The organism is Aminobacterium sp. EBM-42 (assembly GCF_001896635.1).
GTDB lineage: Bacteria > Synergistota > Synergistia > Synergistales > Aminobacteriaceae > Aminobacterium > Aminobacterium colombiense.
This window is the reverse complement of record NZ_MPPC01000025.1, coordinates 172,669-229,410: the sequence shown is the minus strand read 5'-3', so window position 1 is coordinate 229,410 and position 56,742 is coordinate 172,669. Positions and strand designations below refer to the sequence as shown.

Sequence of the window (56,742 nt, the reverse complement as noted above, 5' to 3'; positions counted from 1 at the left end):
CCCGCGATGCCGATGTCGTACAGTCGTTTTGGGGCGCACCCCATATATTCTGCTGTTACTGCCGCTTCTTCTGCGACGGGGATGTCGCTGCTTCCTGCGCTGACCACTGTGAGGCCTGTAACAGTTGTTTGTGTTTCCCGGCGTTTTATGCCGATCATCTTGGCCTTTTCGTGGTAGTATGCATCGTGAAGTATAGAGAGAACTACCTCATATTGATGGGGCGCGGCTCGGGAAAAAAGAACATTTTCTTTTGTATTTGCAAGAGCGCGGGCAATATTCTCAAGCTGTTCATCACTTTTGCCTGGACAATATACGATTTCAGCGAAACCCTTACGGAGGGCGCGATGGGTGTCTAGTTTTACCTCTCCCAGATCCTGAAAAGGCAAACTCTTTATTTTCTGGATAAACTGGTCTGTGTCGAGAGTGCCGTCTATCAATTGACGAGTTAGTTTCTTGAGTTCTTGATCATCCATTTTAATCACCAAAACTTTCCTGTTTGGAATATATGCAAATGATTGTACTTGATCTGAAGAGCATAAAACAAGGAGGCGCTTCATATGGCAGAAAAGGTGTTCAGGGCCTTTTCCTTCTTTCATGAATTGAATGAAAGAAAGGATGTGTCTATTTTATGGATACCGCTCCGCGCGGAAAGGATCCGTGTTGCCCCCTATCATTTTTTGCTTCTCGACTATCATCTCATTCCTAGGCAGAACCATTCTCTCGCCAAAGGGTATTGTGACGAGTTCTTTGGCCTTCAGGAATTGACCCTTTTCCGAAAATTTATGACAGAGGAGCGTCAAATTATTGTTGAAGCTGAAGAATACACATTGCCCCTTTTATGGAAAGATGAAAACGAAAATCCTTATTACCCTATTCGATGCCACCCAGATTGGGAAAAAGTTATTTCTGTAAAGGGTAATGAAGTTATAGATCTTCCCTTTGAAGTGGATGGGTACTGGGAGATATTGAAATGAAATAAAGAAGAAATGGCGAAGATGTTTTACCATCTCTTTCTTTGAGGCCGTCCCTTTTAGGGGCGGCCTCTTTTTAATTAGCATTTATGAAAGAAATTCTGCCCTCATTTCTTCGCGAAAAAACGAATCGAGGAAGGTTCGAAGAGCTGCTCGTGCCAAAATACGAGCTCCTGTTTTCAGGGTCTCCCTGGCTTCGGGAGTTGTCACAGCCTCAGCAAAAGCTCTTGTATGGTGAGGCGTTGGCACTTGGGTAATGGCAAGTAACGGCTGAAGGGCGGGACAGTGTTGACTCACATTGCCCATGTCGCTGGAGCCTCCAGGTCCGGGAGCGCTCACTGTATCAACTCCACATTCTTTAAATATTTCTTCCATCATCTCTTCCGCAGTATGGTTTGGACGCATCTCATCAAAACTGAATTCCACATTTTCCCACTGTATCGACGTTTCACTGGCCATAGCCGCGCCTTTCGCGCAGTTAAAAGCTTTTTCCAAAACTCTATCAAGATACGTTCTCTCCATGGCTCTAAAATAAAATTTAGCAGAAGCTCTGTCTGGAACTATATTGGGAGCTTCTCCTCCGTGGGATATGATGCCATGCATTCGAACGGTTGGTTTCACATGCTGTCGAAGCATGTCAATGGCGTGAAAGAAAAGCTGCACCCCATTGAGGGCGTTCCGTCCCTCCCATGGAGCGCCGGCAGCATGGGCAGTTTGCCCCTTAAAAGTAAATTCAATGGCGTCCATGGCCAGGGATCGGTACTGCACATAGTTTGTGGTGTCATTGCAGTGGATCATCATGGCCAGATCCATGGAGTCAAAAACGCCATTTTTTGCAAGTGTGACCTTTGCGCCATTTGTTTCTTCCGAAGGGGTTCCAATGACGTAAAGAATGCCGGGAATTCTTTCAAGGAGCGGAGAGAGGGCGAGCCCGGCAAGCAGGGTCATGCCGCCATGAAGGCAGTGACCACAGCCATGGCCTATTTCAGGCAAAGCGTCATATTCTGCCAGAAGGGCCACAGACGGTCCCCTTTGCCCTCTTTGAGCGTTAAAGGAAGTCGGTATATTGCAGTATGGATAAGTTATTGCGAATCCGCTCTTCTCAAGCATGTCTTTCATTCGCCGGCTTGCTTCGTATTCCTGTCCCCCCAGTTCTGGATGGGAGGCCATGTAGAGGTTCAGATCCCAGACTGGATCTATATTTTTTTCTATGGCTTCGTCAATGAGGTCTGTATAATCACTGTAGTTTTTCATAGAAGCGCCTCCTTTTTATGTAAGAAAATCCTATCATATATTCCTCTTTTGCTCTTCTTGAGATTTCAAAGTAAAATTAGCACTGATTAGCGATGTTTTTGAACTTGGGACTCTTGATCTGGAGAATGGAGGGCTGAGATGGTTATAAGGTTAGAAAATGCAATATGGGACAGGCTTCAAGAAGATTGGGACAAACCGGTCTTGTGGTGGAGCGAAGAGTGGTGGACAGGCCAGAAACTTGGGGAATTGACAATTGAGTGTAAGAAAAAACTTGAAGATGAGGGTTTTGGCAAGGGTCATCGTTTGGCAGTGATGATGCCGAACTCTCCTATGGTTTTGGCACTTTCCCTTGCAGTGTGGTCTTTAGGGGGAGCTATTGTTCCCATTAATACAAAAGCCGGAGTTCCTACTTCCATAGGAATTCTAGAGCTTGTAGATCCCTTTGCTGTTGTGCTTGGTGCCGAAATGGAGGATTTAGAGCAAGCCCTTACAGAACATTCCCTAACCTGGTGTCTCTCTCCTCTCGACGCGCCCTTTACGGCTATTGCCGGGCGTCCTTCTCTGGCTGGAAAAGAAGACCTTGCCGTAATTTTTGCCACGTCAGGGACTACAGGCCTTCCCAAGGCGGTCCCCCTTTCTCATGGGAACCTTATGCATAATGCTCAGACTGTTTTCAAGGAGCTGACAGAACTGAAAGAAGGGGATATCCTTTTGAATGTCCTCCCCAATTTCCATTCCTTTGGTTTCACGGTGGCAGGGCTTATGCCCCTTATCTGCGGCATGAAACAGACAGTATTGCCTTCTTTCATGCCCCCTCATAAAACTCTTGAGACTATATGTGTGTCTCAGACCAATGTGTTGATCATTGTTCCTACAATGTTAACCTTCCTTACCTCTTCCATTGATCATGGAGCTCCTTGCCCAAAGGGTGTGAAGCTTATCGTAAGCGGAGGAGACAGACTCAACGTCCAGCTGGATAAAAAAGTGAAGGATTACTTTGGTGTCGGGGCCCTTGAAGGGTACGGCCTGACAGAGTGTTCTCCAGTTGTTTGTGTCAATCCATCTTATGAGCGGCGCAAGCTCGGGACAGTGGGGCCCTTTATCTCTGGTTACGAATGGCGTTTGACTAACGAAGCAAAAGAAGATGTAACGTTAAAAAGAGAGGGGATCCTATGGGTTAGAGGGGCTTCGGTGACGTCTGAGTACTTTAGAGATCCGGATAAATCCGCAGATCGCTTTGACGGCGACTGGTTCAACACGGGAGACTATGTGCGTATTGATAACGAAGGGTATGTACAGATCCTTGATCGTGTGACGGATATTATCATTGTTGGGGGTTTTAATGTATATCCTCAGGAGGTAGAGGCTATTCTGCAAACTCATCCTGCCGTTGAACAGGCAATTGTTGTGGGTATTCCTCACCAGGTCAATGGAGAAGTGCCCAAGGCGTTTGTAAAAAAAACCCAGGGGATGGATCTGACCCAAAGAGAAGTTATTGAATTCTGCAAGAAACATCTTGCCCACTATAAAGTGCCAAGAAGCGTTGAGTTTATGGATACTTTTCCTCTTTCCAACACGGGGAAGGTGTTACGCCGTCTTCTAAAGAAAGAAGCTTGTACCCGATCATAAATATAAAGGGCGGTCCGGCAATTGTCCTGGACCGCCTTTCTCTCCGAATTTAATTTCAAGTTTCTAAAAAGCTCTGAAACCTACAACGTCTTCCCTTATAGCCATATATCGTTTTTTCGTAATATCCATATGCCCTTTTTCCATATCTTTAAGTTTTCTGAAAATTAGAGCTGCTTCTCCTGAAGATTCTTTTTCTAGGCGCTCATAGAATTCCATGGCTTTCATTTCTGAAAGATAGGCTGCCCCGGCAATCCGCAGAAGGGAGGTGACTTCGCCAAAGTCCTTTGTCTGTACCTTGAGCTCAGGTGAAACGACCATATTGGGATCAATGGGGCACTCCTCTCCATACATTTTCAAATAGAGCTTTCTCAGATCGTCTTCATGGTTTTTTTCCCATTCGGCAAGCTCCAATAGTTCTTTTTTAAGATATTCTTCTGCGACGTGGTTAGCCCAGAGTGTATAAAAGTTTTTAGCCTCGATCTCAGCATGAATCCCGTATCTGAGCGCTTCTTTCATTTCAAAAGATTTCTCACTCATCCAGACCCCTCCTGTCTAAACCAAAACGTTATATTGTAAAGCAATTATACACTTATCATCTTGGTTCTACAATAAAAGCTCATGAGATAGAAATAGTGTATGATCAAAATACCGTAAGTAGTATGGAAAAGGAGGTAAAAGATGGGTAAAAAATTAGACTCAGTCGTCGTTACCTTCTCAGCGAACTCCGAAATCCGTGAGAGAATAGAACATCCCCTTGATTCTTGGGCCCATGTCCTTTATTTAGAAGATTTCCATGGATCTGCAAGGCGGCAGGTGTTACAGAATGCCCATGTACTTCTTTCCTTTTTCTTTAACAAAGAGATCGAGAGGGAAGAGTACGATTTTTTAAAAAAAGTCGGTCTCCTGCAAACAATTTCTACAGGTGTAGATTACCTTCCCTTTTTAGATATCCCTTCCCATATTGCCATAGCCTGTAATGCTGGGGGATGGGCGTACCAGATCGCTGAACATGTATTGGCCATGACCATGGCGCTGGTAAGGCGCTTGGTACCTCTCCATGAGAAATTGGCTCGGGGCGAATTTGATAAGGATACATGGTTGTTAAGAAACCTCAAGGGGATGACAGCGGGTATTGTGGGGTATGGCGGCATAGGCCGCAACACTGCGAATCTCTTCCGGGCGTTGGGAATGAGAATTATGGCCATCAATACCAGTGGCCGAACCCAAGATACAGTAGATTACGTCGGGACGTTAGAAAATTTGCCCTATGTATTGCAAGAAGCCGATGTAGTTGTTTTGACGCTGCCCCTTACAAAGCAGACCAAAGGGCTCATTGGGGGAGAACAACTGTTGATAATGAAAAGAGACGCAATTCTTATTAATGTGGCCAGAGCCCCCCTTATTGTTGAGAAAGATCTCTATGAGCATTTACAGCGGTTTCCAGATTTTCAGGCTGGAGCGGATGTCTGGTGGAATGAACCCACATGGGGGAGGGGCGAGTTTCAATTGAACTATCCATTTTTCGAACTTTCGAACTTCCTTGGATCTCCCCATAACTCAAATTATGTAGCCGGAGCTATGGAGGACGCATGCCAGGCTGCCGCGGAAAATGTACTTCTCTTCCTTCGTGGAGAACCATGGCATGGGAAAATCCGTCGTGGAGACTATATGGATATAGATAAAAAATGTAAATTTTAAGGAGAGGGAGTTTGGTGAGAGGCGGGAATATTAGCCATCAGGAAATGGCAGGATCTCTTCTGGTTCTTTTCGCTGGCGTTTTCTGGGGTACCTCTGGTACGGCACAGGCCTTTGCACCGTCTGGGGCTTCTCCCTTTACTGTGGGAGCTATCCGTATTACAGGCGGAGGCATATTTCTTTTCATCTTGTTGATTTTTCGAAAAGGCCTCTCATGGTTGAAGGGAGGATGCCCCCTAAAGGTTCTTCTTCCCGCATCCTTGGGAATGGCAGGTTTTCAGTTTTTCTTTTTTGTGGCTATTAAAATGACAGGAGTGGCAGTAGGAACAATGGTGGCTGTTGGCGGCGCACCCATGTGGGCAGGTTTGTTGGGTTATATTATTTATAAGGAGCCGCCGGAGAAAATGTGGTATTTTTCCACTTCACTGGCTGTAATAGGGTGTGTTTTGCTGAGTGCCGGCGGGGAAGGTTTACAGACAAGTCTGCCCGGTATTTTTATGGCCTTTTCCGCAGCTTTTTCTTATGCCCTTTGCGGTATGGGGTTGAAAGGCCTTCGATTTCTTTATGGTCCGATAGAAAGTGCCGCTCTTACTCTTTGCGGAGGTTCACTTTTTCTTTTGCCCCTGCTTTTTTTCTTTGATGTTTCCTGGCTGACACAATGGCGTGGAGTGGGTGTTGCGCTCCACCTTGGTATTGTTGCAACAGCCCTGCCTTATTCTCTTTTTTCCATGGGAATTGGAATCGTTCCCGTAGCAAAGGCTTACACCCTTACTCTAACAGAACCCTTGACAGCATGTATCCTGGGAGTGTTGCTTTTGGGTGAACGCCTTTCTTTCACTTCGATTGCCGGAATCTTTTTTATCTTTTCCGGGTTGGCCTTGCTTTCCTTGAAGAAGAAAGGCGAAATTAAAGATAATGGTGGCTAGTTAAATCTCCTTCGGTGGATAGTGTGATTACTCTATAATAAGCGGAGTCAATCAACGTCCCTGCGTTTGTGAAAATAGGTAAAGTGGATATTATTCGAGAAAGGCCGGTGAGAGCGGTGACGATGTTGAAGATTGCTACTTTTAATGTTAATTCAGTTCGGAGCAGAATGCATATATTGTCTCAATGGCTTCATGATAATAGAGTGGATGTTCTCTGTCTGCAAGAAACAAAGACTGAAGACCAGTTCTTTCCAGCCTCAGAATTCGAAGCTCTGGGATATGAGGCGGTTTTTAAAGGTGAAAAGGCTTATAACGGAGTAGCCCTTTTAAGTCTCCATCCCATCATGAATCCCCATTTCGGATTAGAAGATGGAGAAGAGCCTGATCCTGCCACTCGTATCGTGCGGGGAACAGTTCTGGGAGTTCATATAATAAACACCTATGTTCCACAGGGTAAATCTATAGATCATTCCGATTATCAGTACAAAATGCGTTTTTTCGATCGGCTGAAGACCCTTTTTGATAGAGAGTACTCCAAAGCAGACGATCTATTATGGGTAGGCGATATGAATGTTGCCCCTACGGATATAGACGTGACCAATCCTGGTAACAAGAGGGATCATGTTTGCTTTCATGAAGACATAAAAAAGAAGTTTGAAGAAATAAAAGCCTGGGGTTTTATAGACGTCTTTAGAAAATACCGGCCAGGAGAAGGAGAGTTTTCCTTTTTTGATTATAGGGTTAAAAATGCTTTAGAGCGAAATATCGGCTGGAGAATAGACCACATTTTAGCTACTTCTTCCCTTGCCCATCGATCAGAAGACTGTTATGTAGACAGAGGTCCGAGAGGTTGGGAAAAACCTTCTGATCATGCTCCCGTTGTTGGTGCTTTCAATATTGATGAATAGAGTGGTGATTGGCTCATGTATCGTCCCTGTATTGAAATTGATCCTGAAATAGAGGATTGGTGCTATCCTCCGTCTATGGAGGCCCTTGATTTTGTTTCGGAGGGAAGTCACCTTTACGGCGTGATCTATATAGCCCAGGGGATACCTCCTCATCCGACCATTCTGTTTCTTCATGGTTTTCCGGGCACAGAAAAAAATTTAGATCTTGCTCAGGTGCTAAGGCGGGCGGGGTTCAACACCGTGGTTTTCTCATATAGGGGGTGTTGGGGAAGCCAGGGCTTTTATTCTTTTTCCCATGTTATCTCTGACTCTATTAACGCCGTTCGTTACTTGCAAAGTGATTTCGCCCAGAAGAATTATGGGGTAGATCCCGAACGCATTCTCATCTTTGGGCACAGTATGGGTGGGTTTGCCATGGCTAAAGTTGCCGATGCCATGCCGGGTATACGGGACTTTTGTTTTATTTCAGGATGGAATCTTGGATTTGATGGAAAAAATGGTTTAAATGATTCTGAGAGCCAGAAAAAACTTGATCTATTATTGAAACTCGGCGCTCCTCCGCTCCATGGAACCAATAAAGAAGCATTGCTTGAAGAAATTCGCTGTCACTTACATGACTGGGACATAGTGAACTCTGCTTCTTCCTTTATCAACCGCAATATTCTTGTTTTAGGGGCGAAAAACGACAACATCACACCCTTGCGGACAAATCATGCCCCCTTCGTAGAAGCTCTCAGAAAATATAACAATGAAGGGACAAAAGAAATAATAATGAATACGGATCATTCCTACTCTGACTGTCGTGTAGCCCTGGCCGGGCATATTTTAGACTGGCTTGAAAGCCTTGGTTATTGACTGCACCTGATCAAGATTGCTTCCGTGGAATGATTTTTAAAAAGATGCCTTTCGGGGCATTTTTTTATATTTGAATACGAGGTGAGCATGTGATATAATCTCATTATATAAAATAACGTTCTCATGTTATGAGAAGAGGTGATGTGGTGCCTGCTAAGAAATCTGCACCTTCTTTTAAAAGCCTTCATCGTGCCCTGGCTATTCTTTCTAGTTTTTCCTTTAGTCGCCCGAGGCTTTCGGCATCTGATATTGCTTCCTATACGGATATTCCTAAATCTACTGTGCATCGTTTTTTACGAATTTTTGTGGAGCAGGGATTTTTAGAAGAAACAGAGTCACCAGGGCTGTTTGCTCCAGGACTTAAACTTTTTGAGCTTGGGAACATCGTTCATCAAAATCTTGATGTTCGGCTAAGCGCTAAATCTCCTATGGACTGTCTGGCAAAAGCGTACAACACAACAGTGCACTTAGTAATTCGAGACAGGGATGAGGGTGTATACGTAGAAAAAGTGGAGCCAGTGGGGCAACATGTTCATTATTCCAACATTGGCAAACGAATTCCCCTTTATTGTACCGCAGCAGGGAAAATACTTCTTTCAGATTTAACTGATGAGGCTATTTTTAGCCTTCTTCCTTCTCGACTTCCTTCCCTTACCCCCCATACTATTGTGGAAAGGGAAGTTTTGCTCAATGAGATCCATAAGGTGCAAGAAAAGGGCTGGGCGGAAGACAACCAGGAGCTGGAGCTGGGATTGTGCTGCGTAGCTGTGCCTATAAAAGATCATCAGGGACACATCGCGGCCGCCATGAGCACTTCTGGCCTGGCTGCTTCTTTCGGTCCAGAAAGAAAAAGTGAACTTATTAAGGGATTGCAAGGGGCCTCAATGGAAGTTTCAAGGCAGCTTGGCTTTCCCTGATCATTCAAATGAACTAAGGAGGCGAGTAATTATGGCAAAGAAAAAAGGACGTTTGGAATTTGTCAAAATGAAACAGAGTGGCGACAAAGTTGCATGGGTTACAGCTTACGACTTCCCAACGGCTTCATTCGCAGAGCAGGCAGGCATGGACATGATCCTCGTGGGAGACTCTCTCGGGATGGTTGTTCTTGGATACGAAGGTACGATTCCTGTGACTATGGATGACTGCATTCGCCACTGCCAGGCAGTCCGCCGCGGAGCCCCCAACACCTTCTGCGTAGGGGATATGCCCTTTTTGTCCTATCAGATCTCTGATGAAGATGCAGTAAGAAACGCAGGCCGATTTATGAAAGAAGCAGATATGGATGCTGTAAAACTTGAAGGCGGGCGTCGGGTTATCAGCCGTATCAAAGCTCTGGCCGATGCTGGCATTCTGGTAATGGGACATATTGGCCTGACTCCACAGAGCTCTGGTCAGCTTGGCGGATTCAAAGCTCAGGGACGGGATCCCGAGAGCGCAAGAGAGCTGATTAGAGATGCCTTGGCCATACAGGAGGCGGGAGCCTACTCTATACTCCTTGAGGCTATTCCACCAGAGTTGACAGAATATATTGCAAAGAAACTTGAGATTCCTGTGTACTCCATAGGAGCAGGTGCGCCTTGCGACGGCCAGCTTCTGATCTGCGGAGACATGTTAGGTCTTTTTGAGGCTTTCACCCCGAAATTTGTTAAGAAGTATGCTAATTTGGCAGAAGAAGAGATTCGAGCCTTTAAGGAATATGTTGAAGACGTGAAGACTGGAAAATTCCCCACAGATGACCACGTGTACCACATTCTGCCAGGCAAAGAAGAAGAATTTGCTGCCATGCTTAAGGAGTTCGAATAAGAACATACCTATAAGATAGAATAAAGGCGGTCAGGCATTTAATGCGGGGCCGCCTTTATTGAAAAGGAGGAGCTTTATGAAATTCTCTCAGCGGATTTGTTCAATGCAGGCTTCGCCTATCAGGAAACTGGCTCCCTATGCCGCAGAAGCAAAAGAAAAAGGGAAAAAGATATATTTTCTTAATATTGGGCAACCTGATATTAAGACGCCGCAAGCTTTTTTTGATGCGGTAGGGAATTTTAAAAACGAGGTTCTGGCCTACGGTTCTTCTGAAGGCGATACCCGACTCATAGATGCTATTTGTAATTATTATAAAGATTATGGTGTGGAGCTTGGAAGAGAGCATGTGTTCATTACAGCAGGAGCCAGCGAAGCCATTGTCTTCGCCTTTGCGGCTCTTTGTGATCCGGGAGATGAAATATTGGTTCCCGAACCCTTTTACGCCAACTACAATCCTTTTAGCCAATGTGTAAGCGCCAAGATTGTGCCCATTACTACACGGGCAGAAGAAGGGTTCAGGCTCCCATCTGTTGAAAGCATGGAAGAAAAAATTACCCCGCGTACAAAAGCCATAGTTATGTGCCACCCAGGAAACCCAACAGGGATTGTTTACACTAGGGAAGAGATGGAGCGAGTCGCTGCTTTAGCTCGTAAACACGATTTCTTTATCATCGCAGACGAAGTGTACAGGGAGTTTGTGTATAACAATCTTGAGTACGTCAGTTTTGGGAACTTGAAAGATGTGGAAGACCGTGTCGTTATTTTAGATTCCGTTTCAAAGCGATACAGCGCATGCGGCGCCCGGATTGGTTGTGTTATCAGTAAGAATAAGGAGCTTATGGCTCAGATTCTTAAACTTTGCCAAAGCCGCACCAGCCCTCCCACCCTTGACCAGGAAGGTGCCGTTGCCCTTTATTCCACCCCTAAATCCTATCTGCAAGAAGTGAACAAAGAATACGAGAAACGAAGAGACATCATGTACCGGGCACTCAAAGATATGTCAGGTGTGATTTGTGAAGAGCCTAAAGGCGCTTTCTACATGATGGTAAAACTCCCCGTGGACAATGCTGAAAAGTTTATTGTATGGATGCTTCAGGATTTTGATCTTAATGGAGAGACTGTTATGGCGTCTCCAGGTGAGGGCTTTTATGCAACGCCGGGGTTAGGCAGAGACGAAGTCCGCCTGGCCTATGTCTTGAAAGAACAGGATTTGTCCAGGGCGATGGAGATTCTAAAAGCAGGGCTCGAAGCTTACCCTGGAAGAACGGCGCCAGTTATAGCAAACTAGCAAAATTTTTTGTGCAACCGCTTGCATTAAATCTTTTTTCCTGTTACACTTTCTCAGAACATTTGAGGAGGATATGAGTATGACGGGAGTAAGGGGTTTATTCATTGCGGAAAGAAATAGATTGAACAAGGCCATGGGCCGTGAAAACGGCTTGTGGCCTTGTTTTTTGTTCTGTCAGGAAAAGGGGGATGGGAATGGCTCTTATTGAAAAAGCAATTGTTCTGTCAGAAGGAGATATGGAACGCATCCTTCGCCGAATCGCTGTAGAAATAGTGGAAAGGAATAAAGGCCTTGAGGATGTGGTGCTTTTAGGTATTCAGCGTCGAGGCGTTTATTTGGCTGGCCGCCTTCGCAGCATTTTGAAGGAAACAGAGGGAGTAAAGGTTCCCGCTGGAGAGCTTGATATCACCCTCTATCGAGATGACATTACAACATTGCAAGAACAGCCCATCGTGCATAGCACCTCTATTCCGGTAGATATTGCGGGGAAAAAACTTGTTCTTGTTGATGATGTGCTTTATACAGGCCGAACCATACGGGCAGCCCTTGACGCCCTGATGGATCTGGGGCGGCCTGATCGAGTGCAGCTTGTTATCCTCGTAGACCGGGGGCATAGGGAGCTTCCCATTCAGGCGGACTATATAGGTCGAACTGTTCCAACGTCTAAGGCTGAAACAGTTGAGGTTAGGGTCAGGGAGCTTGATGGTGAGGATAAAGTAGTGATTTGTGAAAGAAACGGGGGAGTAGCGTGATGCAGTGGAGGCATAGGCATCTTATTTCTCTTGAAGACTGGACAAGAGAAGAGCTTGAGTTCTTTTTAGGCCAAGCGGACTATATGGAAGAACTGATGAACCGTCCCATAAAAAAAGTTCCCGCTTTGCGAGGGAAGATGATCGTCAATTTCTTCTTTGAAAGTTCTACGCGAACAAGGGTTTCTTTTGAGCTCGCTGAAAAGATGCTTTCGGCAGACGTGGTCAACTGGTCTACTTCGGGATCAAGCGTGAGTAAAGGGGAGACTATGAGGGATACGGCCTGGACCCTTGAAGCCATGGGGGCTGATGCAGTGGTAATACGTCATTCGGCCGTAGGAGCGGCAGACTATCTGGCCAGAAAGCTTCATCGGGCCTCAGTTTTTAACGCGGGAGACGGAACAAATGGACATCCCACCCAGGCTTTATTGGATCTTCACGCGGCACGGCGCCGTTTTGGCAAGCTTGAGGGAAAAAGAATGGCTATTGTTGGCGACGTTCTTCATAGCCGCGTAGCTCGAAGCGACATTCAGGCCTTTAGTAAGATGGGAGTGGAAGTTGTTCTCTCCGGACCTCGTACATTAATGCCTTTGTACCATAACGAACTCGGAGCCGCTTACGAGCCCGATCCTAAAAAGGCCGTTGCAGGAGCCGATATGGTATATCTCCTCAGAATTCAGAAAGAGCGGCAGGAAGAAGGGTTGATACCCTCTATAGACGAATATCACAGACGATATGGAGCTACAGAAGAACTTGTTGCTCTGGCAGATGCCAATGCGGTGGTAATGCATCCTGGTCCCATCAACAGAGAGGTGGAAATAGCCTCATCTGTGGCAGATGGCGATAGGAGCATTATTTTGAAACAGGTTCGAAGCGGTGTCGCAGTTAGAATGGCGCTGCTTTATTTGTGTCTGGGAGGTGTACGCAATTGATCTTACTGAAAAACGCTCGCGTTTTTGATGGAAAAGAACTCAATGAAGAAAGCGCGGATGTATTGCTGAAGGGGACCACAATAGAGAAAATAGCACCTTCTATCAATATGGAGGAAGGAATGCAGGTTATAGATCTTGATGGGAAAATACTTGCCCCAGGGTTTATTGACCTTCATGTACACTTCAGAGATCCTGGTTTTGAATGGCGAGAAGATATAGAGAGCGGTTCGAAGGCCGCCGCCGCTGGAGGGTATACTACGGTTGTAACCATGCCAAACACTGACCCTGCTGTAGATACACCGGCCCTCGTAAAGTACGTATTTGAGAGGGGGCGCCAGGCCGGGGGCGCCAGAGTTTTGCCGGGAGCCTGTGTCAGTAAGGATAGAAAGGGAGAATTGCTGGCAGAACTAGGGCTTTTGCGTGAAGCCGGGGCAGTTCTTTTCACTGAGGATGGCGCCCCGGTTCGTACGTCCAAGCTTCTTCGTACAGCTCTTCTGTACTGTAAAGATATCGGTGCCATCATTATGGAGCACCCGGAGGAAATATCCCTCACCGAAAAGTGCCAGGTCAATGAAGGGCGAATTTCATCTCTGAGCGGCTTGAAAGGTTTTCCCCACTCCGCTGAATATATTGACATTGAGCGTGGAATAGCTTTATGCCGAGAGACAAAAGCCCCAATCCACTTCACCCATGTAAGCACATCTCTTGCTTTCAAGGCCATAGCAGAGGCAAAAAATGAAGGGTTGCCGGTAACGTGTGACGTAACCCCCCATCATCTCTCCCTTGATGAAAACAATGTTATCGTGAGCCGATATCATTCCGTATATAAGGTCAATCCCCCCCTTCGCAGCCGGGAGGATGTAAAAGCTGCGTGGGCAGCAGTAGCTGACGGCACCATTGATGCCATAGTTACCGATCATGCGCCATGGCATGAAAACGAAAAAGACCTCCCTTTCGAAGAGGCCCCCTTTGGCATTGCTTCCCTTGAGTGCTCTGTGGCCGTAGTGCTTGATACATGGCTCAAAATGGGGAAACCTGTTTCTTTGTCCAGAGTCCTTGAACTCTTCACATCCGGACCAGCGGCTATCCTTCCAGAAGAGTGGCGAGGCCTGGGGCATATCGCTGAAGGCGCCGTGGCGGATTTGACGGTTATCGACCTTGACGAATCAAAGGTGGTTGACGTGTCCACCTGGAAAAGCAAGGCCCGCATGACACCATGGAATGGGGAAATCCTGACTGGTTGGCCGGTCATGACCTTCATTGAGGGCCGATTGTTTGATGGGGGAGGGAGTTATGGAGAGAATTGACCATAACGGGACAATTTTAAAGGTAAGACTTATCAGTTCAGAAGTTATAGAAGTGGTGCTTCATTGTCCAGCTGTCGCCCTTTCTGCGAAGCCTGGCCAGTTTGTCATGCTTAGGCTGCGGGGAGTTCTTGACCCCCTGTTAGGGCGTCCTTTCGCTATAGCTGCTACTGAAGCGGAAACTGTGACACTCCTGGTCCAGGTTGTTGGCAAGTTTACACATCTTTTAAAGACACTTCCACCGGGGACAAAAGCGAATTTGCGCGGCCCCATGGGGAACGGGTATCTAGAGAGGCCATCGGATAAAAAAATTATTTTTGTTGCTGGAACAGTGGGGGCTGCCCCCCTTCTTTTTGCCTTGCAGTCTTTTCCTGAGCTTAAGAAAAGGGAGTTTGTTCTTGGAGTTCCAGGAAAGGGCTGGGGAGGTTTTGTCAGTTATGTAGAAGAGAAAACACAAAATATAAAGGTTTGTTCAGACGATGGAACTCTTGGAATCAAAGGAAACGCTCTTGCGGCATTGCCAGAAACCCTTGGTAATAATGAGGAAATATGGGCCTGTGGCCCTCTTCCCATGCTTAAGGCCATGGCCCGGAAGTACATAGAACAGGCAGGTCAGGTGAGTGTCAGCCTTGACATGAAGATGGCTTGCGGTATCGGCGGGTGTCTAGGGTGCGTTATTTCCACTGATAAGGGGCCTAAGCGTGTATGCGTTGATGGTCCTTTTTTCATGGCAAAGGAGGTCGACTGGAATGACATGGAGTAGGCTCTCAGACACTCTAGTTGGCATTCCTCTTAAAACGCCGGTAATTATTGCTTCAGGGGTCTGGCCCTACGATGCGGATCTTTGGGATAAAAACAATCTGGATGGTGTTGGTGCTATTTGCACAAAGGCGGTGAGCAATAAGTCAAGGCGAGGCAATACAGGAGTGAGGGTATGGGAAACATCCTGTGGCCTGTTGAATAGTATCGGTCTTCAAAACACTGGTGTTCACGACTTTCTGCAGAATGCTCTTCCCGTGATCAGAAAAGGTGGAATGCCTTTTTTTGTGAACGTTGTCATGGAAAGTATAGAAGAAACGCAGGAAACTCTGAAGGCCCTGGCTGAACATGATGACATTATTAAAGGAGTAGAATTGAACATATCCTGCCCCAACGTGGATGGCGATGGAATGGCATGGGGAGTTTCTCCGGAAAGTACGGCACAGGCGGTTGCGGCATCCCGATCAGTGTGGCAGGGGTCTCTTCTTGTAAAATTGACTCCCCAGTGCCACGATCCTTATGGCGTCGCACTGGCTGCTGAAGCTTCGGGGGCAGATGGGCTGGTCGTTGCGAACACCTGGCTGGGTATGGCTATTGATATTAATCAGTGCCGGCCTGTTTTTAACAGAACCTTTGCAGGTTTTTCAGGGCCGGCGGTTTTTCCCCTTGCATTACGGCTGGTCTGGCAGGTCTGCGAAGCCACCTCTCTCCCGGTTATTGGCTGCGGGGGTGTTTCCACGTGGCAGGATGCTCTATCTATGATCCTTGCTGGAGCGAGTGCCGTAGAGCTGGGAACAGCTATGTTTGTGCATTCAGATATGCCGCGGTCTATTTGCAAGGGGCTGGATGCCTACCTTGAAGGCCATAAGATTGATCATATTCGTGAATTAAGAGGTAGGGCCCAAGCTCGGAAAGGAGTTTTTTAAATGGAGGAGAAAGGCCAGGAGCGTCTCATATTGGCCCTTGACGTAGAAAACCTGGAGGAAGGCCGTCTTTTGCTTGGGGTTTTACAGGGCGAGCTGCGATACGTAAAAATAGGACATCAGCTCTATGCAAAGGGGGGACTCCCCTTTATTAGAGAAGTAATGTCTATGGGCTATAAGGTGTTTCTGGATCTGAAAATGCACGATATTCCCAACACTGTCCGCATGGGGGTTGAGGCTTTGGCCAATGAAGGCATTTGGGCCCTTACCCTTCATGGAGCAGGAGGAAGGGCTATGCTTGAAGAGGCTTGCAACGGCCGGGACAATGTTGGTGGAGAAATGATCCTTTTAGGAGTTACTGTATTGACAAGCATGAATAATGAGCTTTGGCAGGAAGTCACTCCAGGATGTTCTATGGACCATGCCCTTAGAGCCAGATCCACTGTCTGTGCTGAAGCAGGTATTGATGGTCTTGTCTGCTCTCCTCTCGATCTGCCCATTATTAATGAAACGAGGGGGAAAGAGCTTATAAAGGTGGTGCCGGGAATCCGTCCTTCAGCGACAGGGGATGATCAGGCCCGTACAGCGACCCCCAAAGGTGCTATTATAGCAGGAGCAGATTTTCTTGTAGTAGGCCGTCCTATTTTAAAAGCTGAAAATCGTCTGGAAGCTCTACGTAACATACTGAGCGATATAGGGGAGGGGTTGCGATGGAAAGAGGATTAGTAGAAGAGCGTATTCAAGAAATGATGCGCGATAGCGGGGCCCTTCTAGAGGGGCATTTTCTTCTTACTTCTGGTTTGCACAGTGCTTTTTATTTGCAATGCGCCCTTCTTTTACGTTTTCCAGCCTATGCTGCTTTTGCAGGAAAAGAAATAGCCCGCTTAGTTCAAAAACTCCAGCCTACTGTGGTAGTGGCCCCGGCCATTGGTGGACTCATTATTGGCCATGAAGTTGCGAGAGCTTTGGATATCCCGTTCATTTTTTGTGAAAGAGAAGATGGGAAAATGCGTCTTAGACGTTTTCCTTTCCCCGAAAAAGCTGGAGTTGTTGTAGTTGAAGATGTTATCACAACAGGGGGGTCTGTGGAAGAGGTAGGCACCCTCATGGAAGAAAAGGGAGCGAAATGGCTGGCAACGGCTTGCATCGTCAACCGCAGCGGTGGAAAACATATTTTGCCCCATGATCCCCTTTCCCTTTGGAATCTTTCTTTTCCAGTTTATAGTCCGGAAGAGTGTCCCATGTGCTCTAAAGGAATTCCCTGTGTAAAGCCTGGGAGCCGAAAATAAAGAAAAAATCCAAACGATAGAAGATGTTCTCAGTGAAGGATTGGAGACAGAGCCCCAAGCACGTACAATAAATAGACCTTAAAGGAATACGGAGGCTTTTATGAAGAAAAAGCTTTTTATTGCGCTTGTCTGTATTGCCTGTACAGTGGTATTGTTCGTGGGTTTTACAAACAACAAACCAACTGATCGTTTCCAAGAAGGACCAGCAGGAACAGAATTCCTGCTAGCCAGGGCCGATAAAGCTTTAGCTCTGGCCGAAATTGTAAAAAGCGCGGGAGATTCAAATGTAGAAGGGCTTGACGAGGAATCTAAAGAAATCGTACAAACAATATTGCAAGAAGTTGAAAGCAAACGTCAGCAGCTTTTCAATGTGCGGATAAAAGTTTCTCCTGCTGCAGACACGAAACTTCTTCAGGATTTGGAGGAAAAAGTGATTGCCCTTGAAAATGAACTTGCCCCCCTAGTTCACTGATAAGAAAGGAGAAGTATGGAGTGCGGCCAGAAACCCTTGAGATAGCAAGAAGAACAAATAGCGTATTACGACAATACATGAACATTCAGAACGACCTTTTCAAACCTTCTCTTCGAAAATTAATACGTCTTCCCGGGATTTATACCCCCGTAGACTACCAGGGGAATCGTTTGGCCCTCACCGCTATTTCGGTAGAACTTGAGGACATTAAGCGCTCCATAAGGGATTTTCGTCCAGACAATGAATCGGAGGACGGAAAATTTCTCATTCTTCAACGAGCCTATGTTTCAGGAATGGCCAGAGCAGTTTCTTGTGTAAAACTCATAACTGAAAAACTCTATCAAAGAAGTATGGGAAACAAGGAATATTCAAAAAAAGACTATGGAGAAGACATCGAGGTCTTTAAAAAAGTCGAACTAGAATTTCTTGAAATAGGGTTGAAGTTAAACAAAATAATCCATGAGAAACAGCAGAGTCGTTAGTTCTTTAAATTTTAATATTTATTTCGATAGAATTTTGTTGTATAAATCGTAAGCTTCTTGGCTAAAGCATACGAAAATGACCTTTTCCAGTCTTGAGTCTTTTTGGATAAAAGAAGAAACCTCCCTTATGGCTATCTGAGCGGCCTGATCAAAGGGATAACCATAGACCCCGCAGCTTATCGATGGAAATGCAACAGATTTACATCCATTTTCCACGGCCAGTTCGAGACTTTTACGGTAACAGGAGGCCAGCAGATCGGGTTCCCCCTTTGTGCCTCCCCTCCAGACTGGACCTGGTGTATGGATAACGTATCGTGCAGGCAAACGGTAGCCCTTTGTTATCTTTGCATCCCCTGTGGCGCATCCGCCAAGGGTACTGCATTCTTCAAGAAGCTCCGGCCCGGCGGCTCTGTGAATAGCTCCATCAACGCCACCTCCGCCAAGAAGAGTGGTGTTTGCTGCATTAACTATGGCATCAACTTCAACTTTTGTGATATCGCCTTTTAACAATTCAATTTTTTCATTCATAATCCATCCCTCCCGATACAAAATTATATCTCAACATCAATACCTTATGTTATAAGCACTATTTTCACAGTTAAAGTCAGCCCCTTGCGTCAAAAGGGCAACGGAAAAAGGCCATGAAGACTTTTAAAAGGCGGGACTTGAATTCTTAGAAAAAAAATGAATCTAAACAAAATAATTCATAAGAAATAACACGATTATTAACTCTTTAGATTTTAATGTTCTCTTATTAATTCGTCTTGACATGACATAGGATTCTAGATATTCTTTATAGTGTACAAGTTGTATGTTACTTGTATGCAGGCTTATATCGATAACAGAGGTGAGCTTATGTTAAAAATGAGAAAAAAAGATATAGCCTACGAAAAGATTAAAGAGTTGATTCTCGACAGAGAGTACATGAAAAACCACAATATTTCAGAAAACTTTCTTGCAGAGAAATTAGAGATGAGCAGGACACCTGTCCGTGAGGCCCTGCAAAGGCTGCAAGTGGAGGGCTTCATAGAAATATTCCCCAACCGTGGGATAGCATTGCGAGATGTAACAGTTCTCGAAGCAAACGAAATATTTGATCTGAGAATGGCCATAGAAGAATTTGTCGTTAAAAATGTTTCCCCACTGCTTACAGATAAGCACTTCAGAGAGATAGACCGTAACCTTTCATTTCAAAAGCAAGCAATAGAAAAAGGCGATGTAACGGAGTACCTTCAGTACGATCGTGATTTTCATGATTGCTTTTTGCAAATCTATTCTAATTCCCTCATTATTTTCACAGCCAAACGAGTGCAAGACCGCTTTTTTTCTGTCGGAGTCAATGTGTTAAAAGGTCCTGGAAGTGTAGAACGGTCTTTTCGCCAGCATTGCGAAATTGTAGAGGCTCTTCGCAAAGATGATTCGAAGATGGCTGTTGAAGCTATGCACCTTCATCTGCTCACTGGGAAAAGAAATCTGATGGCCTGATTTTATTTTTTTAAAAAATTATTTCAATATTCAAGACTGTATCGTGAGGAGGGGTCTGTATGCGTGCGGAAGTCGTTCGTAAAGAACCTGCGATTCCAGTCAGAGATTTTGACAAAGAGACCCTTCGATCTCTCTACGAAACGATGGTAAAGATCCGTCATTTTGAAGAGAAGGTCGAAGAGTTCTTTTTTGCTGGTGAAATTCCAGGTTTTGTCCATTTGTACATAGGAGAAGAAGCTGTAGCCGCTGGCGTTATGGCAAACCTGAGAAAAACGGATTATATCCAGAGCACTCATAGGGGACATGGCCATACTATAGCAAAGGGAGCCGATTTAAAGCCTATGATGGCAGAGATCTTCGGAAAAAAATCTGGTTATTGCAAAGGGAAGGGCGGCTCTATGCATATTGCTGATTTTAGCATAGGGATGCTTGGGGCCAATGGAATAGTTGGAGGGGGTTTCACCCTCGCGGCAGGAGCGGCCCTGGCCCAGAAAATGCAAGGAACAGATGGCGTTTCAGTTGTTTTTTTTGGGGACGGAGCTTCAAATCGCGGTACATTCCATGAGGGTATAAATTTGGCAGCGGCCTGGAAACTCCCCGTTATTTTTGTCTGTGAAAATAACCATTGGGCCTCAACAACGCCCTATCATACCACTACAGCAGTTGAAAACATCGCGGATAGGGCGCTTGGTTATGACATACCCGGAGTCATAGTTGATGGGAACGATGTTTTCGCAGTCTATGAAGCGGCCCAAGAGCTTATAGAAAGGGCCAGGCGAGGCAGCGGACCAGCATTGCTGGAGGCCAAAACCTATCGGATCAAAGGCCATTTTGTGGGAGATCCCGAAAAGTACAGAACGAAAGAGGAAGTGCAGAAGGTTTTTGATGAAACAGATCCCATCCCTCGTTTTGAACAGAAAGTAATTGAAGGGGGAGTGATGTCCAAGGAGGAGTTGACAGCCATTGAAGAGGCCGTGAAAAGGTCTGTTGCAGAAGCTGTCGAGTTTGCTCGAAATGCTCCTGAACCTGAGCCTTTCGAACTCTTTGAAGATCTCTATGTATAGGGCGGTGAATGAATAATGAAGATTATCAGCTTTTCTCAGGCGACCCTTGAAGCCATGGAAGAAGAAATGCTTCATGATGAAACCGTCTTCGTCATGGGAGAAGACATTGCCAGGCAGGGTGGCATTTTTGGACAGTTTAAAGGTCTCCCTGACAAATTTGGTACAGAACGAGTTAGAGACACCCCCATCTCTGAAACGGCTATTGTGGGGGCAGCGGTAGGAGCGGCCCTTGCGGGGATGCGTCCTGTTGCAGATATGCATTTCGCTGATTTTATTGGCGTTTGTATGGATGAAGTGTTTAACCAGATGGCCAAGGTCCACTATATGTTTGGAGGACAAAAGACTCTTCCCATGGTTCTTCGGGCTCCAGATGGGCTTATTAATCAGGCTGCGGCTCAGCATTCCCAGAGTGTAGAGGCGTGGTTCCAGCATATTCCGGGATTGAAAGTTGTGATTCCTTCAAATCCAGCCGATGCAAAGGGGCTTCTAAAGTCCGCGATTCGCGATGACAATCCTGTTATTTACTTTGAGCACAAGGCTTTATTCAGCATGAAGGGAGAAGTTCCCGAGGAAGAGTTTTTTACTCCCATAGGAAAGGCGAAAGTCATTAAAGAGGGTACAGATGTAACCCTTGTTTCTTATTCCATGACTATGAATCTGGCTGTCCAGGCAGCGGAAAAGCTTGAAAAAGAGGGAATAAATGTAGAGCTTGTCGACCTAAGAACCATTTCACCTATAGATAAGAAAACGATTTTAAATTCTGTAGCGAAAACGAATCGTCTTGCCATAGCCCACGAAGCGGTAAAGCAGGGTGGCGTTGGTGGTGAGATAGCGGCCATTGTCGCAGAGGAAGGTCTCGACTATCTTGATGCCCCCATCCTTCGAATTGGAGCCCCCTTTACCCCCATTCCCTTTGCCAAACCTTTAGAGCAGGCCTATCGTGTTACTGCCGACAAAATTTATGAGGGCGTAAAGAGCATGATGTAAGGGAGGGATTCAGAAGTGCAGGCCTTTTCCACAGATGTATCAAGAATGATCGTGGCTCGCTTTGGTCCTGATGAAGATATTTTTGAGTCACTAAGGCTCCTTTGCCAGAAAATGGATGTAGAGTCAGGGTGCATCAGCACCATGATAGGCAGTCTTCAATGTGCCACGTTGGTTTGTGTTACAGAGGATTTTCCAGGGGGACAGGCTCGTTACCTTGATCCGGTTCAAATGGCGGGTCCCCTCGAGTTTATCGGTGCTCAGGGGATTATTGGAAGAAATGAGGATGGAGAGATTGATATCCATCTTCATGGTGCTGTGGCAGGAGAGGATATGCATGCTGTTGCGGGGCATTTTGCCCCGTCGGGGAACAATAGAGTGCTCGCTACGGTGGAAGTGGTCATCAGCGTTTTTTCTGATGTGCAAATGCTTCGTTCCTATGATGAAGAAACCGGATTTAATCTTTTTAAAGTGACGGAGAAGAAGCGAGAGTAATGGTTGTTCATTCACATATAGTTCCAAGGCTAACTACCTACATAATGAGCGGGGGTGAAGGCTAGGGAACAGCTAATAGAGGAGCGCTGCGGGCGTGAGGTGTTTTTATTATCCTTAAAACAGGAGGGAAAAGGATGCGTAAGCTGATTGCTTTTTTAACTTTGTGTGTTCTTGTTTGTGGTCTGGCTGTCCCGGCTCTTGCTGCCTATAAAGACGAGTATAAGCTGACTTGCAACGTTGCTGCACAGAGTGCCTGGGGTAAAGGAGCAGGTAAGTTTGCGGAACTGGTGGCAGAGAAGTCTGGCGGTAAAATTAACGTTAAAGTCTACTATTCTGCCCAGCTCATGGCAGGAAAACAGACATCAGAGTTTATGATAGTACGCAATGAAGCGGCTGACTTTGCTCTTTCATCTACCATTAATTGGTCTCCTCAAGCAACAGAGTTGAACCTTTTTGCCCTTCCTTTCTTTATTTCCAGTCAGCCAGATCCCTATAAGGCACTTGACGCCATTGAGGCCGGCAAAGCTGGGAAGTTCATTGCCGATGCTTTGCAGAAAAAAGGTGTTACAGTTCTGGGCTGGGGTGAGAACGGCTTTCGCGAACTCACCAACGGAGTCAAGCCCATTTCCTCGCCCGAGGATATGGCCGGGATGAAAATTCGTGTAGTAGGAAGCCCTCTCTACCTCGATATTTTCAAGGCGCTGGGAGCCAATCCCATCAATATGAACTGGGGAGAAGCTGTAACCGCATTTCAGCAGGGAGTTGTTGATGGGCAAGAGAACCCTGTTAACTCTGTAATCCTTCCATACAAAGTATTCGAATTCCATAAATACCTTACAGATTGGCATTATGTGGTGGATCCCCTTCTGTACGCAGTAAACAACAGGGTGTGGACATCTTTTAGTTCAGAAGATCAGAAAATGATAATGGAGTGTGTGGAAGAAGCTTCCAAATACCAGAAGGCCCTTGCTCGTGTTGGTCTTGACGGTGATATTTCCCTAGCCTATCTCAAGGAGATCAATGAAGTGCCTCAGGTCATAGAACCCTACAAATACCTTGAAGAGCAGGGAATGATGATAACAAGGCTCAGCGCTGACCAGATAAAGGTTTTTGTCGAAAAGACAAAGCCTGTTTACGATACATGGAAAGAGAAAATCGGCAAAGACCTTGTGGAAGCCGCAGAAGCTGATATGGCTTCTGTAAAGTAGTCATACTCTGTAATAAGGAGGAGGAGCGCCTTTCCTCCTCCTTATAAAAAAGGGGTTGTTGGCCTTATGCTAAAAAAACTTTGGGACCACTTCGAAGAGCTTGTCGGCGCTGTGATGCTGATGATTATGGTCAGCATAGCTTTTATCAATGTTGTAACACGGTATTTTATTAAATACCCCTTGTCTTTTACAGAAGAGATAGAGGTCAATCTTTTTGTATGGCTCGTTATGCTTGGAACCTCTATGGCCTTTAAACAGGGGGCTAATTTAAGTATGACCTTTTTTTACGAGCGTTTGGCGCCCAAAAAACGCCTGATTTGCTTTGTTTTCTCTACGGCGGCATCAATTCTGTTTTTTGCTGTTCTTGCCTATTATGGATATGTGGAAGTCATAGATGAAATAGCTTTGGATGTTACTACAGAATCCCTGGATATCCCAGTCTGGATCTATACCATTGCTACTCCTGTTTTTTCGGTGCTCATTATTTTACGGCTTTTGCAGCATTCTATTCAAACCTATAAAGAACATCAGTTTTGAGGGGGCTTATATGATGACTGAAATTCTTAAAGACCCCGCTTTGTGGGCGCTTATTATTTTTGTAATACCCCTTTTGCTCAAGTTTCCAATAGCAGTGGCCCTTGGGGGATCGGCCCTTTTTGTATCGTGGCATTGGAGCCTGGGGCACCAAATGATTTCCTATAACTTTTATGCCGGCATAGCTAAATTCCCCCTTCTGGCCATTCCTTTCTTTATTTTAGCTGGGGTCATTATGGAAAAAGCTGGCATTGCGGTGCGGATCATCAATCTTATAAAGGAACTGGTAGGCTCCGTCACGGGAGGACTCGCGATAGCGACTGTAGGGGTGGCCACCTTCTGGGGAGCGGTCAGCGGCTCTGGCCCAGCAACTGTTGCTGCCCTCGGGTTGATCCTTATCCCCGGAATGGCGGCTGCCGGATACGATAAGGCTTTTTCTGCCGCTGTAGTGTCTGTTTCTTCTGGTCTGGCAATAGTCATTCCGCCAAGCATAGCATTTATTGTGTACGGCGTTGTTACAGAGACGTCAGTCAGCGCTCTTTTTGCGGCTGGTGTTTTCCCGGGTATAGTGGTGGCTCTGTTTTTAATGCTTTTTGTTTATTTTATAAGTAAAAAACACGGATATCACGGAGAGCCCCGTGGGGGGAGAGAAAAGCTCTTAAAAGCATTTAAAGAATCATTTTGGGGTTTGTTGACTCCGGTTATTATCCTTGGAGGAATCTACGGAGGTATTTTTACTCCCACGGAAGCCGCGGCTGTCGCTGTTTTTTATGGTCTCTTTGTGGGTGTTTTTGTCTATAGAACCATAACTGTGAGAGTTATGTACGAAATTCTTGTTTCAAGTGTTATCTCCACTGCCGTTGTCATGATCGTCGTTACCTGTGCCGGTCTCTTCTCATGGGTAGGTGCCACAGTAGGGCTTATTGATAAGGCTGCGGATCTCCTTCTAAACCTTTCTGGTAACCCTATGGTTATTTTGTTGCTTATCAATGTTATTTTGCTTTTGGCGGGAATGGTTCTCGATGCCATTTCTATCTACTACGTTTTTCTTCCCATTCTCATACCTATTATGGCTCACTTTGGATGGGATCCTATCTGGTTTGGCGTCGTAATGACGGTTAACCTCGCTATAGGGCAGGTGACACCTCCTGTAGCTGTCAACTTGTATGTGGGAGCCAATATCAGTAAACTCTCTATGGAAGATATCAGTAAACCTGCAATGCCTCTGGTGTTAGCATCCATATTGGCCCTAATTGTAATTACGCTGTTCCCCACGATCTCTACGTTCTTGCCTAAAGCTTTTAATCTTTATTAAGCAATATGGAAGGAGGTTTATTATGGCTACGCTGGTAACCATGCCAAAATTAGGACTCACCATGAACAGCGGTTCTGTCTCTGAGTGGAAAAAAAAGGAAGGGGATGCTGTCAAGAAGGGAGAGATCCTATTTATCGCCGCTACGGATAAATTGACCTTTGATGTAGAATCGCCGGAAGAAGGATTCTTACTGGCCATTATTGTGAATATCAACGAAGAGGTCTCTGTGGGTTCTCCTCTCGCTGTCATAGGAGAAAAAGGTGAAGATTACTCGCCCCTTATAGGTGTTTCTCCAGAGCTGACTTCAAAAGGTTTCATCAAAGCATCCCCCCTGGCGAAAAAAACGGCCAGAGACCTTGGAGTTGATATATCTCAGGTTCATGGGAGCGGGCCAGAGGGGCGTATTGTAAAAAAAGATGTAGTAGCCTTCGCTGAAAGCCCATCTGCCTATGAGAAGGTCAAGGCGTCGCCAATGGCAGAACGTATGGCTGCAGAGCTTGGTGTGGATCTTGCTGCCATTGAGAAGCAGGGGCGTATTATGAAAGAAGATGTCATGACCACTGTTTCCTCTCTTCCATCTCGCATTTTAGCAGAGGACCGTCGTATTCCTCTGTCAAACATGAGGAGGGTCATTGGCGAGAGAATGCTTCTTTCCACAACGTCCATTCCGGCAGTCTCATACAATATGGAAGTTGACTTTACATTTCTTATAGCTTTCAGAAAGAGTGTGAAAGTGGCTGTTTCGAAACAGGGCGTGAAAATCTCTTACAATCATATTTTCATGAAAATATGTGCTCAGGCTCTTATGGAGCATCCCATGGCCAATGCCTCCCTTGAAGGGCAGGAAGTAATTCTTCACGGAAATGCAAATATCGGATTGGCTGTTGCTCTGGAAGGCGGCCTTGTAGTTCCTAATGTGAAGGGGGTTCAAACTAAATCCCTCTCCCAGCTTGCTGTAGAAACAGAAGATCTTGTGGCCAGGGCGCGTGCTAACCAGCTTGAACTGGAAGAGATTCAGGGCGGAACCTTTACTATTACAAATATGGGAATGTTTGGCTTACACAGTTTTACTCCCATAGTGAATCCACCAGAAGCATGTATTTTGGCTATTAATACTATTGTGGATCGTCCAGTAGTCATAGACGGAGAACTTAAGGTTCGCCCTATGGCCATGCTCTCCCTTAGCGCAGACCATCGCCTTCTGGATGGGGCAGATGCCGCTAAATTTCTCGCCAGGATTAAGGAACTTGCAGAAAATCCCTACCTGTTGCTTTTGTAGGGATAAGGAGGAGGTTGGCAGCGGCTTATGGCACATTCTATAACAATGCCGAAACCCGGCTTGACAATGACAGAAGGTCCAGCTCCCATAGCAGAACCCCTTCCTTCTGTTGGAGAGCAAAAGAAACATGTGGTTATCATTGGGGGAGGTCCGGGAGGGTATGTAGCAGCCATTCGCGCTTCTCAGCTGGGCGCCCGTGTGACCCTTGTGGAGAAAAAACGTCTTGGAGGAGTATGCCTTAACGTGGGCTGCATCCCTACAAAGGTTCTTCTACATTCAGTAGAACTTTTTACAGCCATCAAGAAGGCATCCCATCTTGGAATTGTTGCAGAGAAGGTTTCAGTGGATTGGAATGCCCTCATGAAGCGAAAAGAGAAGGTTGTGGATCACCTGACAGGCGGTGTTGGCATTTTACTGAAATCCAATGATGTAGAAGTAATTGATGGCTTCGCGAAGTTTTTATCCCCTCGCTCTGTGGGTGTAAAACTGAAGGATGGCGGGGAAACCAGAATTGAGGCCGATTCTTTTATTATCGCTACAGGATCCGAGCCTGTAATTCCTGCCATACGGGGGTTTGATATTCCAGGTGTTATTACCAGCAATGAGGCCTTAAGCCTGGAAAAAGTGCCTTCGTCAATGGTTGTAGTTGGCGGAGGAGTTATTGGGATGGAGTTTGCATCGATCTATGCTTCTTTGGGAACGAAAGTTACTGTGGTAGAAATGCTGCCAGACATTCTTCTTAATATGGATGAGGAATTGGTTCAGATCATTAAAGGAGTTCTCGCCCGTTCAAAGGTTGTTTTTCACACATCTTCTAAAGTGACAGAAGTAAAGGAGAGGGCGGGCGTGCTGGCAGTCAGCGTTGAAAGTCCTGATGGAACAGTGACCGTAGAGGCCGAAAAGGTGCTTGTATCTGTAGGACGCCGCCCTGTTATCAATGGCCTTGGGCTTGAAAAAGCCGGAGTCATAACAGAGAAGGGGCGTATCCGTGTTGATTCTTATCTCCGCACCAACGTGAGTCACATTTATGGAATAGGTGATTGCGCTTCTCCCATAATGCTGGCTCATGTGGCCTCTCGTGAGGGAATTGTAGCTGCGGAGAACATTATGGGAAGGTCTGTTACCATGGATTATAAAACTGTTCCCAGCGCAATCTACACCTCACCAGAGATAGCGTCGGTCGGGCTCACTGAGAGGCAGGCTCGGGAAAAGGGGTTTAAGGTGAAGGTCGGGCGGTTCCCCCTGGCTAATAACGGAAAGTGCATTATTATGAATGACATTGATGGATTGGTGAAGTACGTGATCCATGAGAAGTACAATGAAATTTTGGGTGTACATATCATAGGGCCAAGGGCCACAGATCTTATTGTGGAGGGAGCTTTGGCCCTTCGTCTGGAGGCCACGGCGGAGGAGATTATTTCTACAATCCATGCCCATCCCACCATAGGAGAAGCTTTGGCAGAAGGGGCTCTGGCAGCCTTGGGGCGGGTTATTCACCTGCCAGCAAAAAAATAGCGCAATGAATAAGCCGGAGGATGTAATTTCCCTCCGGCTTATTCATTGCCTACGAATCTTCTTCAAGGCGGAAAAGGGCATCTTTAAAACATTCAGTAAGGGTTGGGTGGGGGTGGATGGTTCGGGCCACGTCTTTTGCCTTCATTCCCTGGGCTACAGCGAGAGCTGCTTCGCCGATAAGAGAAGAAGCTTCCGGACCTATGATATGGACGCCAAGCAGACGGTCATCTTCCTGAGAAGCAATAACTTTGACAAATCCGTCTGTATTATTGAGGGCCTGTGCCATTCCGTTCCCCAGAAAGTACGCCCTGGCAACCTTTACAGAAATATTGCGGGCCTCAGCTTCGTCTTCCGTTATACCGGCTACAGCGATTTCAGGGTCGCAGAAGACGCACCATGGCACATGGTCAGGATTGATGACATATTCTCTTCCAAGGATATGCTCGATTGCGCTCAATCCGTGATACTCTGCCAGATGGGCGAGCATCATTCCGCCAGTAACGTCTCCGATGGCATATACCCCGGGAACATTTGTTTCCATATGCTTATCTACTTTTATGCCTTTTTTCGAGTATTCTATAGCCGAATCCTCAAGTCCGTACCCATCAAGAATGGGGATCATGCTCGAGGCAAGAATAAGGCGATCGCAGTTGATGTCAACAGCTCCCTTTGGCGTGGTTCCGCAAACCTTGACCTGTTCTCCTTCGAGAAGAGCCTTTTCAGGGGCAAAGTAATCTACCATGGTGATCTTCATCTTCTTGAGGGATTGAATGAGTTTCTTTTTCACATCTTTGTCGGCACGGCGCAGAACCTGGTCTGAGTGTTTAAGGATGGTGACTTCCTTGCCCATGCGTCTTAAGAGAACAGCGAGTTCCACGGCGATAACACCCGCTCCTATGACAGCTACAGATTTTACTTCTTCACAGTCGGGATATTTCCAGAGTTCTGGATAGGTTACAGCGTAATCCCCTGTAATGATGCCAGGGAGGTCTGCCCCTTCAAATTCCATGGCCAGGGAACGGGCACCGGTGGCAATAATAAGGTTTCTCCCTTCAATTTGCCGTATCCCTTCGCTGGTCTGAACTTCTACTATTTGGGTTTCTCCAGTGCTGATGATTTTTCCCGTACCCAGTACGACTTCCACGCCTGACATTTTCATGAGAGTGGAGATTCCACTGTTGAGTTTCTCAACGATTTGCTCTTTATGGTTCCACATTTCTTCAATGGTTCCATGGCCGCCTATGATTCGCGCAAAATATGCTTTTGTAGGAATGCAGCCGCGGTTCAGGCATGTTCCGCCGAGACGGGCTTTTTCTATCATCACTGTTTTTAAACCGTTTCTGGCTGCGAGCTCAGCTGCCTTATTGCCGCCAGGGCCGCCGCCCAAAACAATAACGTCGTACATATGCACACCTCCTGTTCTTAACTTTGAAATAAAATGGACCCGGCGAAATGGTATTCTGCCGGGTCCCCACGACGTACCGGTTTTACTCTGCTGGATTCCAGCGAAGAACTGGTTTTCTTGCGGCCAGGGTTTCGTCAAGCCGTGAAACAATTGTTCCATAAGGTGCTTCTTTGAAGCGTTCAGGATTCTCCTTGGCTTCCTTTGCCACAGAAATCATGGCCTCTATGAAAGAATCCACTTCTTCTTTGCTTTCGCTTTCAGGCGGTTCCACCATGATTGCTTCTTCCACGAGCAACGGGAAATACACTGTTGGCGGGTGGAAGCCATAGTCTATGAGCCGTTTGGCTATATCCAAGGTAGAAACGCCGCTTTCATGGTGCTGTTTTCTCCCTGAAAGCACAAACTCATGTTTGCAAATTCGCTTAAAATCGAGATCGAAGTATTCTTGCAGCTGAACCTGTGCATAGTTTGCGTTAAGCACCGCATTTTCAGCCACAGCCCTCAGTCCGTCTGGTCCCATGGTGCGGATATAGGTATAGGCCCGCACTAAGACGCTGAAGTTCCCGTAAAAGGAACGAACTTTCCCAATGGAAAGGGGGCTGTCATAGTCAAATTCGTAACCATTATCTTTTTTGACTATAGAGGGAACTGGTAAAAAGGGAACGAGTTTTTCACAAACACCCACCGGGCCAGATCCCGGACCGCCTCCGCCATGGGGAGTGCTGAAGGATTTGTGAAGGTTGAGATGGATCACGTCAAATCCCATATCCCCAGGTCGCGTTTTCCCAAGAATGGCGTTGGCGTTGGCTCCATCGTAGTATAAAAGGCCCCCTGCGTCGTGAACGATTTGGGCGATTTCAAGGATGTCTTCTTCGAAGAGACCGAGAGTGTTGGGGTTCGTTAACATGATTCCGGCAATCTCATCTGACATAAGGGCTTTGAGTGCCTCTACGTCAACATTGCCACGTTCATTGGATTTAACCTCAACCACATCAAAACCTGCAACGGCAGAGGACGCTGGATTTGTTCCGTGAGCTGTATCTGGGACGATCATTTTAGTACGTTTTGAGTCTCCACGATGTTCGTGGTAGGCTTTTATGATCATGACCCCTGTTAGCTCTCCGTGGGCTCCTGCCGCAGGCTGAAGAGATACGGCCTTCATTCCTGTGATTTCTGCCAGCATGGCAGAAAGCTCGTACATAAGGGCGAGGGCTCCCTGAACGGTATGAGGGCATTGCAGGGGATGTATCCCAGTGAAGCCAGGCAGATTAGCCATGTCTTCATTGATCTTAGGGTTGTATTTCATAGTGCATGAACCAAGAGGATATAGCCCTTCGTCCACGGCAAAGTTCAATTGAGAAAGGCGAGTGAAGTGACGGACTACATCCACTTCGCTTACTTCAGGTAAGCCGGCTTTCTCTTTCCTCAACATTGCTTCGGGAATGAGTTTTTCAAGCTTCTCTTGTGGGACGTCCATTTCTGGAAGAGAGTAACCTTTTCTTCCAGGAACGCTTGTTTCAAAAATAGGCGGCACAAGTCGAATCATGCCTTATCCCCCCTTGCTATCTTGGCAAAGCGGTGGATTTCTTCTTTGGTCCGTTTCTCAGTAACGGCTACAAGCCAGCTGTTTTTGAGTTCAGGGTAGTCCTTGGAGAGGTCATATCCACCAATGATTCCTTCCTTATAGAGTCGTTTGTTAATTGACACTGGAGCCTCTTCAGGCGTTACTACGAACTCTCTGAAGAAGGGGGCGTCAAAGGCTGATTTAAAGGTTCCGTTTTCTGTAAGAAGTTTCTTCGTATAGGCTGCTTTTTGCAGACATGCATTAGCGACCTCACAAAGTCCTTCTTTGCCCATAAGGCTCATATATATGGCTGCCATAACGATGTTAAGGTTATGGTTAGAGCAGATATTTGATGTGGCTTTTTCTCTGCGAATATGTTGCTCACGAGCCTGAAGGGTCAGAACGTAGGCAGTGTTTCCTTTCCTGTCCAGTGTTTGTCCTACGATTCGTCCTGGCATTTTCCGCATATATTTTTTTGTCACTGCAAAAAAGCCAAAACCAGGACCACCGAAATTCATGGCATTGCCTATGGGCTGTCCGTCACCAATGACCACATCTGCTCCGTAAACTGCGGGTGGCTCAAGGAGAGCAAGGGCCATGAGGTCAGTTGCCACTATAAAAACAGCACCGGCATTCTTGGCCGCTTCCCCTATGGCAGCAAGGTTTTCCAGAACGCCAAAAAAGTTCGGGCTTTGCACGATTACGGCTGCTGTGTTGGATGAAATTTGTTTGTTGAGATCCTCCATGTCAATGCTGCCGTTCTTAAAACCCACCTCTTTGACGGTAAGGTGCTGATAAGGGGCATAGCTCTTAAGAACCTTCCTGCTTTCAGGGTGGACGGATCGAGCAACGAGTACTTCGCTCCTTTTTGTAGAGGCTCCTGCCATAAATGCAGCCTCAGCCATTGCTGAAGCGCCGTCATACATGGAAGCGTTGGACACGTCCATTCCTGTGAGTTCGCAAATCATGGTCTGATACTCAAAAATAGTCTGAAGAGTACCCTGGCTCACTTCTGGCTGGTACGGCGTATAACTTGTAAGGAACTCCTGCCTGCTGACCAGATGGTTGACCACTGTAGGGATAAAGTGATCGTATATTCCAGCGCCAAGGAAATAAGCATATTTGTCCGCGCTGGCATTAGAGGCAGCCATAGAACGAATATGCCTGCCCAGCTCAAGTTCTGAAAGAGCGGAAGGAATGTTTAAATCTTCTTTTAGTTGAATTGATTCAGGGATGTCAGCAAACAGTTCCTGAATAGAGGAAACACCCACTCTATGGAGCATGTCTTTTTGCTGTTCCTCCGTGTTTGGAATATAACGTGCCATAAACTACGCCCCCTCTTTCGTTTCGAGGCTGTCACACAGCTTCTCGTAGGCCTCCCCGTCAAGAAGATTGTCAAGTTCTGAGGTATCGGACATTTCCAATACAACGATCCAGTTGGCGTAAGCGTCTTCATTGAGAAGTTCAGGTGAATCCTCAAGCCCTGAGTTGACTTCTACAACGGTGCCGCTTACAGGAGCGTACACGTCGTTAGCTCCTTTTACTGACTCCACTACGCAAAGGTCGCTGCCTGTTGAAAATTCAGCACCTTCTTCCGGGAGTTCCACATAAACAATGTCACCCATTGCATGCTGCGCGTAGTCTGTAATTCCTATACGAGCCTTGCCGCCTTCAACTTTCACCCATTCGTGACTTTCTGTGTACTTAAGGTCTTTCAATACTTTTGCCATTATCCGTAACCTCCTTTTCTCTTTTACCGTTTGTAGTGTTTTTGATAAAAAGGTCTTTTGATCTTTTTAGCTTTCTTTTCTTTCCCGTGAATAACAATGAACATTTCTTCTTCGTCAGCCGCAGAAGCTTCAACGAGGGCAGAAGCAATGCTCTTATCAAGGCTTGGGGAATAACCACCTGTAGTCACCCTGCCTACGGTTCGTCCCTGAGCTCTGACTTCATACTGCTCTCTGGGAATTCCCTTGTCTATCATTTCAAGGCCGACGATCTTGCGGGGAACGCCGTTTTCCTTGAGTGCGGCAAGAGCATGTCGCCCAATAAATTCTGTGTTGAGCTTCACAAAGAACCCCAACCCCGCCTCTAGAGGGGTAATGTAGGCTGCCAGTTCATGACCGTAGAGGGGGAGGCCAGCTTCAAAGCGAAGGCTATCGCGGCATCCCAGGCCTGCAGGAAGAATACCGAACTCTTCTCCCGCTTTCATTACAGCATCCCATACAGGGGCGCCTTCGTCCCATGGCATGTAAATTTCGAAGCCATCTTCTCCTGTATATCCGGTACGAGACACAAGAGCGTCTACACCTGCCACTTTGACATTCTCAACAAACCGGAAGAACCCCAAGCTGGCAGGATCGAAATTAGCTATCTTTTTCAAAATCTCTTCTGCTTTGGGGCCCTGGAGGGCGAGTTCACTGTACTGAGGAGATAAATTCTCAACAGTTACGCCTTCTGTAACATGGTCGTGGAACCAGAGGACGTCCTTGTCTGTGTTTGAAGCATTGATAACCAAAAAGTAGTTCTCTGTGGAAACCTTATAGACAAGAAGATCGTCTACAACCCCGCCATTGGGGTAGCACATAAAGGTGTAAATGACCTGTCCGTTTTCCATAGCTGTGATATCGTTAGTCATCATGTTCTGAAGCCAGGCTTCAGCTTTGGGTCCCGCGACTCTAACTTCTCCCATGTGGGAAACGTCGAAAAGACCAGCAGCAGATCTAACTCTCTTGTGTTCTTCGACTATACCTGCCGTGTATTGAACAGGAAGTTCCCAACCGCCAAAATCGACCATTTTCCCGCCGTGAGCGAGATGTTTCTCGTAGAATATTGTTCGTCTCACAACCTCACCTCCGTATGATGCTAAAACATATGGGCCCAATCTTTTTCGAGCCAACATGCCATTTCCTGTACCTCCTGGGGCATTGATTCTGGGAAGTTCCTTCTTAATGCCTTGGCAAGAACATCTCCTTGTAAAGGAACTCCCTTTAAAAAGGGAGCAAGGCTTGCTATAAGATCCCCGTCCATGGCATCAGAATATATATGGCACTGAGACACGCTCCCTTCTCTCACATGAAATCCCAACGCTACATGTCCCCAGTCAAAACGGTTTTCAATTTCTACGTCAAAATCTGGAGATAGCCCATATATCCATGAAGGATTACTATATTTTTTATAGAGGGTCTTAACTTCTTCTTTTTTCATGATATCTGAAAGGGAAATATTTTCACCTTCTCCGCCATATTCTTCCAGAAAAGAAGCCTTTATCGCTTTTTTGACCACATCGATAGATAGAGAAGTGTTAAATTCTTTGAGATTTGCAACACGGGATTTGACAGAATCGATCCCTTTCGCCTTTAACTTGGCTGCGGGGGGTTGAAGGTAACGGACCATCCGGTCAATGTCTACATCTATTAATATTGTACCATGATGATATCGCCCAGCTTTGCCTTGGTAAAAAGCATTGCCTGAAACCTTGCGATTTTCTACAAAAATATCATTTCTGCCGCTAAAGGAAGCTGGAATGCCTATGGAGCGAAAGGCAGCAACAAGAACTTTTATATGACGAATGAAGTCGTAACTAAGATGTGAAGCAAGAAAGGTGAAATTCAAATTACCCAAATCGTGATAGACGGCACCACCGCCCGAGAGCCTACGGACTAAAGTTCCCTTCTCTTCTGATAGAAGGCTTGTGCGGCACTCTTTCCAGGCATTCTGGTTTCTTCCGATGACAACGGTATGTTCATTTTGCCAAAGGTAAAGAATTACAGAATGGCTAGAAAGATGTGAGAGAAGATGTTCTTCAATAGCCAGGTTGATCCGTGGATCAACAAAAGGAGATTCAGCAAGAAAAGTCTTAACTTTTAGCATGGCGGTTAGCCCCCTTTGATGTAAAAAGCCCACAACAGAACAATACCTCCGTTGCAGGCTCCGATCCCCTAGAGAGACAAAACTAAAAAACCATCTCCATAACCTGGCCGTTGTTTAGATGATTCATACAGTGTCTCCTCGGCGCCTCATCGAGTCTCTTAGAACATGAAACGAAACTCGAATCGCTCTTATTCAATTTATTACAAGTCTATAAGATATGAGTATATAAAGTCAACAGAATGATGTTTAGATTATATATTCTTTAAGTTATGAAAATTCGCAAGAGATGCAAGGTGCTTTTTCTATGTTATATTGATTTTACCAGAATGAGTAGAGGTAAAAACTAAGGGTATGAGGAGGGATTTGCTAATGAAGAACAGGATTCAGATTTTCACAGTTTTTGCTGTTGTATTAGCAATGCTTTGTATGGTGCCATTCCGTGTTTTTGCCGGAGATCTCATTGTTTACTCAAGTGTGGACGAAGAAAATGCCCGTCATATTCTTGAGGCATTTACAAAAGAGACTGGAATAAAGGTCCAGATGGTTTTTCTATCTTCCGGGCCGGCTCTTAGCCGGATCGAAGCTGAAAAAGCCAACCCCCAGGCCGATGTCTGGTTTGGCGCCCCCAGTGAAAATCACATAGTAGCAAGGGAAAGAGGACTGACAGAGCCTTACGTTTCTTCAGAAGAGAGCCGCCTTGCCGCAAATTTTAAAGATCCGGAAGGGTACTGGCATGCTTTTTATATGAACCCCATTGGCATTGGAGTTCTCCCAGACGAACTGGCTGCCGAAAAGATTCCAGTTCCCCAGTCATGGGAAGATTTGAAGCATGAAGGTTTGAAAGGCATGATTCAAATGCCTTCACCCCAATCCTCCGGCACAGCCTTTGCTATTATGATGACCCTTATAAGCATTTATGGAGAAGATGAAGCCTATGCCTATATGAAAGCTCTTAATCCTAATATCCAGACCTATACGCAGAGCGGAACTGGACCCAGCAAGAACCTTGCTATTAAGGAAGCCAAGGTGGCCATTCAGTTTACCCCCGCTTTCCTGAAACTTGTAGACGAAGGATTCCCGGCAACGGTCATCTTCCCAAAAGAAGGCGTGGGTTATGAGGCGGCAGCCCTGTCCATCATTAAGGGTGTAAAGAATAAAGAAGAAGCCCACAAACTTGTTGACTGGATACTCTCGAAAAAGGGACAGGAGTCTTTAAGCGAAAACAAAACATATTTCTTCCCTGTGCGAAGTGATGTTTCAGCGGGAGAGGGCCTGCCACCCCTTTCTGAGATCAAACTCATCAATTATGACATAGAGAAAGCGGCTCAGGAAAAAAGCCGCCTTATTGATCGTTGGGTAACTGAAGTTCTCGGTCAATAAACAATAAGCGATTCTCATATTGCTATGGTCAACAATAAGGGGCTGGAGAGATCTGGCCCCTTTTTTCAGGAGGTTTTTTATGTCATATATACGTCGAGCTAAGCGGGAACTGCAGCTTCTTTGGCGTGACCCACTTCTTGCTTTTTTAGTGGGTATTGTGGCTTTTGCCCTTATTCTTTTTGTTCTTTTCCCCCTCATTTCTGTGCTGATTAGAAGCTTTCAAACTCAGGAAGGAGCATTTTCCCTCGTTAATTACCGCCGTTTCTTTACTTTTCGTTATCTTAGAAGTGCACTGAGTAATAGCCTTTTTGTAGGAATAGCTACAGGGGTTGCGGGTGTTGCAATTGGATATATAGCAGCCTTTACTATTACGAGGACAGCTATTCCCGGGAAGAAGGTTTTACATATCCTTTTTATTTTACCAATTATTTCCCCGCCCTTTACCAGCTCACTGGCCATATTGATGCTCTTCGGAGCGAATGGCCTTATTACGAAAGGATTATTAGGACTGAAGAATTTCAGTATCTATGGTTTTAAAGGAGTACTCCTTTCTCAGATATTTACCTTTGCTCCTGTAGCGTACCTAACACTGCGTGGGGTTCTTGAATCTCTTAACCCCACGTTGGAGGACGCGGCAATGAATGTAGGTGCTTCTCGCTGGCAGACTTTCTGGAAAGTAACTTTCCCATTGAGTCTACCGGGTATAGCCAGTGCTTTTCTAGTGGTGCTTATTGAGTCCTTAGCCGATTTTGGAAATCCCCTTGTTCTGGCGGGAAGCCGTTTCCCTATGCTTTCCATCCAGGCATATCTCGAGATTACAGGTTCCTTCAATCTTCCCCTGGGAGCGGCCTTAGCTGTTGTGTTGCTTATCCCATCTATAACAGCCTTTGCCATTCAGCGCTATTATCTTGAAAAACGGCAATATACGACCATTACGGGGAAACCTGTAGCTTCATCATCAAAGCTGGTGAGCCGCGGAGCACGAAAATGCCTGCAGACTTTTGTCGCCTTATTCGCTCTATTTGTGCTCCTTTTTTATGGAACGATTTTTCTCGGGGCCATGACTCGTGTTTGGGGATATGACTTTTCTCTTACAGCCAGGCACTTTGCCTATGCCCTGAGTGTAGGGTTTGATACGATAAAAGATACCTTAGTCATTGCTGCTTTGGCGACACCTATTTCTGGGCTTCTTGGCATGCTTATTGCTTTTATGGTGGTTCGCCTCTCTTTTCCTGGAAAAGGAACTTTAGAATTTGTTTCTATTCTTAATTTTGCCGTCCCTGGAACGGTTGTAGGTATTGGATATATTCTTGCTTTTAATAAACCGCCTCTCCTTCTTATTGGGACTCTCGTCATTCTTGTGCTCAATTTCATTTTTCGTTATATCCCTGTGGGAATTCAGTCGGGAGTTGCCGTTTTAAGACAAATAGATCCCACAATAGAAGAGGCGGCACAGAATCTTGGAGCTGATGGTATGACTACTTTTCGAAAAATTACGTTGCCTCTTATAGCACCGGCGTTCTTTTCTGGCCTTGTCTTCGCTTTTGTAAGGGCCATGACGGCCATAAGTGCCGCTATTTTTCTCGTTTCAGCCCGGTGGAACCTTCTCACGGTCCAGATACTCAACGAAGTTGGGTCGGGACGGTTGGGTGTGGCAGCGGCTTTCAGCGTTATTTTGGTGGCGATTGTCCTTGTAGCCATGGTCATTATCAGCCGCCTCGTTTCGGGTCGAGCCGGTGGAATGAAAGCCTTAGAGATATCAAAGGAGCTGTAGCCCTATGGAACTTTACATAAAAAAAATTGTCAAGGATTTTGGCAGTTATGATGATCCCTCCAATCGAGTTCGAGCGGTAGATCGGGTGGACCTTCATGTAAAAGAGGGGGAACTTATCACCCTTTTAGGGCCGAGCGGTTGTGGGAAAACAACGTTGCTTCGAATGATTGCCGGCTTTGAAGATCCCACAGAGGGAGATGTTTTTTTCGGGGATCGAAGGGTCAACGATGTGGCTCCCAACCATAGGAACGCTACCATGGTTTTTCAGTCTTATGCCATCTTTCCTCACCTCAATGTGTATGAGAACATTGCCTTTGGCCTGCGTCTCAAGAAAATGGAGGAGAGCAAAATCCGTGAAAAAATGGAAGGGGTCATTGATCTCGTTGGATTGACGGGGCTGGAATCCCGACAGCCCAGCCAGCTTTCCGGCGGTCAGCAGCAAAGGGTGGCTTTGGCCAGGGCCATTATAATGGAGCCGGCCCTTTTGCTTTTTGATGAACCCCTCTCTAATCTTGACGCAAAATTACGGGAGCAAATGCGTATAGAGATTCGCCATCTTCAGAAACGACTTGGCATTACCAGTGTCTATGTAACCCATGACCAGGCGGAAGCCATGAGTATATCTGATCGAGTGGTAGTCATGAACAAGGGGCGGATAGAGCAGGTGGGAACTCCCATTGAACTTTACGCAAGGCCGTCGAATTCTTTTGTTGCGGCTTTTATAGGAAAGGTCAACTTTATGCCTGCAAAAATAGAGGACAAAAAACATGTCCGCATTGGCTCTTCCCTTTTAGATGTTATGGCTATTCCTGAGGCGTGTCATGTTGGAGATATTGTTATAGCGACCCTTCGTCCCGAAGCGATAGAAATAGATAACATAAAAAGCGATGATGTACACCATGGAGAAGGAAGAATTCTCCGACGTACTTTTTTAGGAACCATAATTGAGTATGAAATTGAGGTTCACAATACGGTTTTTCACGATCATCTTATTGTTCATACTGTGAACCCCATAACGCAGACCCTTTTTGAAGTGGAAGAGGAAGTGTTCATTCGTTTTAAAGAAGAAGCCATACACCTTCTCGATGAGTCGGCATCTTCTTTTAGCCACAAATGAAAGAAACAAGCTCTTCTTTGGGTATGGAGGCGAAATATTTTTCAGTATCAATGGAAGCGAGCCTTTTTCTCAGGGCCTTTTCTTCATAGAGGCAATGTAAAAGATGACCTTCGAAAATATTAAGGTTCTCGTCGCCAAAGAAATCTCCGAAAAAACGACAGCCTGTTATAACCCCGTCTTTTATGTTAAAGCAGGCCTCCACTTTGCCGGCATTGAAACGCCGGCTCTTTTTTTCTGTAAATTCAGGGGATCTTCCCCAATTCCAGCTCCATGTACTGTATTTTTCTTCAATGAGCCTTTCAATGTTTTTACGGTCGTCTTGTGAGAGAAAGTAGGGCTTGAAACCCTCCTTTTTATCCATCTGGCGAAGAATTGCATCTTTAAAGGCTTCAATACTCATAGGGCGGGGAAGCCACTGAAGAATATTGGTAACTCGGCTTTTTACTGATTTAGCGGCTTTAGACTGGAATTTATCTTCTGAAACTTTCAATGCTAAAGAGAGCTTCTCCAGGTCTGAATTAAAGAGAAGGGTTCCATGATGAAGAAGCCTTTTTTTATCCATATGCTGGGCATTTCCAGAGAACTTTAGACCATTGATGGCCAGGTCATTCCGGCTGTTGAATTCAGCATATACCCCAAGGCTTTGCAGCACATCTACGATCGGCTGGGAGTGCTTTTGAAAATCGAAGGGATTGTCTGAATCGTTAGGTACGGCAAAGGTGTAGTTGAGATTTCCAAGATCATGATAGACAGCTCCCCCTCCGGTGATGCGGCGAATGACGTGAAGATTGTTTTCCCTTACAAAAGGCTCATTGACCTCTGCCGCTGTATTTTGAAAGCGCCCGACGATAATTGATGGGCTATTTCGCCATAGCAGCATAAATTTCTCTTTGTACGTTGAGAGAAGAGAGTAAACATATTCTTCAAGAGCAAGGTTGTACCGCGGGTCTGTGCAAATGTTCTCTATATAGTACATGTGAGTACCTCCAGATACTAAAAGTGCGGATAGCCTTTGTCTTTTTCTGACCTTAAACGTTGACTTTATAGTGTAGCGTATATAGATCTATCAGTGAGCGTATATGAAAGGCGTATTCAGTCAAGTTTGCTGAAAGGGCCAGTCCTTCGGCAAATAGAAGTCCGCGAATTACAAAAATATCAGGCGACGTGGGAAGAGGCATGAGGTAGTGTTTTTCCTGGGGTTTAATATAACGGTTTTTATAATGACGGAATGTCACCAGTTCGGGGCGGGAAACCCAGATACGCATGAAAATGCCATACAGTTCAAAACAGTCACTGAGAGAGTAGTGCCCTATTTCGGAAGGAAGAGCGTCTTCTATTGTTTTGACTATAGACGGAGTTTTAAGGTGAGTTATGGTCTTCATTTTCGCTTCATTGAGCCTGGGCCATTTGTACAGTGCGGCATTCTTAGGGTTAGGTATGGCGCACCAGTTCGTAAGGCCGATCATGGAACACCACCATTTCCAGTCTTTTACAGTTTCTCTGGGTAAAAATGACGTATCAAAGGCCAGATTATGTACCACGATTCCTGACACGTGCCACTTTTTCCAGAAAGAAAGAAGGGCGTCCACATCTTCAAGAAAATAGAGGGGATAGGGTTCTGTCTGACGGAACCAATGAATTCTTTCCACTGTCAAACCATGAATCTTTTCAGTGGCATAGTCTGGTGTTTCTGTGGGAAAGTAAAAGCGATTAAAAAAATCACGGATATGTCCTCTGTCATCAAAAACAATGGAGGAAGCTGAGACAACAGAACTTCCCTTCAGTCCGTTCGTTTCGAGGTCAAAGACAGCAAAATTCATGGCCTATCCTCCTTTCTCCAGTGTAGCAATTGATTTTAGCATGGATTACACGAAGCCGTGCCATCCTGTTTACGTACTATAAAAAACATAGTAACCTGAATATGGAAATAGAATTGTGAAAAGTACACGTTTGGAGGGAACAGCTGTCTATGGATGCCTTTTCTTTGCGACAACGTATAGAAGTTTGTGAGAAATGTGAATTATGCGGAATGAGACAGCAGCCTGTTATCGGTGAAGGCTTGGCGGAGTGCAGGGTTATGCTTGTGGGGGAAGCTCCTGGCGCTACAGAAGATGAAACGGGGCGCCCCTTCGTGGGACGGTCAGGGAATCTCCTGTGCCAGCTTATTGAAGAAGCAGGCCTTTCTCGAGAATTCTTTTTCATTACCAATATGGTTAAGTGCCGCCCACCGGAAAATCGAAAACCTACAAAGGATGAGCTGGATGCCTGCCGCCCTTTTTTGGAAGAACAGATACGCCTCCTTTCCCCGTTATTGATTGTAACGGCAGGCAATACGCCCACCCAGTGGTTTCTCAACACGAGGAAAGGGGTTACAGCCCTGCGGGGGCAATATTATCCCTGGGATTTTGAAGGGAGGAAAATAAAGATCCGCCCCCTCTTTCATCCAAGTTATCTGTTGCGGAACAGATCGAGGGAAAAGGGGCGTCCTCTCCATCAGACCCTTTGTGATCTGCGAGAAATAGCTTCCTTTTTGAAATAGAGAAAGGGGCTTGTATGAACGCAAGCCCCTTTATGTTCTCTTTTTTGAGTGAGAACCTATTACTGGAGAATAGTAATGCGTTCCTCAGATTGAAGCTTTATTTCCCCTAGATGGCGGATATATTGGGCCAAACTTTCTACATCCCCTACCTGCATGCTATAGGCTGTGGGAGCCGCCATCTTAAATACGTAATATTTATCGCCCCCTGGAGCAAGCCAGTCGGTAGTCGTCACTGAGTAGACTGTGCCAGGGTTGAGTGGGGCCCATGTTCCGTCATCGTTCTCAACCATAACCTCAACAACCCGATCCCCATTCTCCAAAAGATCCCCATCGTTATTGATCAGAGCGGGTTTTTTCTTGAGATCGTATGAGACCTTCAAACCCGATACCTGTAAGAATCCGCCGGTAGGGGTTCGAAGGTTTCCATCATACCCATCTCCCTCACGAATGAGGGCGGAGGCGGATACTTCTAAAATGTCTCGGATTTGCTCCCCAGTGAGATCAATTCGAACAAGGGTGTTTCCGTAGGGTAACATTTCGTAAAGGGTTTTGTATGAGATTTCTCCGGCGGGGTATACCTTATCGCCGCGGATGCTTCCTCCGTTCATAAGCCCTATCTGGGTCTGACCATTCCAGCGGAGGGAATCGGCGATAAAATTCCCAAGAGGGGCTTCCTTTCCCCTTACCGCTGCCTTTGTGGCGTCAGCATCCTGCGTCATGATCCCTATAGGCTCGCCGAGTTTTTCATCAAGCTTTTCCTGGAAAGGGTTAATGAGCCATGCGACACGCTTATCCATGGGGATGTCGCTGGTGAGCTCCCGCGCTTTCCATGAAGAATTGCCTTCATCAAGCTTGCCATTTTTCACTGCTACTGTGGCGATGCCTATATACCTGCCCATTGAACCGCCATGGGAGACCATTGTTTTCCACCCATTGGGTCCCGTTATTATCTCAGGAGTTTCAAGAAGTGTGTGGGAATGGCCGCCTGTGATGATATGGATGCCTTCTACTGCCTGGGCGATGGCCCGATCTGCGTAGATGCCCACATGGGTCATAGCGACAATGATATCGCATTGCTCCTCATGAAGGATCTTTACCATGTGTTGGGCCTCTTCCTTGAGATCCTGACCTACACGGAAACCGCGGCTGCCCTTGGTGACAGAGAAAAGTTCAGGGGCGATGAGACCGAAGAAACCGATCTTCAGCCCATTGGCAGCGTCTTTGATGACGTATGGGTGATAAAGGTTTTGAAAAGCGGGAAGGTCTGTATGAAGATTCGCTACGGTAAAGGGGAACCGCGCATATCTCATCAAGTCCTCAAGCACTGAAGGGCCGAGATCGAATTCATGATTTCCTAAAGTGGCAATATCAATGCCAGCCAGGTTAAGCCCTCTGATCTCAGCAAGTCCTTTGTAGAAAAAGAAAAGCGGCCCTTCATTGATATCACCCATTTCCAAAGCAAAGACATTGCCGGGATTTTGGGCCTTTTCTTTGCCTATAAGAGTGGAAGCGCGAGCAAGTCCGCCTACTTCAACCTTAACTTTTTCCCCCTTCACTTCTTTGCTGATTGTGTAAGGATAGATGTGGCTATGGATATCATTAAGGGTCATAAGAGTAATGGAGCCGTCAACGGCTAGAGCACCTGCAGAGAGGATGAGGAGAAGACAACACGCTATAAGCCCTCTGACAATTTTTTTCCTCATAACCTCAGCCTCCTTTCATTGATACTCTTATTTATACTCTTCCACAACTATTTTGCCTTCAACAACCTCTTGAGTAAGTTCTTCCAACCGATGCCGCACATCTTCGGGAACGAGCTTCAGAGCACTATCAGACCAGGAGAGCCCCACGCCGTTGTTTTTGAGATCGCAAGAGACAACCTGCCCTCTGGGATAGTTTTCCTCTTTTTTAGCCTTTATGAGGTCGTAAGCCGCGTTATCCAGTCTCTTTAACATGGAGGTGAGAACCACTTCCGGCGCAAGGTATTCCTGAGGAGAATCAACACCTATGGCATAGAAATTAGCTTCTTTAGCCGCGGCGATAACTCCTTCCCCTGTTCCCCCTGCCACCTGGAAGATCACATCTGCGCCATTATGGTACTGGTTCAACGCCATTTCTTTTCCCTTCGCGGGGTCAGACCAGCTCCCCACAAAGCCCGTAAGGACCTCGCAGTCGGGATTGATATATTTTGCGCCCTGTTCATATCCCACAAAGAAGTTGTGAATGACGGGAATGTCTTCTCCCCCCACTGCGCCGATAATGGCTTCCTTATTAACGAGAGGATCGTTTTCACGGGTGGTCATCATTGCCGCCAGAGCTCCTGCCAGGAAACTTCCCTCATTTTCTTTAAAGTCTACGTAAGTGACATGGACTGTTTTGCCAGAAACGTCGAAATAGGCGAAATCTGTGTTGGGAAATTCCGGGGCTACCTGTTCGATGGCATCAATAAATTCAAAGCCGACAACAAGCACAAGGTCAAAGTTTTTGGCGGCAGTTGCCAGATATGGAACATAGTTAGCGGGGTCAAAATTACATTCCACCACTTTCCCTACGATGTCCAGCTCTTTTTTGGCCCGCTCTAGTCCCGCATTGGCAGAGTCATAAAATGACGCGTCGCCTAATTTGTTTGCGATGACAAGGGCGACTTTGATTTTGTCGGCAGCGAGGGCTCCTCCGGATGCTATCCCGAAAAGCAGTAGGCCAGCTAATAAAAGACACCATGTTTTTTTATGCATACCCTATCACCTCATCTATATATATTTGGAATCAGGCTTTTTTAGCCAGTTTCACCCCTTTCCAGTTCTTGAAGACAAGGGCTATAATAACCAGAATATAAGGAAGCATAAGGGCGAGATGGCTTGAGAATCCAAAGGATTGAAGCTCTATTCCCGCGGCTTGAGCAGCCCCGAAGAGAAAAACCCCTACAATGGACCAGAGAAGATTGCCGTCACCAAAGATTACAGCCGCTACAGCGAGCCATCCCCGTCCAGCGCTCATACCGCTTACAAAGGCAACCAAATAGGATGTAGAAAGAAATGCGCCAGCCAATCCCACCATGATTCCATTAATGGCCAAAGCCTTAAAACGAAGGCTGACGGGAGAAATCCCCGCAGCTGAAAGGGCTTCTTCATTTTCTCCTGCCGCTTTAAGACGCATCCCGAAGACTGTTTTAAAATCAACGAACCAGAATATAAAAAAGAGAATAGCTGCCAGGAGGATAAGGAGGGAAAAATTTCCTATGTAGGGCAACGAAATGTCAGGAATACGTACCATCCGCGGATCCCGAAAGCCGCCTTTTACGTGAAAGACGCTCTTCATGAGAAGAATTGAAAGGCTGTCTGCCAGTATGTTGAGGGTCATACCAACTACCCATATATTAGCCCTGAGAAAAACACAAAGCAAGGCAAAAAGCATATTAAAAATAAGTCCCGCCGCCATACCTGAGAGAACGCCGGCAATCCAGCTTTGAAAGAAGTAATTGCCAAGGACGGCAAAAAAAGACGAGATGAGCATAGCCCCTTCCTGGCTTATGTTCAAAACCCCAGTTTGCCGAGTCCATGTTCCGCCGAGGGCAGTGAGGAACAGCGGCGTTGACATCCTGATGGTAGCTCTGAGAAAGTCAAACATGGCTTAATCCTCCCTGATCCTGTTTGCCAGGCGATTAGCTACCGAGATTCCGGCAGTTACAAAAAGCACGGCGCAGCAGACAATGATTGAAACAAGTTCCTGAGGAATGTCTGTGACGAGTTCCATCTGAAGGGCTCCGGAACTCATGATTGAATAAACAAAAGCCGCGAGAATCCCTCCGATAGGGGAGTATGTGACCATCATAGCCAGGATCATGCCTGTCCACGTATACCCTGGAGAAATATTAATGAGGAAACGGTAGTGATCTCCCATAACGAGAAGAGATCCAGCCAGACCGGCGAGGGCCCCGCTCAAAAGCATTGCTGCCATCTGACGATTTCGAACATCTATCCCTCCGTATTTGGCAAAGCGTGTGTTCATTCGGGAGCAGCGCCAATCGTAGCCCCATACAGATAAATCCATGAGCACAGTTACAATAAGAACTGCCCCAAGTGCTACATAGATACCTGTATTGAGGGTTCCAAAAACCTGAAAATGAGAGAAACGCATGGCTTCCGCAATTTTTTCAGTGCTTCCTGCACTTGTCCTTTCGCCAGCGTAGGGACCGGTGGCCAAATATGTAGTAAAGAGAATTGCTATAGAATTAAGCATTATAGTGAGAACGACAATATTGAGGCCTTGATCAAGATGGAGTTTCCCTGGGATCCATGCCCACAAAACCGCGGTTCCTATTCCAGCCGCGAGGCCAAGAGGAATAAGAATAAAGCCAGGAAGCCCGCCAAACTCTATGCCTGCAAAAGCAGCGGCAAAGGCTCCCAGAAACAGCTGTCCCTCGGCGCCGATATTCCACATCCCTCCATAAAAAGCAACAGCGATGCTCATGGTGGAAAGTATGAGGGGAACGGCCCTGGCCAGGGTTGCTAAAAGCGCGCCGGTATCTCCTAAGGCCCCAATGATCATTTCCCTGTAGGCTTCCATAGGGTTTGCTCCATAACAGGAAATGAGCACGGCGCCAATAAGAAGGCTCAAGCCGAAGGACACAAGGATAATGCACTGATCCCGATAACGTATCAGCCAGTCTTTTGAAAAAAGGATCATGATGACGCCTCCTTTCCGCGGACAAAGGAACCCTCCAGCATAAGGCGTCCGACAAGGTTGCGGGAGGCTTCTTTGCGGGGCAGAACGGCTACGATCTCTCCCCTGTTCATAACTGCTATTCTGTCGCTGAGAGAAAGGATTTCGTCGAGATCCGCAGAGATCATCAGAATGGCTTTCCCAGCTCTTCTTAAGGAGAGAAGTCTGTCATGGATAAAGGAGATACCCCCAATATCCACTCCTCTGGTCGGTTGGGATACGAGGAGGAAATCCGGCTGCTGTTCAAGTTCCCTTGCCATTACAAGGCGTTGCATATTCCCGCCGGAGAGAGTTCCTGCCTGTATATTTTCACTTGCCGCCATAATGTTATAGCGTTCCATAAGATGAAGGGCGAATTCTCTGATGGATCGAAAGTTTTGAAAGAAGTTCCTTTTTAAGAAGGGCGGTTTGTATTGATAGCCTAAAAGGGCGTTGTCTTTTAAGGAAGCGAGGGGGGCAAGCCCTGTCTTTATGCGATCTTCCGGGATATAGGCAAGTCCAAGTTTCCGCCGTTTTAGAGGTGGTAAATGTGTTATGTCCCGTTTGCCCATTAAGAGTTGTCCCTCTTTTACAAACCGAAGACCGGAAATAGCTTCTTCCAGCTCACTTTGCCCATTTCCAGTAATGCCCGCAATTCCAACAATTTCCCCTCTATGGACAGTAAGGGTGAGGTTTTTGACCACATCCTTGCCCCTGTCCCCGGAGACGGTCAAACGGGTCATTTCTAAAAAAGGCTTGAGCTCCCTGGAAGGAGTTTCTTCAAGTACCGGTATATGGACGCTGCGGCCTACCATAAGAGAGGCAAGTTCCTCGGAAGTGGCCTCTGAGCGAGGGAGGGTCGCAATATGTTTCCCCTTTCTCATAACGGTAATAACATCGGAAACAGCGAGCACTTCGTTGAGGTTGTGTGCAATGAAAATAATCGTTTTCCCCGCCTTGCGAAACTCTCTGATAATAGAAAAAAGCCCTTCTATCTCTCGGGGAGAAAGAACGGCAGTGGGCTCGTCAAAAATGAGAATTTCAGCTTTTCTGTAAAGAAGTTTCAGTATTTCCACACGCTGCTGTATTCCCACTGGCAATGAGTGGACGGGGGCGAGAGGATCTATATTTAGCCCGTATTGAGCAGAAAGGTGTCTTACGGCCTCTATTGCGCCATGGTGATTGAAGATAAGCCCCCTGGTGGTGGGTTCATCTCCAAGAACTACGTTCTTATAGACAGGGAGGGACGGAACAAGCATAAAGTGCTGATGGACCATTCCAATTCCATATTTCATTGCGTCTCGCGGGGTTTTTATAGTGAGGATTTTATTATCGATCTTGAACTTTCCTGCAGTGGGACTGTAAAGTCCATAGACGCATTTCACTACAGTCGATTTCCCCGCTCCGTTTTCGCCAACAAGAGAATGGACAGTGCCACTGGCAATTTCTAAAGAGAAATCATCGACCGCTCTGAGTGTTCCGAAGGTTTTGGTAAGGCGGGAAATCCATAGCGACGGCATCATGTCCCCTCCACTTCTGGTGGGAAATATTTTTTAAAAGACAATATTATTGTAACACGATTTTAATAGGTTCAAGAATGGGGATGTAAAAAAGCCGCCATATGGCGGCTTAAACGGTAATCTCATCTTTTTTGAGGAGGGTGTCGAAGGTCTTTCTATCTTTGAATTCCTCTCTTTTTCCTTTATTCCATTGTGATATTGGGGTTAAAAAACCCACAACCCGCGAGTATACTTCACATTTAGTCCGTTTTTCTTCACTCATCATTTACAGCCTCCTTTAAAAGGGTAAGACGCTTTCTAGTTTCTGACTCCTACAAAAGCTACATATTTTTCTGCTATTTTCTTGAATCGACTCAGTTCATGAAGAGAGAAGCTTCTTTCTTTTGAGAACTCTTCAGATAGGGTTCTGTAAGACCTGAAATTCTGAATGTAGTAAACCCTTGCCCCTTCTATCATTCTTGCAATCTTTTCCATCTCTTCTTCGTCGGTAAGACCAGGAACCACAGTAGTACGAAATTCCATTGCCACAGAGGTCTTTTTCAGTATTTCGATGGATTGAAGTATTGGTTCAATGGAACCGCCATATCCTGCTGTTACAGGATATTCTTCTGGCGATGCTTTGACATCCATAGCTACATAATCCACGAGGTCTTTTCCAATAAACGATTGAAGTCCCTTGGGGTCGCTGCCATTTGTATCAAGCTTGACGAGAAACCCCATATTTTTCACTTTTTCGATGAAAGGCAAAAGATCTGGCTGCAAGGTAGGTTCTCCTCCAGTGATAACAACGCCGTCAAGCAGCCCGATCCTTCTTTCAAGAAAATTAAAAAAGCCTTCTTCTGAGAGGAAATTTATTTCCCCTCCCTCAACGAGCTCTGGGTTCTGGCAATAAGGGCACCGAAAGTTACACCCTTTGGTGAAAACGACGGCAGCAATCTTTTCGGGATAATCAATGAGGCTCGATGGAACGATCCCTGCAAGAATCACAGCGATTTCACTTCTTCCATATATCCTTTTTCAGCATCACAGTAGGGACAGTATTCGTGGGCCCCCGGTATATACCCGTGGATTGGGCATACGCTAAAGGTTGGTGTGATAGTGAAATAAGGTAGATGAAAATTTTCAGCAATTCTTTTCACTAAACGTTTGGTGCTTTCCCCACTCGGCATACTTTCCCCTAGAAATCCGTGAAAGACGGTTCCGCCGGTATAAAGAGTCTGAAGTTTATCCTGGAGTTCCAGGGCTTCAAAAATATCATCTGTATATCCCACTGGTAATTGACTGGAATTAGTATAGTAGGGGTCAGCCCCTAATTGCCTTACGTTCTCTTCGTTTGCTGCATAGATACTGTTTCCATAGCGTTCTTTATCGAGACGGGCAAAGCGGTAGCTGGTCCCTTCCGCTGGAGTGGCTTCCAGATTGTAAAGATTCCCCGTTTCTTCCTGGAAGTCTGAAAGCCGCTGTCTCATAGCGGTCATGACACGGGTGGCAAAAAACATCCCTTCCGGATCCGCAATGGTTTTCCCCATAAAGTTCAGCAGTGCTTCATTCATTCCATTAATGCCAACGGTATTGAAATGGTTGTTCCAGTATGTTCCAGTTTCTTCTTTTATGGAGCGAAGGTAAAATTTAGAGTAAGGGTATAAATTCGCTTCAGTGAGACGCTCAAGCACTTTTCTTTTTATTTCGAGGCTTTCTTTAGCTATATCCATAAGTTCAAAGGTACGTTCTATAAAGTCATCTTCATTTTTCGAAAGATAGCCGGTTCGAGGCATATTGAGGGTTACTACCCCTATTGAGCCGGTCATAGGGTTCGACCCAAAAAGGCCACCGCCTCTTTTACGTAACTCCCTGTTGTCAAGGCGCAATCGGCAGCACATGGAACGGGCGTCGTCAGGGCTCATATCGGAATTGACAAAGTTCGAGAAATAGGGAATGCCGTAACGTGCAGTCATATCCCACACAGTGTTGAGAACATCGTTATCCCAATGGAAATCTCGAGTAATATTGTACGTTGGAATGGGGAAAGGAAAAACTTTTCCCGTGGCATCCCCTTCAAGCATCACCTCTGCAAAAGCCCTGTTCAGCATATCCATTTCCTTCTGGAATTCGCCGTAGGCCTTATTCATAGCCTTGCCTCCCACTATTGCCGGCAGGCCTTCCAGGATTTTGGGCGGAATAAGGTCCATGGTGATATTTGTAAAGGGAGTTTGGAATCCAACTCGCGTAGGGACATTGAGATTGAAGATGAACTCTTGCAGAGCCTGTTTCACATCTCGATACGTCAGATCATCGTAATAGATAAACGGCGCCAGATAGGTGTCAAAGTTAGAAAAGGCCTGAGCCCCGGCAGATTCTCCCTGCATAGTATAGAAAAAATTAACGATTTGCCCTAACAGGCTTCTAAAGTGTTTAGCAGGTTTGCTGCTCATTTTTGTCTGAACGCCGGTGAAACCGCTGACAAGAAGGTCATACAGATCCCATCCGCAGCAGTATACAGAAAGATTGCTCAGATCGTGAATATGCAGATCTCCTGAAATATGGCGCTCCCTCACCCTTGGGGAATATATTTCCTGAAGCCAGTATTGAGCTGTTAATTCAGAAGCAATATAATTGTTGAGCCCTTGGAGAGAGTAGCTCATATTGCTGTTCTCGTTCACTTTCCAATCTAGCTTTTCAAGATATTTGTTGATCATATCAGCGGCGCTGCCAAGAAGTTTTTTGGTGTCTCTCATTTTGGCATGCTGCTCCCGATAGAGGATATATGCCTTGGCAATAGAGGCATAACCCTTCTCTATGAGGATTTTTTCTACCAGGTCCTGTACTTGTTCTACTGTGGGCACCCCTTCTTCTTTGTAAAAAATTTCAAGAAGGGATACAATTTGGCGAGTTATTTCTTGCCCTACTTCCATAGGGTTCTGGTGATCAACAGCTTTTGCCGCTTTCATTACAGCCGTTGTGATCTTGGATTCGTCAAAGGGGACTTCATGGCCATCTCTTTTTCGTATGCGACGTATCACTTTGGCGGCCTCCTTAATGTTTTAGGTAATACTCGGGCTCAGATTATACCGCCCTTCATAGAAAAAGCCAAACGGAAATATAGGCTATATGGGGTTGTTAAAAATATTATAACTCTATATGTAGGGTTTTGGCTATTGTTTTTTTATTTTTTTCATTTTCTCTTCTGGCCGGAATCGTACGCATATTGTAAGATGGGAAAAACCTTTACTACTAAGGGGTGTTTATATGGCTACTGTAGGAAACTACACCGATAAAGAAACTTTTGGAAAGATATCTTCCAGAATTAGAACCACTATAGAAACGGCATTTTTGAGCAATAACGTACTCCATGTAACAACACCTCGTGAGGCCTATGAGCTGGCTAAAAGAAGTGTCGGGACTATCGAACTGACAGGCATGCCAGTGTATGAACCTGAGTGGCAGGGGCTTTCTAAAGGGTGCAACGTCCTTCTTTTCAATGATGGAGCTGTGGTAGGGCGATGCGCCGCTGCCAGGCGTATCCTTGGCGACCCAGAAGTGTCTCTGGATGAATATGCGGCTAAACTTCGAGAAGCGGTATATCATACCCGATACAGGAATCTCTATGCAGCGGAAGCTGTTATAGGGCTTGAAAAAGATTTTATGGTTCGAGCTCATCTGCTCATTCCTGAAGGTCATGAGAATTTGCTCTATAACTGGATCCTCAACTTCCAGTATATAAATAAGATTTATAGTGAAATGTATAAGGAATCCCATGCCTATCTTGATGGGGATATTTATATCCTGGCTGATCCTGATTGGAAGCATCCTGATCATCCTCTAGGACTTGCCCTTTTCGACCCAGAACATAATTGCGCGGCCATCTTAGGGATGCGCTATTTTGGCGAGTTAAAAAAGGGAACCCTCACGCTGGCATGGGGAACAGCTGTCCGCAACGGTTTCGCTTCCTGCCATGGCGGATTGAAACGGTATAATCTTTCTGGAGACCGTTCTTTTGTAGCAGCTGTCTTTGGATTATCAGGGTCAGGGAAGTCCACTATTACCCATGCACGCCACGAAAATCGCTATGATATAACAGTGCTTCATGACGATGCCTTTGTCATTAACCTGAAAGAGCGATATTCTATCGCCCTGGAACCTTCTTATTTTGATAAAGTACAGGATTATCCAATGGATTGCGAGGATAACAAGTTTATAGTTACCCTTCAGAATTGCGGTGCGGTTCGTAAGGAGAGCGGCTTGGTCTATGCCGTAACTGAAGATCTTAGAAATGGCAACGGGAGGGCTATCAAGTCAAAATTATGGTCTCCAACAAGAGTAGATCGGATTGACGAACCGATAGATGCTATATTCTGGCTCATGAAAGATCCTACTATGCCCCCTGTGCTCAAAATTACTGATCCTGTGCTGGGAGCCGCTATGGGGGCCACATTAGCCACTCGCAGAACAACGGCAGAGCGCCTTGCCCCTGGTGTTGATCCGAACGCTCTAGTGTTTGAGCCCTATGCAAACCCCTTCAGAACCTATCCCTTAGGGGTTGATTACGGCCGCTTTAAGACTCTGCTTGAAAGTGGAGTGGATTGTTATATCTTGAATACAGGAGATTTTATGGGAAAGAAAGTGCAGCCCCGTCATACCCTTTCTATATTAGAATCTATTGTAGAAGGGCGAGTTTCTTTCAGGCCTTTAGGAGCCTTGAGTGCGGTAGAAGTGATGGAAATGGAAGATTTTCCCCTCCACCTTGATGATGTTCAGTATAAAAAAGAAATTACTGCCCGCATAAAAGACAGGGTTGCTTTTGTAAAATCAAGGGAATCGGAGCGTGGAGGGGTAGATAAGCTCCCCCGGGAAGCTCTTGAGGCTTTGCAGAGAATGACAAGGGAACTGGGATATCCGGGAGAAGCTTGATCGACGGAGGCCCCTGTTTTTATCAGTTGGGTAGGAGGACAAGATGGAAAGAGCAAAAAGGATGGGGGAGGATTCAATCCCCCGTCTTCTTTTTCATTTTTCAGGGCCGGCCATTACAGGACTTTTGGCAAATGCCCTCTATAATATAGTAGACCGCATATTCGTCGGCCATGCTGTGGGTCCCACAGGCATAGCCTCCATAGGGGTGGCCTTCCCCTTTATGGTAGCAGTGATTGCGGTGGGGTTGCTCATAGGAGTGGGGTCTTCCGCCCTTATTTCAATTTCTCTTGGAGAAAAAAAGAGGCGGCGGGCTGAAATAGTTTTGGGCAACGCCATTGCCCTTCTCGCCATTGCCAGTATTGTGGGTTTCTTATTAGGCTGGCTTTTCCTCGATGAGATTTTGCGCCTTGGCGGAGCCACCGACCTTTTATTGCCCCACGCTCGGAAATATTTACGGATTATCATTATGGGAATCCCTTTTTCACTCTTCAGCTTTGGTTTTAATTATTTTATCCGGGCAGAAGGCGCTCCCCGTTTTGCCATGATGACTCTTCTCTTAGGCGCAGGCATCAATATTGTTCTCGATGCCGTCATGATCCTTGTATTTGACATGGGTCTTGAGGGAGCGGCTTTTGCCACGATTGTTGCTCAACTCATCGCGGCACTTTGGGCTGTTTCTTTTTTTGCAAGAAAAAAAGGATCATTGCGAATTCGGTTTATACATTTGCGTTTCCGTAAAAACGTGATAAAACGCATTATTTCAATAGGAACGGCGCCTTTTATTCTCGAGGCGGGCTTTACTTTTATTTTGGGAGTTTTAAATCAGACGCTGAAAATCTATGGTGGGGAAATAGCCATATCTGCTCTTGGTATATTTTTTAGTCTTGACTCTCTCTTTTTTCTTCCGGTACTTGGCATAGGAGAAGGAGCCCAGCCCATTATTGGTTATAATTTTGGCGCGAAACAGATAGAGCGGGTGAAGGCCACGATCAAATGGGCTCTCTTTGGGGCTTTATCCTTCTTTGCGTTAAGTTTTATCATGGTATATTTTTTCGCAGAACCTCTTGTCATGATCTTTAACACTACAAGTCCTGAATTGATAAAACTTGCGGCGAGAGGTTTGATGATCTCTTACAGCTGCGTTGTCTTTGCGGGAATTTCCATAGTTGCTTCCTATACTTTTCAGGCTCTGGGCCTGGGACGTCAGAGTCTGTTTCTCAATGTGCTAAGGCATGTCCTTTTCTTTATTCCCCCCATTCTTTTGCTTCCGCCTATGATGGGAACTGATGGGGTGTGGCTGGCATTTCCCATTTCTGATGTAGGAGGAGGGATCCTGGCTTCTTTTTTGTTGCGTCGTGAGTTCAGAGATCTCGATCGGTTCATGCTTAGAGAGGAACCTGAGGGAGAACTGAATCAGGCGTAGTCATTCTTTTTAATTTAACATTAAAATCCTTAACATTGAGTTTCAAAATGGATTGTGGTATGGTGTTTTAACGGAGTTATTTCTATAAAAATAATTAAATTTAATAGAGAAATAACAAGGGGGCAGGATTGTAATGGGTATTCCGCGAAAAAGATTAATGGCGTTGTTTTTGGCCTCGCTAATTATTTTTTCATGCTCTGCTGTCTGGGCAGATGCTCAAGTTTTGAGGATGGCTACAACAACCAGTACTGACAACACGGGATTGCTCGATTATTTAGCTCCTCTTTTCAAAGCAGAAACAGGAATAGAACTGCAGTGGGTTGCTGTTGGCACTGGAAAGGCGCTTGAACTTGGTAAGAATGGCGATGTGGACGTTTTGCTTGTTCATGCTCCAGACACCGAAAAAAAGTATGTTTCAGATGGTTACGGAGTGAACCGACGGGAAACTATGTACAATGATTTCATCATCATCGGCCCTAAAGCTGACCCCGCCAAAATCAAAGGGTTGGAAGCAGTAGAAGCCCTGAATAAGATTGCAAGCTCCGAAACGCCTTTTGCAAGCCGAGGAGACAAGTCTGGTACCCACATAATGGAGATGGATCTTTGGAAAGGCGCGGGGCTGGCCCCCGATAAGGAATCGTGGTATATCCAGACTGGCCAGGGGATGATTAACACCATTAATATAGCGGCAGAACGAAATGCCTATACCATGACTGACCGGGGGACCTTTATTAAATACGAAGATGTGAACAAGGAAAACTCCCCCTTCGCCATCCTCGTAGAAGGAGATGCCGTACTTAGAAATCAGTATAGCGTCATTGCTGTAAACCCCATGCGCTGTGAAAATGTCAAATATGATCTGGCCCTTGAGTTCATAGACTGGATCGTTTCCCCTGAAGTCCAGAAAAAAATTGGAGACTTTACGCTGCTTGGGAAACCGCTCTTTTTCCCCAACGCCCGCTAAAAGAGGATAATATGTGATGAAAAAGCGCTGCCTGACCTGAGGTGGCGCTTTCTTTTATGGGAGGAACAGCTGCCATGGATTACATTTCACAAGGAATTGCCACTGCCTTTCAACTGCTTGCCAGGGGAGATGCCGAAACATGGTCAGCAGTTATTACCACATTGAGGGTCTCTTCCCTTTCTATTCTCATATCTCTTCTCCTTGGAATTCCTGCGGGATTTTTACTTGGAAGCATTTCCTTCCCCGGGAAAAATAGTATTCGAACCCTGGTGGACACCCTTATGGCTCTCCCTACAGTTGTTGTTGGTCTATTGGTCTATTCCCTCATATCAAGAAGGGGGCCACTTGGCGAATTCGGTCTGTTGTTCACTCTTGAAGGAATTGTTATAGGCCAGGTTGTTCTAGGGTTGCCCATAGTGGTGGCTCTTACAGCATCAGCTATTGAAAGCCTGGAAATACAACTGCGTCAGACTCTTCTTACCCTTGGAACAACGAAAAAACAGTTGGTTCTAAGCACCCTGTGGGAGGCTCGATATGCCGTTACTGTTGCTGCTATTACTGCCTACAGCCGGATTATTTCTGAGGTTGGCGTATCTATGATGCTTGGTGGAAACATTAAATGGCATACACGAAGTATAACGACGGCCATGGCCCTTGAGACAGGTAAGGGAGAGTTCGCCATGGGCATAGCTCTTGGAATGGTTCTCTTGTTCATAGTTCTATTGGTCAATCTCTTTCTTGCTGAATTTAAACGGAGGAGCGCGGCATGAAGGCTATGTATCGATTAAAAAACATAAAGCATTTTTATAGTCAGCGGTGTGTTCTCCAGATCCCTTCATTAGAAATAGGGCAGGGGGAAATATTGGGTCTTTTAGGAGCAAATGGCAGCGGCAAGAGTACTTTGCTTCGTATCCTTGCCTTCCTCGAAACACCAACGGAAGGAACGGTCTATTTTAAAAAAGAGCGTGTTGAAACCGTATCAGTGAACTATAGAAGATCTGTGACCCTTTTGCTTCAGAACACCTACCTTTTAAAACGAGCTGTTTGGGAAAATGTGGCCTTTGGTTTGAAAGTCCGAGGAGTAAGGGGCAAAGAGCTAATGAAAAGTATGGAAGAGGCACTATATTTTGTCGGCCTGGCCCCCAGTCAATTTGCAAGAAGAAAGTGGTATGAACTCTCTGGAGGAGAAGCCCAGCGAGTTGCTTTGGCCAGTCGTCTAGCTATAAAACCGGAAGTTTTGCTGCTTGATGAACCTACAGCCAGTGTCGACAGGGTAAGCGCTGAACTTATAAAGCAGGGTGTCAGAATGTGCCGCGAAAAGTGGGGAACCACCCTTGTCCTCGTCAGCCACGATGTCCTTTGGGTAAAAAGCCTGTCAGATCGCCATCTTATCCTCACAGAAGGTGAGCTTTCCACCTCATCCAGCAGTAATAATCCTTTCTTTATGTTCGAGTAG

The 56,742-nt window shown here is 46.0% G+C and carries 56 protein-coding genes (1 of these 56 only partly in view); 36 read left to right on the top strand and 20 right to left on the bottom strand.

Annotation, left to right across the window (positions count from 1 at the left end; all coding sequences use genetic code 11):
* A protein-coding gene (larB, locus tag BUC50_RS08475) for a nickel pincer cofactor biosynthesis protein LarB (protein ID WP_041459675.1) crosses the window boundary here: on the bottom strand, positions 1 to 473 show its 5' portion. It extends 283 nt beyond the left edge of the window; only the first 473 of its 756 coding nucleotides appear in the window; it begins with the start codon at positions 471 to 473; its stop codon lies beyond the left edge, outside the window.
* A gap of 84 nt (positions 474 to 557) precedes the next feature.
* Between larB and BUC50_RS08470 the strand changes: the two genes are divergently transcribed.
* Complete coding sequence (locus BUC50_RS08470; protein ID WP_013048992.1) at positions 558 to 974, top strand: hypothetical protein; 417 nt, start codon at positions 558 to 560, stop codon at positions 972 to 974.
* Positions 975 to 1,058: 84 nt separating this feature from the next.
* On the opposite strand, the gene BUC50_RS08465 is transcribed toward BUC50_RS08470, so the two are convergent.
* Positions 1,059 to 2,225: a M20 family metallopeptidase gene (locus tag BUC50_RS08465; protein ID WP_013048991.1), complete on the bottom strand. Its 1,167-nt coding sequence runs from the start codon at positions 2,223 to 2,225 to the stop codon at positions 1,059 to 1,061.
* A gap of 138 nt (positions 2,226 to 2,363) precedes the next feature.
* Between BUC50_RS08465 and BUC50_RS08460 the strand changes: the two genes are divergently transcribed.
* A complete protein-coding gene (locus BUC50_RS08460; RefSeq protein ID WP_013048990.1) occupies positions 2,364 to 3,854 on the top strand; it encodes an AMP-binding protein in 1,491 nt (496 codons plus the stop codon).
* A 63-nt stretch (positions 3,855 to 3,917) separates the two neighbouring features.
* Here the strand turns inward: BUC50_RS08460 and BUC50_RS08455 are convergent, their stop codons facing one another.
* Positions 3,918 to 4,391 (bottom strand): ferritin family protein, encoded by a 474-nt coding sequence (locus tag BUC50_RS08455; RefSeq protein WP_013048989.1) that lies wholly within the window; start codon positions 4,389 to 4,391, stop codon positions 3,918 to 3,920.
* A 141-nt stretch (positions 4,392 to 4,532) separates the two neighbouring features.
* Between BUC50_RS08455 and BUC50_RS08450 the strand changes: the two genes are divergently transcribed.
* The 16 genes from BUC50_RS08450 (at position 4,533) to BUC50_RS08375 (ending at position 18,239) form a co-directional block, all read left to right on the top strand.
* Complete coding sequence (locus BUC50_RS08450; RefSeq protein ID WP_013048988.1) at positions 4,533 to 5,552, top strand: 2-hydroxyacid dehydrogenase; 1,020 nt, start codon at positions 4,533 to 4,535, stop codon at positions 5,550 to 5,552.
* A 14-nt stretch (positions 5,553 to 5,566) separates the two neighbouring features.
* Positions 5,567 to 6,475, top strand: a complete 909-nt coding sequence (locus BUC50_RS08445; protein ID WP_013048987.1) for a DMT family transporter — start codon at positions 5,567 to 5,569, stop codon at positions 6,473 to 6,475.
* A 122-nt stretch (positions 6,476 to 6,597) separates the two neighbouring features.
* The gene (gene xth / locus BUC50_RS08440; RefSeq protein WP_013048986.1) at positions 6,598 to 7,383 is read left to right on the top strand and encodes an exodeoxyribonuclease III; all 786 of its coding nucleotides are present in this window, start codon (positions 6,598 to 6,600) and stop codon (positions 7,381 to 7,383) included.
* 15 nt (positions 7,384 to 7,398) lie between these two features.
* Positions 7,399 to 8,238: an alpha/beta hydrolase family protein gene (locus BUC50_RS08435; protein WP_013048985.1), complete on the top strand. Its 840-nt coding sequence runs from the start codon at positions 7,399 to 7,401 to the stop codon at positions 8,236 to 8,238.
* 146 nt (positions 8,239 to 8,384) lie between these two features.
* Positions 8,385 to 9,155 carry an IclR family transcriptional regulator gene (locus tag BUC50_RS08430; RefSeq protein WP_013048984.1) on the top strand — a complete coding sequence of 257 codons (771 nt, stop codon included), beginning with the start codon at positions 8,385 to 8,387 and terminating at the stop codon, positions 9,153 to 9,155.
* Between the two features lie 31 nt (positions 9,156 to 9,186).
* Positions 9,187 to 10,041, top strand: a complete 855-nt coding sequence (gene panB, locus BUC50_RS08425) for a 3-methyl-2-oxobutanoate hydroxymethyltransferase (RefSeq protein WP_013048983.1) — start codon at positions 9,187 to 9,189, stop codon at positions 10,039 to 10,041.
* A 76-nt stretch (positions 10,042 to 10,117) separates the two neighbouring features.
* Positions 10,118 to 11,329: a pyridoxal phosphate-dependent aminotransferase gene (locus BUC50_RS08420; RefSeq protein ID WP_013048982.1), complete on the top strand. Its 1,212-nt coding sequence runs from the start codon at positions 10,118 to 10,120 to the stop codon at positions 11,327 to 11,329.
* Positions 11,330 to 11,523: 194 nt separating this feature from the next.
* Positions 11,524 to 12,081, top strand: a complete 558-nt coding sequence (gene pyrR, locus BUC50_RS08415; RefSeq protein WP_013048981.1) for a bifunctional pyr operon transcriptional regulator/uracil phosphoribosyltransferase PyrR — start codon at positions 11,524 to 11,526, stop codon at positions 12,079 to 12,081.
* Positions 12,081 to 13,010 carry an aspartate carbamoyltransferase catalytic subunit gene (locus BUC50_RS08410; RefSeq protein WP_013048980.1) on the top strand — a complete coding sequence of 310 codons (930 nt, stop codon included), beginning with the start codon at positions 12,081 to 12,083 and terminating at the stop codon, positions 13,008 to 13,010. Before pyrR ends, BUC50_RS08410 begins: the two co-directional genes overlap by 1 nt.
* Positions 13,007 to 14,317 (top strand): dihydroorotase, encoded by a 1,311-nt coding sequence (locus tag BUC50_RS08405; RefSeq protein ID WP_013048979.1) that lies wholly within the window; start codon positions 13,007 to 13,009, stop codon positions 14,315 to 14,317. The genes BUC50_RS08410 and BUC50_RS08405 overlap by 4 nt, the downstream gene beginning before the upstream one ends.
* Entirely contained in the window at positions 14,304 to 15,077 is a 774-nt protein-coding gene (locus BUC50_RS08400) for an iron-sulfur cluster-binding protein (protein WP_286677351.1), read from the top strand. The genes BUC50_RS08405 and BUC50_RS08400 overlap by 14 nt, the downstream gene beginning before the upstream one ends.
* Positions 15,064 to 15,999 (top strand): dihydroorotate dehydrogenase, encoded by a 936-nt coding sequence (locus tag BUC50_RS08395; protein ID WP_013048977.1) that lies wholly within the window; start codon positions 15,064 to 15,066, stop codon positions 15,997 to 15,999. Before BUC50_RS08400 ends, BUC50_RS08395 begins: the two co-directional genes overlap by 14 nt.
* Positions 16,000 to 16,722, top strand: coding sequence for an orotidine-5'-phosphate decarboxylase (gene pyrF, locus BUC50_RS08390; RefSeq protein ID WP_273015131.1), 723 nt, complete (start codon positions 16,000 to 16,002; stop codon positions 16,720 to 16,722).
* Entirely contained in the window at positions 16,707 to 17,285 is a 579-nt protein-coding gene (gene pyrE, locus BUC50_RS08385) for an orotate phosphoribosyltransferase (protein ID WP_013048975.1), read from the top strand. Before pyrF ends, pyrE begins: the two co-directional genes overlap by 16 nt.
* A 100-nt stretch (positions 17,286 to 17,385) precedes the next feature.
* Positions 17,386 to 17,757 (top strand): hypothetical protein, encoded by a 372-nt coding sequence (locus BUC50_RS08380; protein WP_013048974.1) that lies wholly within the window; start codon positions 17,386 to 17,388, stop codon positions 17,755 to 17,757.
* A gap of 20 nt (positions 17,758 to 17,777) precedes the next feature.
* Positions 17,778 to 18,239 carry a hypothetical protein gene (locus BUC50_RS08375; RefSeq protein WP_013048973.1) on the top strand — a complete coding sequence of 154 codons (462 nt, stop codon included), beginning with the start codon at positions 17,778 to 17,780 and terminating at the stop codon, positions 18,237 to 18,239.
* 18 nt (positions 18,240 to 18,257) lie between these two features.
* Here BUC50_RS08375 and BUC50_RS08370 read toward each other — a convergent pair whose 3' ends face one another.
* Positions 18,258 to 18,767: an O-acetyl-ADP-ribose deacetylase gene (locus BUC50_RS08370; RefSeq protein ID WP_013048972.1), complete on the bottom strand. Its 510-nt coding sequence runs from the start codon at positions 18,765 to 18,767 to the stop codon at positions 18,258 to 18,260.
* 327 nt (positions 18,768 to 19,094) lie between these two features.
* Between BUC50_RS08370 and BUC50_RS08365 the strand changes: the two genes are divergently transcribed.
* The 9 genes from BUC50_RS08365 to lpdA all read left to right on the top strand — a co-directional run bounded on the left by BUC50_RS08365 (position 19,095) and on the right by lpdA (position 28,118).
* Positions 19,095 to 19,724, top strand: a complete 630-nt coding sequence (locus tag BUC50_RS08365; protein WP_013048971.1) for a GntR family transcriptional regulator — start codon at positions 19,095 to 19,097, stop codon at positions 19,722 to 19,724.
* A gap of 59 nt (positions 19,725 to 19,783) precedes the next feature.
* Positions 19,784 to 20,788, top strand: coding sequence for a thiamine pyrophosphate-dependent dehydrogenase E1 component subunit alpha (locus tag BUC50_RS08360; RefSeq protein WP_013048970.1), 1,005 nt, complete (start codon positions 19,784 to 19,786; stop codon positions 20,786 to 20,788).
* A 15-nt stretch (positions 20,789 to 20,803) separates the two neighbouring features.
* Positions 20,804 to 21,775, top strand: a complete 972-nt coding sequence (locus tag BUC50_RS08355) for an alpha-ketoacid dehydrogenase subunit beta (protein WP_013048969.1) — start codon at positions 20,804 to 20,806, stop codon at positions 21,773 to 21,775.
* Between the two features lie 15 nt (positions 21,776 to 21,790).
* Complete coding sequence (locus BUC50_RS08350) at positions 21,791 to 22,267, top strand: PPC domain-containing DNA-binding protein (RefSeq protein WP_013048968.1); 477 nt, start codon at positions 21,791 to 21,793, stop codon at positions 22,265 to 22,267.
* A gap of 134 nt (positions 22,268 to 22,401) precedes the next feature.
* Positions 22,402 to 23,475, top strand: coding sequence for a DctP family TRAP transporter solute-binding subunit (locus BUC50_RS08345; RefSeq protein ID WP_013048967.1), 1,074 nt, complete (start codon positions 22,402 to 22,404; stop codon positions 23,473 to 23,475).
* Positions 23,476 to 23,541: 66 nt separating this feature from the next.
* Positions 23,542 to 24,012 carry a TRAP transporter small permease gene (locus tag BUC50_RS08340; protein ID WP_013048966.1) on the top strand — a complete coding sequence of 157 codons (471 nt, stop codon included), beginning with the start codon at positions 23,542 to 23,544 and terminating at the stop codon, positions 24,010 to 24,012.
* A 13-nt stretch (positions 24,013 to 24,025) separates the two neighbouring features.
* Entirely contained in the window at positions 24,026 to 25,324 is a 1,299-nt protein-coding gene (locus tag BUC50_RS08335; RefSeq protein ID WP_211204274.1) for a TRAP transporter large permease, read from the top strand.
* A gap of 22 nt (positions 25,325 to 25,346) precedes the next feature.
* Positions 25,347 to 26,603 (top strand): dihydrolipoamide acetyltransferase family protein, encoded by a 1,257-nt coding sequence (locus tag BUC50_RS08330; protein WP_013048964.1) that lies wholly within the window; start codon positions 25,347 to 25,349, stop codon positions 26,601 to 26,603.
* A 27-nt stretch (positions 26,604 to 26,630) separates the two neighbouring features.
* Entirely contained in the window at positions 26,631 to 28,118 is a 1,488-nt protein-coding gene (gene lpdA / locus BUC50_RS08325) for a dihydrolipoyl dehydrogenase (RefSeq protein WP_013048963.1), read from the top strand.
* 49 nt (positions 28,119 to 28,167) lie between these two features.
* Here lpdA and BUC50_RS08320 read toward each other — a convergent pair whose 3' ends face one another.
* The 6 genes from BUC50_RS08320 to lplA (BUC50_RS08295) all read right to left on the bottom strand — a co-directional run bounded on the left by BUC50_RS08320 (position 28,168) and on the right by lplA (BUC50_RS08295) (position 34,960).
* Entirely contained in the window at positions 28,168 to 29,523 is a 1,356-nt protein-coding gene (locus tag BUC50_RS08320) for a dihydrolipoyl dehydrogenase family protein (RefSeq protein WP_013048962.1), read from the bottom strand.
* 82 nt (positions 29,524 to 29,605) lie between these two features.
* Positions 29,606 to 31,069 (bottom strand): aminomethyl-transferring glycine dehydrogenase subunit GcvPB, encoded by a 1,464-nt coding sequence (gene gcvPB / locus BUC50_RS08315; RefSeq protein WP_013048961.1) that lies wholly within the window; start codon positions 31,067 to 31,069, stop codon positions 29,606 to 29,608.
* A complete protein-coding gene (gene gcvPA, locus BUC50_RS08310) occupies positions 31,066 to 32,412 on the bottom strand; it encodes an aminomethyl-transferring glycine dehydrogenase subunit GcvPA (protein WP_013048960.1) in 1,347 nt (448 codons plus the stop codon). The genes gcvPB and gcvPA overlap by 4 nt, the downstream gene beginning before the upstream one ends.
* Before the next feature lie 3 nt (positions 32,413 to 32,415).
* Positions 32,416 to 32,817, bottom strand: a complete 402-nt coding sequence (gcvH, locus tag BUC50_RS08305) for a glycine cleavage system protein GcvH (protein ID WP_013048959.1) — start codon at positions 32,815 to 32,817, stop codon at positions 32,416 to 32,418.
* 23 nt (positions 32,818 to 32,840) lie between these two features.
* On the bottom strand, positions 32,841 to 33,932 hold the full coding sequence (gene gcvT, locus BUC50_RS08300; RefSeq protein ID WP_013048958.1) for a glycine cleavage system aminomethyltransferase GcvT: 1,092 nt from the start codon (positions 33,930 to 33,932) through the stop codon (positions 32,841 to 32,843).
* Positions 33,933 to 33,952: 20 nt separating this feature from the next.
* Positions 33,953 to 34,960: a lipoate--protein ligase gene (gene lplA, locus BUC50_RS08295; protein ID WP_013048957.1), complete on the bottom strand. Its 1,008-nt coding sequence runs from the start codon at positions 34,958 to 34,960 to the stop codon at positions 33,953 to 33,955.
* A 369-nt stretch (positions 34,961 to 35,329) separates the two neighbouring features.
* Between lplA (BUC50_RS08295) and BUC50_RS08290 the strand changes: the two genes are divergently transcribed.
* From BUC50_RS08290 to BUC50_RS08280, 3 genes are all read left to right on the top strand, one after another.
* Positions 35,330 to 36,340 carry an ABC transporter substrate-binding protein gene (locus BUC50_RS08290; RefSeq protein ID WP_013048956.1) on the top strand — a complete coding sequence of 337 codons (1,011 nt, stop codon included), beginning with the start codon at positions 35,330 to 35,332 and terminating at the stop codon, positions 36,338 to 36,340.
* Positions 36,341 to 36,419: 79 nt separating this feature from the next.
* The gene (locus BUC50_RS08285; RefSeq protein ID WP_013048955.1) at positions 36,420 to 38,114 is read left to right on the top strand and encodes an ABC transporter permease; all 1,695 of its coding nucleotides are present in this window, start codon (positions 36,420 to 36,422) and stop codon (positions 38,112 to 38,114) included.
* Between the two features lie 4 nt (positions 38,115 to 38,118).
* Complete coding sequence (locus BUC50_RS08280; protein WP_013048954.1) at positions 38,119 to 39,231, top strand: ABC transporter ATP-binding protein; 1,113 nt, start codon at positions 38,119 to 38,121, stop codon at positions 39,229 to 39,231.
* Here BUC50_RS08280 and lplA (BUC50_RS08275) read toward each other — a convergent pair.
* Complete coding sequence (lplA, locus tag BUC50_RS08275; protein WP_013048953.1) at positions 39,218 to 40,207, bottom strand: lipoate--protein ligase; 990 nt, start codon at positions 40,205 to 40,207, stop codon at positions 39,218 to 39,220. The genes BUC50_RS08280 and lplA (BUC50_RS08275) overlap by 14 nt on opposite strands.
* A gap of 52 nt (positions 40,208 to 40,259) precedes the next feature.
* Positions 40,260 to 41,051 (bottom strand): 3'-5' exonuclease family protein, encoded by a 792-nt coding sequence (locus BUC50_RS08270; RefSeq protein WP_013048952.1) that lies wholly within the window; start codon positions 41,049 to 41,051, stop codon positions 40,260 to 40,262.
* Positions 41,052 to 41,200: 149 nt separating this feature from the next.
* Between BUC50_RS08270 and BUC50_RS08265 the strand changes: the two genes are divergently transcribed.
* Positions 41,201 to 41,770 (top strand): uracil-DNA glycosylase, encoded by a 570-nt coding sequence (locus BUC50_RS08265; RefSeq protein ID WP_013048951.1) that lies wholly within the window; start codon positions 41,201 to 41,203, stop codon positions 41,768 to 41,770.
* Positions 41,771 to 41,829: 59 nt separating this feature from the next.
* Here the strand turns inward: BUC50_RS08265 and BUC50_RS08260 are convergent, their stop codons facing one another.
* The 8 genes from BUC50_RS08260 to BUC50_RS08225 form a co-directional block, all read right to left on the bottom strand.
* Positions 41,830 to 43,473: a bifunctional metallophosphatase/5'-nucleotidase gene (locus tag BUC50_RS08260; protein WP_013048950.1), complete on the bottom strand. Its 1,644-nt coding sequence runs from the start codon at positions 43,471 to 43,473 to the stop codon at positions 41,830 to 41,832.
* A 27-nt stretch (positions 43,474 to 43,500) separates the two neighbouring features.
* A complete protein-coding gene (locus BUC50_RS08255) occupies positions 43,501 to 44,505 on the bottom strand; it encodes a BMP family lipoprotein (protein WP_013048949.1) in 1,005 nt (334 codons plus the stop codon).
* Between the two features lie 31 nt (positions 44,506 to 44,536).
* Positions 44,537 to 45,397 (bottom strand): ABC transporter permease, encoded by an 861-nt coding sequence (locus BUC50_RS08250; RefSeq protein WP_013048948.1) that lies wholly within the window; start codon positions 45,395 to 45,397, stop codon positions 44,537 to 44,539.
* A gap of 3 nt (positions 45,398 to 45,400) precedes the next feature.
* Complete coding sequence (locus BUC50_RS08245) at positions 45,401 to 46,456, bottom strand: ABC transporter permease (protein ID WP_286677350.1); 1,056 nt, start codon at positions 46,454 to 46,456, stop codon at positions 45,401 to 45,403.
* A complete protein-coding gene (locus BUC50_RS08240) occupies positions 46,453 to 47,991 on the bottom strand; it encodes an ABC transporter ATP-binding protein (protein ID WP_013048946.1) in 1,539 nt (512 codons plus the stop codon). Before BUC50_RS08240 ends, BUC50_RS08245 begins: the two co-directional genes overlap by 4 nt.
* A 109-nt stretch (positions 47,992 to 48,100) precedes the next feature.
* The gene (gene nrdD / locus BUC50_RS08235; protein ID WP_041459668.1) at positions 48,101 to 48,253 is read right to left on the bottom strand and encodes an anaerobic ribonucleoside-triphosphate reductase; all 153 of its coding nucleotides are present in this window, start codon (positions 48,251 to 48,253) and stop codon (positions 48,101 to 48,103) included.
* Positions 48,254 to 48,288: 35 nt separating this feature from the next.
* Entirely contained in the window at positions 48,289 to 48,978 is a 690-nt protein-coding gene (locus BUC50_RS08230) for an anaerobic ribonucleoside-triphosphate reductase activating protein (protein ID WP_013048945.1), read from the bottom strand.
* On the bottom strand, positions 48,975 to 51,011 hold the full coding sequence (locus tag BUC50_RS08225) for a ribonucleoside triphosphate reductase (protein WP_013048944.1): 2,037 nt from the start codon (positions 51,009 to 51,011) through the stop codon (positions 48,975 to 48,977). The genes BUC50_RS08230 and BUC50_RS08225 overlap by 4 nt, the downstream gene beginning before the upstream one ends.
* A 226-nt stretch (positions 51,012 to 51,237) precedes the next feature.
* Between BUC50_RS08225 and BUC50_RS08220 the strand changes: the two genes are divergently transcribed.
* The 5 genes from BUC50_RS08220 (at position 51,238) to BUC50_RS08200 (ending at position 56,742) form a co-directional block, all read left to right on the top strand.
* Positions 51,238 to 52,899 (top strand): phosphoenolpyruvate carboxykinase (ATP), encoded by a 1,662-nt coding sequence (locus BUC50_RS08220; protein ID WP_013048943.1) that lies wholly within the window; start codon positions 51,238 to 51,240, stop codon positions 52,897 to 52,899.
* Between the two features lie 43 nt (positions 52,900 to 52,942).
* Positions 52,943 to 54,322 carry an MATE family efflux transporter gene (locus BUC50_RS08215; RefSeq protein ID WP_013048942.1) on the top strand — a complete coding sequence of 460 codons (1,380 nt, stop codon included), beginning with the start codon at positions 52,943 to 52,945 and terminating at the stop codon, positions 54,320 to 54,322.
* A 133-nt stretch (positions 54,323 to 54,455) separates the two neighbouring features.
* Complete coding sequence (locus BUC50_RS08210; protein ID WP_013048941.1) at positions 54,456 to 55,286, top strand: ABC transporter substrate-binding protein; 831 nt, start codon at positions 54,456 to 54,458, stop codon at positions 55,284 to 55,286.
* A 56-nt stretch (positions 55,287 to 55,342) separates the two neighbouring features.
* Positions 55,343 to 56,056 (top strand): ABC transporter permease, encoded by a 714-nt coding sequence (locus BUC50_RS08205; protein WP_286677349.1) that lies wholly within the window; start codon positions 55,343 to 55,345, stop codon positions 56,054 to 56,056.
* Positions 56,053 to 56,742 carry an energy-coupling factor ABC transporter ATP-binding protein gene (locus BUC50_RS08200; RefSeq protein WP_013048939.1) on the top strand — a complete coding sequence of 230 codons (690 nt, stop codon included), beginning with the start codon at positions 56,053 to 56,055 and terminating at the stop codon, positions 56,740 to 56,742. Before BUC50_RS08205 ends, BUC50_RS08200 begins: the two co-directional genes overlap by 4 nt.

What these genes read in the sequence shown, in the direction of transcription:
- BUC50_RS08470 (WP_013048992.1), top strand. Translation starts at nt 558, where the DNA reads ATGGCAGAAAAGGTGTTCAGGGCCTTTTCCTTCTTTCATGAATTGAAT.
- BUC50_RS08465 (WP_013048991.1), bottom strand. Translation starts at nt 2,225, where the DNA reads ATGAAAAACTACAGTGATTATACAGACCTCATTGACGAAGCCATAGAA.
- BUC50_RS08460 (WP_013048990.1), top strand. Translation starts at nt 2,364, where the DNA reads ATGGTTATAAGGTTAGAAAATGCAATATGGGACAGGCTTCAAGAAGAT.
- BUC50_RS08455 (WP_013048989.1), bottom strand. Translation starts at nt 4,391, where the DNA reads ATGAGTGAGAAATCTTTTGAAATGAAAGAAGCGCTCAGATACGGGATT.
- BUC50_RS08450 (WP_013048988.1), top strand. Translation starts at nt 4,533, where the DNA reads ATGGGTAAAAAATTAGACTCAGTCGTCGTTACCTTCTCAGCGAACTCC.
- xth (WP_013048986.1), top strand. Translation starts at nt 6,598, where the DNA reads ATGTTGAAGATTGCTACTTTTAATGTTAATTCAGTTCGGAGCAGAATG.
- BUC50_RS08435 (WP_013048985.1), top strand. Translation starts at nt 7,399, where the DNA reads ATGTATCGTCCCTGTATTGAAATTGATCCTGAAATAGAGGATTGGTGC.
- panB (WP_013048983.1), top strand. Translation starts at nt 9,187, where the DNA reads ATGGCAAAGAAAAAAGGACGTTTGGAATTTGTCAAAATGAAACAGAGT.
- BUC50_RS08420 (WP_013048982.1), top strand. Translation starts at nt 10,118, where the DNA reads ATGAAATTCTCTCAGCGGATTTGTTCAATGCAGGCTTCGCCTATCAGG.
- pyrR (WP_013048981.1), top strand. Translation starts at nt 11,524, where the DNA reads ATGGCTCTTATTGAAAAAGCAATTGTTCTGTCAGAAGGAGATATGGAA.
- BUC50_RS08410 (WP_013048980.1), top strand. Translation starts at nt 12,081, where the DNA reads ATGCAGTGGAGGCATAGGCATCTTATTTCTCTTGAAGACTGGACAAGA.
- BUC50_RS08400 (WP_286677351.1), top strand. Translation starts at nt 14,304, where the DNA reads ATGGAGAGAATTGACCATAACGGGACAATTTTAAAGGTAAGACTTATC.
- BUC50_RS08395 (WP_013048977.1), top strand. Translation starts at nt 15,064, where the DNA reads ATGACATGGAGTAGGCTCTCAGACACTCTAGTTGGCATTCCTCTTAAA.
- pyrF (WP_273015131.1), top strand. Translation starts at nt 16,000, where the DNA reads ATGGAGGAGAAAGGCCAGGAGCGTCTCATATTGGCCCTTGACGTAGAA.
- pyrE (WP_013048975.1), top strand. Translation starts at nt 16,707, where the DNA reads ATGGAAAGAGGATTAGTAGAAGAGCGTATTCAAGAAATGATGCGCGAT.
- BUC50_RS08380 (WP_013048974.1), top strand. Translation starts at nt 17,386, where the DNA reads ATGAAGAAAAAGCTTTTTATTGCGCTTGTCTGTATTGCCTGTACAGTG.
- BUC50_RS08370 (WP_013048972.1), bottom strand. Translation starts at nt 18,767, where the DNA reads ATGAATGAAAAAATTGAATTGTTAAAAGGCGATATCACAAAAGTTGAA.
- BUC50_RS08365 (WP_013048971.1), top strand. Translation starts at nt 19,095, where the DNA reads ATGTTAAAAATGAGAAAAAAAGATATAGCCTACGAAAAGATTAAAGAG.
- BUC50_RS08360 (WP_013048970.1), top strand. Translation starts at nt 19,784, where the DNA reads ATGCGTGCGGAAGTCGTTCGTAAAGAACCTGCGATTCCAGTCAGAGAT.
- BUC50_RS08355 (WP_013048969.1), top strand. Translation starts at nt 20,804, where the DNA reads ATGAAGATTATCAGCTTTTCTCAGGCGACCCTTGAAGCCATGGAAGAA.
- BUC50_RS08345 (WP_013048967.1), top strand. Translation starts at nt 22,402, where the DNA reads ATGCGTAAGCTGATTGCTTTTTTAACTTTGTGTGTTCTTGTTTGTGGT.
- BUC50_RS08340 (WP_013048966.1), top strand. Translation starts at nt 23,542, where the DNA reads ATGCTAAAAAAACTTTGGGACCACTTCGAAGAGCTTGTCGGCGCTGTG.
- BUC50_RS08335 (WP_211204274.1), top strand. Translation starts at nt 24,026, where the DNA reads ATGACTGAAATTCTTAAAGACCCCGCTTTGTGGGCGCTTATTATTTTT.
- BUC50_RS08330 (WP_013048964.1), top strand. Translation starts at nt 25,347, where the DNA reads ATGGCTACGCTGGTAACCATGCCAAAATTAGGACTCACCATGAACAGC.
- lpdA (WP_013048963.1), top strand. Translation starts at nt 26,631, where the DNA reads ATGGCACATTCTATAACAATGCCGAAACCCGGCTTGACAATGACAGAA.
- BUC50_RS08320 (WP_013048962.1), bottom strand. Translation starts at nt 29,523, where the DNA reads ATGTACGACGTTATTGTTTTGGGCGGCGGCCCTGGCGGCAATAAGGCA.
- gcvPB (WP_013048961.1), bottom strand. Translation starts at nt 31,069, where the DNA reads ATGATTCGACTTGTGCCGCCTATTTTTGAAACAAGCGTTCCTGGAAGA.
- gcvPA (WP_013048960.1), bottom strand. Translation starts at nt 32,412, where the DNA reads ATGGCACGTTATATTCCAAACACGGAGGAACAGCAAAAAGACATGCTC.
- gcvH (WP_013048959.1), bottom strand. Translation starts at nt 32,817, where the DNA reads ATGGCAAAAGTATTGAAAGACCTTAAGTACACAGAAAGTCACGAATGG.
- lplA (WP_013048957.1), bottom strand. Translation starts at nt 34,960, where the DNA reads ATGCTAAAAGTTAAGACTTTTCTTGCTGAATCTCCTTTTGTTGATCCA.
- BUC50_RS08290 (WP_013048956.1), top strand. Translation starts at nt 35,330, where the DNA reads ATGAAGAACAGGATTCAGATTTTCACAGTTTTTGCTGTTGTATTAGCA.
- BUC50_RS08285 (WP_013048955.1), top strand. Translation starts at nt 36,420, where the DNA reads ATGTCATATATACGTCGAGCTAAGCGGGAACTGCAGCTTCTTTGGCGT.
- BUC50_RS08280 (WP_013048954.1), top strand. Translation starts at nt 38,119, where the DNA reads ATGGAACTTTACATAAAAAAAATTGTCAAGGATTTTGGCAGTTATGAT.
- lplA (WP_013048953.1), bottom strand. Translation starts at nt 40,207, where the DNA reads ATGTACTATATAGAGAACATTTGCACAGACCCGCGGTACAACCTTGCT.
- BUC50_RS08270 (WP_013048952.1), bottom strand. Translation starts at nt 41,051, where the DNA reads ATGAATTTTGCTGTCTTTGACCTCGAAACGAACGGACTGAAGGGAAGT.
- BUC50_RS08265 (WP_013048951.1), top strand. Translation starts at nt 41,201, where the DNA reads ATGGATGCCTTTTCTTTGCGACAACGTATAGAAGTTTGTGAGAAATGT.
- BUC50_RS08260 (WP_013048950.1), bottom strand. Translation starts at nt 43,473, where the DNA reads ATGAGGAAAAAAATTGTCAGAGGGCTTATAGCGTGTTGTCTTCTCCTC.
- BUC50_RS08255 (WP_013048949.1), bottom strand. Translation starts at nt 44,505, where the DNA reads ATGCATAAAAAAACATGGTGTCTTTTATTAGCTGGCCTACTGCTTTTC.
- BUC50_RS08250 (WP_013048948.1), bottom strand. Translation starts at nt 45,397, where the DNA reads ATGTTTGACTTTCTCAGAGCTACCATCAGGATGTCAACGCCGCTGTTC.
- BUC50_RS08245 (WP_286677350.1), bottom strand. Translation starts at nt 46,456, where the DNA reads ATGATCCTTTTTTCAAAAGACTGGCTGATACGTTATCGGGATCAGTGC.
- BUC50_RS08240 (WP_013048946.1), bottom strand. Translation starts at nt 47,991, where the DNA reads ATGCCGTCGCTATGGATTTCCCGCCTTACCAAAACCTTCGGAACACTC.
- nrdD (WP_041459668.1), bottom strand. Translation starts at nt 48,253, where the DNA reads ATGAGTGAAGAAAAACGGACTAAATGTGAAGTATACTCGCGGGTTGTG.
- BUC50_RS08220 (WP_013048943.1), top strand. Translation starts at nt 51,238, where the DNA reads ATGGCTACTGTAGGAAACTACACCGATAAAGAAACTTTTGGAAAGATA.
- BUC50_RS08215 (WP_013048942.1), top strand. Translation starts at nt 52,943, where the DNA reads ATGGAAAGAGCAAAAAGGATGGGGGAGGATTCAATCCCCCGTCTTCTT.
- BUC50_RS08210 (WP_013048941.1), top strand. Translation starts at nt 54,456, where the DNA reads ATGGGTATTCCGCGAAAAAGATTAATGGCGTTGTTTTTGGCCTCGCTA.
- BUC50_RS08205 (WP_286677349.1), top strand. Translation starts at nt 55,343, where the DNA reads ATGGGAGGAACAGCTGCCATGGATTACATTTCACAAGGAATTGCCACT.
- BUC50_RS08200 (WP_013048939.1), top strand. Translation starts at nt 56,053, where the DNA reads ATGAAGGCTATGTATCGATTAAAAAACATAAAGCATTTTTATAGTCAG.